Here is a 56979-nt window from a genome sequence, read left to right on the forward strand (position 1 = left end):
GGCGAAGACCTGGCCGCCAAAATGCTGCAAGTGCTGCGCCTGAACGACGCCGACCTGCGCGGCATGGGCCAAAATAGTCGCTACCTTGCCGAAACCAAATTCGACGAGAAACTGGTGCTCGACAAATACGTCTCGGCCGTGGCGGCGGTGAAAAAATGACCCTGCGGGCGGCCCGGGCTCACCCTACCTTTGCGCCAATGCAAGCCAAAACCCACGCCCTGTCCGGGCTCATTGAATTTATCCCCCGCCTGTTCGGCGACCCCCGGGGCGTGTTCTACGAAACCTACAGCGCCCGCCACATGCAGGAGCTGGGCTTGCCCGCCGACATTCATTGGGTGCAGGACAACCAGTCGAAATCGCAGCCGGGCGTGGTGCGCGGCCTGCACTTCCAGCGCCCGCCCCACGCGCAGGCCAAGCTGGTGCGCGTGGCCCACGGCCGCGTGCGCGACGTGGTGGTGGACCTGCGCCGCGATTCGCCCACTTACGGCCGGCATTCGCAAGTCGAGCTCAGCGCGGCCGTGGGCAACATTCTGTTCATTCCGGCGGGCTTTGCCCACGGCTTCGTGGCGCTGGAAGAAGACACCTTGTTTCTCTACAAATGCTCGGACTACTACGCGCCCGCCAGCGAAGGCGGCCTGCTGTGGAACGACCCCGCCCTGGGCATCAACTGGGGCGTAGCTGACGCCCTGGTTTCGGCCAAAGACGCCACCCTGCCCACGCTGGCTGAGTTCGAGAGCCCGTTTTAGGACAGTGAACAGTTAGCAGTTGGCAGTTAGCAGTGAACAGTTAGCAGTGGACATCGGGCGGTTCTGTTCACTGATAACTGTTCACTGTTAACTGAATTACAGCAGCTCCACCAGCGTTTCCAGCGCCATGCCGCGGCTGCCTTTCACCAGCACCAGCTGGTGGCTCACGGGGTGTTGGCGCAGCCAGTCGGCCGCTTCGGCCTTGGTGGGGAAATAGTGGGCGCCGGGCGCCGCGGCGTGGGCATGCTGCATCTGCTCGCCCACGAGCAGCACCTGCTCGATGGGCAGCCCAGCCAGCAGCTGGCCCAGCTTGGCGTGCTCCCGTTGGCTTTCTTCGCCCAGCTCAAACATGTCGCCCAGGATGGCCGCCCGGCCCTGGCCCGCGCTGGCCGGCCGCTGGGCAAAGCTGCGCAAGGCCGCCGCCATGCTGCTGGGGTTGGCGTTGTAGGCGTCGAGCACGAGGTCGTTGCCGCGCTCGGTGCGCACCAACTGCGAGCGGTTGTTTTGCGGGTTGTACTGGGCCAGGGCGGTGGCCACGCGCGCCGGCGCCACGCCAAAGTGCAGGCCCACGGCGGCAGCGGCGGCCAGGTTGGGGAAGTTGTAGTCGCCGGTGAGCTGAGCGGCCACGTCGGTGCCGTCGGCCAGGCGCAGGGCCACGGCGGGCGCGGCCGAGAGCAACGTGGCGGGGTAGGTGTCGGCCGCGCCGGGGTAACTGAGGCACGTGGGCACCTGTGCGGCCAGGCCGGGCAGCTTGGCGTCGAGGGTGTTGACGAAGGCCGTGCCCCCGGTGCGGGCTAGGTAGTCAAACAGTTCCCCCTTGCCCTTGGCCACGCCCTCAGGCCCGCCAAAGCCCTCGAGGTGGGCCAGGCCGATGTTGGTGATGAGGCCGTGCGTGGGCTGGGCCCACTGGCAGTAGGCCGCGATTTCGCCCTGGTGGTTGGCGCCCATCTCTATCACGGCGAAGTCGTGCTCATCGGCCCGCAGGCGCAGCAGGGTGAGGGGCACGCCGATGTGGTTGTTGAAGTTGCCGATGGTGGCCAGCACCTTGAACTGCTGCGCCAGCACGGCCGTGAGCAGCTCTTTGGTGGTGGTTTTGCCGTTGGAGCCCGTCACGGCCAGCACCGGGATGCGGAATTGCTCGCGGTGTTCGCGGGCCAGCTCCTGCAGGGCCAGCAGCGGGTCGGGGGCGTAGGTGTAGCGGGCGGGGTCGGTGGCGGCCAGGTCGGCGTCGTCCACCACGGCGTGGCGGGCGCCTTTGGCCAGCGCCTGGGGCGCAAAGGCCGCGCCGCGGAAGCTGGGGCCGTTGAGGGCAAAAAACAGCGTGCCGGGCTGGGGCTGGCGCGAATCGGTGCTGACCAGGCCGCCGGCGGCCTGGTACTGCGAATAGAGCGAAGTGGGCATGAACGGAAACGGGGTGCCGGGTGTAACTTGCTACAAAGGTGGGCGTGATTTTTGTACTGCGCCGGGCAGTTCTTCTTTCCTCACGTCTGTTGCTTGTTGCTTATGCTTCGTTCTTACGCTTTTTTGCTGGCGCTGCTGGCTTTTTCCATCGGGGCGCGGGCCCAGTCGGCCAGCCGCTTCGGGTTTGAGTACCGGGCCGCGGGCAAGGTGGTGCAGGGCACCGACACCCTGGCTAACGCCTGGGCCGGCGGCCTCAATACTCCGCAGTTCAGCACCATCGACCTGAACAACGACGGCCAGCCCGACCTCTATGCCTTCGACCACGAAAGCAGCCGCAGCTACACCTTCCTGAACGTGGCCGCGCCCGGCACCACGGCCGGCCGCCGTTGGCTGTATGCCCCCCAATACGAATCCATTTTCCCCGACAGCCTGCGCGGCTGGGCCCTGCTGCGCGATTACGACTGCGACGGTCGCGCCGACCTCTTCACCTACGTGAACGGCGGCAACATTGCCGTGCTGCGCAACGTGCTGGTCAACGGGCAGGTGCAGTTCCAGTTGACCACCCGCCAACTGCGGTTTTCGGGCAATTTTACGGGCACGGCCAACCTCACGGTGGGCGGCTACAACCTGCCGGCCATCCAGGACGTGAACGGCGACGGCAAGCTTGACATCATGACCTATGATTTCATCAACGCCGTCTACATTGAGCAATACCTCAACACCAGCCCCGGCACCTGCGGCAGCGCCCTCACTTTCCGGCTGAACACCGACAACTGGGGCAGCCTGCGCGCCTGCGGCGGCTGCGCCGAATACATGTTCAACGGCCAGGCCTGCTTCACGGCCAACAAAACCCTGCACACCGGCGGCCACAGCCTGCTGCTGGTGGACCTGGACGGCGACGGCGACCAGGACCTGCTCGATGGCCGCGACAACTGCCCCGAGCTGGTGCGCTTGCTCAACCAGGGCACCACGGCGGCGCCGGTGCTCACGCAGGCCAGCATCAGCGCCAGCTTCCCGTCGGCGGCGGCGCCGGCCCGGGTGCCGGTGTTTCCGGCCGGGTATTCGTTCGACGCCAACTTCGACGGCCGCCCCGACCTGGTGGTGGCGCCCAACATGCTGAACAACCAGGCCGACCTGGTGAGCATGCGCAACAACGTGCAGCTCTTCACCAACTCGGCCGCCAGCGGCGCGCCCGCCTTCGCCAAGCAAACCGACGCCTTCCTGCAGAACACGATGATAGACGTGAGCGAAGGCGCCGCGCCGGCTTTCGGCGACCTCGACGGCGACGGCCTGACCGACCTGCTGGTGGCCAACCACGCCGACCGCGTGAACAACGTGTACCGCGCCACCATTGCCTACTACCACAACTCGGGCACGCGCGCCCAGCCGGTGTTTCAGCTGGTGAGCACTGACTACCTGGGGCTGAGCGCCCAACGCTTGCTGGCCATCAAACCTTTCCTGGTCGATTTGAACCGCGACGGCGCCCTCGACCTGGTGTACGCGGCCTGGGACCGGGGCACCAACGTGTTCACCTACATCCTGAACACGGCCCGCCCCGGCCAGCCGGCGGCGTACGACCCCAGCACGGCCGTCATATTCAAGCCGCAGGGCCCTGCCACCACCTCGCCGCCCGCCAACCCCGCGCCCACCCAAGGTGTGCTGCCCTACACCATGGGCGACGTGCCGTGCTTCACCGACGTGGACAACGACGGCTTCGTCGACCTGCTCATCGGCACCAACGAGGTGCGCGAGCCGGGCATGTCGCTGCGCTACTTCCGCAACCGCGGCCGTGGGCGCCTGGACAGCGCTTTTGTGTTGGTGAATAACGACTTTGGGCGCATTCGCACCGCCACCGGCGCGCGCCCCGACAACCTGGCCCCCAGCGTGGCCGACTTCGACGGCGACGGCTTGCCCGACCTGCTCACGGCCGACGCCACGGGCTACCTGCGGCTGTTCAGCAACTACCGCGCGCAGGTGGGCATCTTCCTGGAACGTACCGATTTGCTCTACAACTCCCTCACCAACAGCTACGAGCCCACCCGCCTCGGCCTCGACCCCTACTCTTACTACGGCCTGGCCGCGGCCGACGTCAACGGCGACGGCGCCCCCGAGCTGCTGGTGGGCACCCAGGCCGGGGGGCTGCTCAGCTTCGGCACCCGCAACCGCGTGCTCACGGCCACCCGCGCCGAAGCCGCCGCGGCGCTGGCCCTGAGCGTGTACCCCAACCCGGCCTCGGCCTCGGCCACCGTCGAAACCGCCAGCCCCACCCGCCTCACCCTGCTCGACCTTACCGGCCGCGTGGTGCGCACCCTTGATGGTGCCCAACGCCGCCACGTCCTCAACCTCAGCGGCCTGGCCGCTGGCGTGTACGTGGTGCGTGCCGTGGGTGCCGATGGCGCCACCGCCGTGCAGCGCCTGGCCGTGCAGTAGGGAGGTGAAGCGGTGGGCTGTCATTGCGAGGCCGCAGGCCGTGGCAATCCGTCCTGTTCTCAGCAACCAAGGTAATAACTGTGACAAGCCTTTCTATACTGACCTCAACAACAAGCCCCGGCATTACACAGTGTCGGGGCTTGTTGTTGAATTTGTCACAACTTAGGACTGGTCGTGAAGAGAGGAAGGATTGCCGCGCTGCGCTCGCAACGACAGGACAGCTCCCCTCTATGATAAGCGTGCCTTTTAGCCAATCAACTCAAACGCATCCCCATCATTCAAGGCGGTGAACTTGGCGCGGAAATCATCCAGCTCAGCCTTTTTCAGGGTGTGCGTGAAAGTACCGGTCTGGTCGTGGGCTTCCACCAGGTAGCCGCCTTTGGCGTCGATGAGGGCCGAGTCGCCGCTGTAGGCGTGGCCCAGGCCATCGTGGCCAATGCGGTTCACGCCCAGGGCGCAGGCCACGTTTTCGATGGCGCGGGCGCGCAGCAGGGTGCGCCAGGCGGTGCGGCGCACGGCGGGCCAGTTGGCCACGTACAGCAGCAGGTCGTAGGGCTCATGGGGCTGGTTGCGGCTCCACACGGGGAAGCGCAGGTCGTAGCACACCAGCGGGCAGATGCGCCAGCCGCGCCATTCTTCCACCAGCCGCTCGCGGCCGGGCGTGTAGGTGTGCTGCTCGCCGGCCAGCGTGAAAAGGTGGCGCTTATTGTAGTAGCTCAGGCGGCCGTCGGGGCGCACCCAGAGCAGGCGGTTGTAGTAAGCGCCACCTTCCTCGATGATGACGCTGCCCGTGAGCACGGCGTCGAGCCGGGCGGCGTGGGCGCGCATCCACGCCACGGTGGGCCCGTCCATGGGTTCGGCCAGCGTGGCAGCTTCCATGCTGAAGCCGGTGGTGAACATCTCGGGCAGCACCACGAGGTCGGTGGGGCCGTCGAGGCGGGCCAGGGCCAGGTCGAGGGTGGCGCGGTTGGCGGCGGCGTCCTGCCAGTGCAGCTCGGTTTGGAGGAAGGAGACGGTGAGGTCGGACATGGGAAGGAGGAAAGGTGCCTACCGCAGCCGCGCGGCCGCGGCTTCCAGCGTAGTGGCTTCTTTCGCAAAGCAAAACCGAATCAGCCCCTCGTCAAAACCGTTGTGGTAAAACGCCGACACGGGTATCACGGCTACGCCTTTCTCGCGGGCCAGGTATTGGGCAAACGCCAGGTCGGAGGCCGGCGAGAAGGCGTCGTAGCGGGCCAGCTGGAAGTAGCCGCCGGGCACGGGCAGTAAGTCCCAGCCTCCCTCGGTGAGCAGGGCCCGGAACTGGTCGCGCTTGGCCTGGTAGAAGGCGGCCAGGCCGCGGGCGTGGGCGTCGGCGGGGTCGGCTTCGAGGGCGTCGGCCAGGGCGTGCTGGGTGGGCGTGTTCACGGCGAAGGTGAGGAACTGGTGCACGCGCCGCACCTCGGTGGTGAGGGCCGGCGGGGCAATGCAGTAGCCCACTTTCCAGCCGGTGGCGTGATAAGTTTTGCCGAAGGACGAGAGCACGAAGCTGCGCTCGCGCAGCTCCGGGTGTTGGCGCGCGCTGCGGTGCCGGGTGCCGTCGAACACCAGGTGCTCGTACACTTCGTCGCTCAGCACCAAGGTGTTGGTGCCGGCCAGCAGCTTGGCCAGCGCGTCCCAGTCTTCGTTCGAAAACACGGCGCCGCTGGGGTTGTGGGGCGTGTTCACGAGCACCAGCCGGGTGCGGGCCGACACCACGCGGCGCACGGCGTCCCAGTCGGGCCGGAAGTGGGGGGCGGGCAGGCGCACGTAGCGCGGCACCCCGCCCTGCAGCCGGATGGCCGGGCCGTACAAGTCATACGCCGGCTCGAACACCAGCACCTCGTCGCCGGGCCGCACCACGGCCGCCAGCACCGCATACAGCGCCTCGGTAGCCCCGGCCGTGAGGGTGATTTCGGTGGCCGGGTCGGGCGCGGGGGCGTCGGGCTGCAGGCGGGCCACCTGAGCGGCAATGGCTTCGCGTAGGCGCGGCAGGCCAGGCATGGGCGCGTACTGGTGGTGGCCCGGCGTGCGGGCGTGGCGGGCCAGCGCCTCCAGCAGCGCCTGCGGCGGGTCGTAGTCGGGGAAGCCCTGAGCGAGGTTGATGGCGCCGGTTTCCTGGGCCAGCAGGGTCATTTGGGTGAAGATGCTGACGCCGATATCGGGGAGCTTGGACGGGAGCGCGACGGCAGGCAGGGGCGGGGGAGTGCTCATGAGCTGAGAGGGAGAGAGGGGTTCAACAAAGAAAACACCCAAACCTTGAGCCGTCTACTCCCCCGGCTGCCGCACTACAAATACATCCGAAACGTGGTGCCTTCGTTCACCACGCTGCTCACTTCCAGGCGTCCGCCGTGGATTTGCACGATGCGGTTCACCAGGTACAGGCCCATGCCGGTGCCCTCCACGTGGGTGTGGAAGCGCCGGAAGAGCTGAAAGAGCTGCGCGCCGTAGCGCTCCATGTCGATGCCCAGGCCGTTGTCCTGCACCGTGAGGATGGGGCGGCCGCTGGCCGCGTCGGGCGTGCAGCTGAGGCGGATGACGGGCGGGCGCCCGGGAGCAGCGTATTTCAGCGAGTTGCTGATGAGGTTATAAAGCAGGCTTTGCAGGTTGGGCCGCACAAACTGAATGGTGGGGCAGGTATCAAAGTCCAAGTCAAACTGCGCGCCGGTCTGCGTTACTTGGTCCTGCAGGCTGTTCACCACTTCGGCCACCAAGGGGGCCAGGGCCACGGCCTCGGCGGGCACTTCCTGCTGCTGGCGCTGCCCGCGCACGATGGCGCTGAGGTCGTCGATGGTGCTGAAAATCTGCGCCAGCGCCCGCTCAAAGTACGCAATGAGCTTGATGGCATCGGGGTCGCGGAAATAGGCCGTGCGGGTCAGTTCTTCAAAAATGCCCGCCATGTTGTTGATGGGCTGCTTGAGGTCGTGCGAGGCCGTGTACACGAAGTTGTCGAGGTCTTCGTTGGTGCGCACCAGCCGGGCGTTTTGCTCTTCCAGCTGCTGCTGCACCTGCTTGAACTCGTGCACGTCGGTGTTGGCGCCCACCCACACGGCAATGGCGCCCGACTTGTCGCGAATGGCCTCGGCCCGCGCCAGGTACCAGCGGTACACGCCCTTCTGGTCGCGCCAGCGGTGCTCGGCCTCAAAAGGCTCGCCCGTGGCGAGGCTGTGCTGCCAGCGGCGCAGCGTGCCGGGCAGGTCGTCGGGGTGAATGAACCGCTCCCAGCCCCAGTCCTGCAGCTCTTCGAAGGTGCCGCCCGTGAAGTCGTACCAGCGCTGGTTGTAGTAGCTCACGCTGCCGTCGGGGCGCGAGGTCCAAGCCATTTGGGGCAGGGTTTCGAGCAGCTGCTGGAAGCGGGCCTGGCTGGCCAGCACCTGCTCCTGCAGGTGGCGCTGCTGGTGCACGTCGGTGTTGGTGCCGTACCACTTCAGCACCTGGCCGCCGGGCGCGCGCCGGGCCTGGGCCTGCCCCAGAAACCAGCGGTACTGCCCGTCGTAGCGGCGCAGGCGGAACTCGGCCTCGTAATAGCGCTGCGAGGCCATGGCCTGTTCCCAGCGCGTCTGCATGGGGGCGCGGTCGTCGGGGTGCACAAATTCCAGCCAGTGCGCGGCGCCGTTTTTCTCCATCGACACGCCCACGTAGGCCGCGGTGCGGTGGTTATAGAAATCCACGGTGCCGTCGGGGCGGGCCGTCCACACCTGCTGCGGAATGCTCTCAGCCTGAATGCGCAGCTCTTCTTCGCTCTCGATGAGGCGGTCTTGCAGCGCGCGCAGCTCGGTCACGTCGGTGTTGGTGCCAAACCAGCGCACCACCGCGCCGGTGGCCGCGTCGCGGATGGGCCGCGCCCGGCTCAGAAACCAGCGGTACTCGCCGTCGTGCCGGCGCAGCGGGAAGGTGTCTTCCCAGGGCTCGCCGGCCGCAATGCTGGCCAGGTAGCGCCGGGTGATGCCTTCCACCAGCGCCGGGTCGTGCACTTGTTTCCAGCCATCGCCTTTCATGGTTTCCAGGGTAGTGCCCGTGTACTCGTACCACTGCCGGTTGTACCAGTCGATGTAGCCGGTGGGGTCGGCCATCCAGGCCAGTTGGGCAATGTTGTCGGCCAGGGCTGCAAATTCGAGGCGGCTGCGGGTCAGCTCCTCGGTGCGCTGCTGCAGGTCGTGGACTTCCACGGTGGCCGCGCTGAAGCCGGCCGGCTGGCCGGCCTCGTCGGCGTAGGGCTGGGCCTTGGTTTGGAACCAGCGCAACTCGCCGTCGCGCCGCCGCACCCGGAACGTGGCCTGCCAGGCCTCGCCCCGCACCATGGCGGCCTGGGCCAGCGCGGCCACGGCGGCGCGGTCGTCGGAGTGCAGCACTTGCCAGGCGTCGTCGGGCGGACCGGCGGGGTCCAAGCCGGTGTATTCGTAGAAGTACGGGTTGGTGTAAGTGATGGACCCGGCGGGGTCGAAATTGAAAATAAACACCGGTACTGAGGCCGTGATGGCGCGCACCTGCTCGTCGCGGCGGCTCATTTCGGCGGCCAGGCGCTCGGCCTGCTGGCGGGCGCGCACGCGCACCGTCACGTTTTTCGAGAAGTTGAGCACGCTGTTCACGGCGCCCTGCTCATCGCGCAAGGCAATGTAGGTCAGGTCGATGTACACTTCGGGGTGGGAGCCGTCCGGGTTGTGCAGGTGCAGCGCAAGCTCGGGCCGAACGAGGGTTTCGCCGGTTTGGTACACGTGGTCGAGCATGGCCTCCAGGCCCTGTGCGGCCAACTCGGGCAGCAGCTGGGCCACGGGCTCGCCCAGGCGGGCGCGGTGGCCCACCAGCTCGGCGTAGCTGGGGTTGAAGAACGAGTAGCGGTGCTCGGGACCTTCCAACGTGGCCACGTAGGCGGGCAGCTGCTCCAAAATGCGGCTCAACTGCTGGTCTTTGAGCTCGAGGCGGTGCTGGGTTTCGTGCAGGTCGTGGATGTCGAGGTCGGAGCCGAACCACTGGCGCGAGCGGCCGGCGGCCCGGGCGTCGTCCAGCGGCTCGGGCACGCCCTGGCTCACAAACCAACGGTACTGGCCGTCGTGCCGGCGCAGGCGCAGCTCGTAGCGCCAGGGCGTGCCGGTGGCCAGCGCGGTGGCGTAGGCGGCCTGCACGCGGGCACGGTCCTCGGGGTGCAGGCAGGCATCCCAGGCATGGGCCAGGTCGTCGTCGGCGGTGGTGCCGGTGTAGGCGTACCACTGCGGGCTGAGGTAGAGCACCTGCCCTTCCTGGTCGCTGATGAAGGTGATGAAGGGCAAGCTCTCGGTCACGCGGCGCAGGCGCTGGTCGGCGGCGCGGGCTTCGGCCTGCAGGGCCTCGCTGCGCTGGCGGGCCAGCACTTTTTCGGTCACGTCGATGCCGTAGGCCAACACGCCGGTGCCGGTTTCGCCGCGCAGCGGCAGGTAGCCGAAGTCGTGGTAGCGTTCTTCAAGCTGGCCCGTGGCAGGGTCCAGCAACTCGGTGCGCTCCTCGATGCCAAAGTGGGGCTGGCCGCTTTCGCGCACGCGGTTCAGCAGGCCCAGGTAGCCTTGGGCGGCCACTTCGGGCAGGCTCTGAGCCACGCTCCGGCCCACCACGGCGCGCGGGCCCATGGTTTCCTGGGCCCGGGCCGACAGGAAGCTGAACGCCAGCTCCGGCCCTTCCATGGTGCTGATGGTGAGCGGCAACAGGTCGAGAATGCGTTGCATGAGGCGCTGCTGGCCTTCCAGCTGCAACTGCGCACGGTGCCGGGCGTCCACGTCGGTGCAGGCGCCGAACCAGCGGCGCACCTGCCCGGCGGCATCGTAGTGCGCCATGACGTGCGACAGAAACCAGCGGTACTCGCCGTCGGTGCCGCGCAGCCGGAATTCCACCTCGAAGGGCCGGCCTGAATTCAGAGCCGCTTCCCAGCGCGCGTACATGCCGGGCAGGTCGTCGGGGTGGATGATGCGGCTCCACAGGGCCGTCCGGTCGGCTTCGTCGAGGCGCAGCACGTCGTGCCCGGTGTAGTCGATGAAGCGCTGGTTGGTAAATTCCGGTTCGCCGCTGGGCGAGGTGGCCCACACCAGCTGCGGCAGGTTTTCGGCCAGAAAGCGAAACTGCTCGTGCTCCAGCTCGGCGGCGCGCTGGCTGTAGAGCTGGCCGGTCACGTCCAGCAGGCGCACCAGCAGGTAGCGCGGGCTGGCCAGCGGTACGGGTTGCAGGGTGGCTTCCCAGTAGCCGCCGGGCACGCGCCCGGGCGCCGCTTCGGCCAGCGCCGGCAGCAGAATTTGCGGGGCACCGGCCCGCACGGCGGGCAGCGCGTGCGCCCACGCGGCGGCCTCGGCCAGCACGGTGCCGGCGGCGGCGGCGGCCGCGCACAGCGCCGACAGGGGCTGGCCCACCAAGGCCGTTTCTTCGGTGGCCAGCAGGGCCGTCATGGCCGTGTTCAGGCCCCACACGGTGCCGTCGGGCGCCAGCACTGCGTGGGGCGCGGGCAGCATCTCAAACAGTAGCTCAAAATCGAGGGCGGGCCGAACGGCAGGGGCGGGCATAGCAGGCAAACGCGGCAGCAAGCAGCCGATAATGCGCCGCTTCTGTTTCCAAAGATAGGTCGGCGCGGGCGTAGGGCGCGCGGGCGCAAAAAGGCCCCGGCCGGTGGGCCGGGGCCAATAGCGACAAAAAACGCCGGGACCCTACAGCGGATTCTTCAGGTCTTTCGAAAAGGCTTTCCGCACGTGCTCGACCTTGGCCGCCGACACGTGCTCAATGTAGGGGTTTTCGGGATGCAGGCGGTAGTAGCCCTGGTGCTCTACCTCGGCAGGCCAGAATTTCTGAAAGGGCACCACTTCGGTCACGATTTTGCCGTCGTATTGCTTCGAGGCGTTTACGCGGGCAATGGTGGCTTCGAGAATTTTCTTTTCCTCGGGCGTGCGGTAGAAGGCGGCCGAGCGGTACTCGGGGCCGGCGTCGGGGCCCTGGCGGTTGAGCTGGGTGGGGTCGTGCGAGGCGGTGAAGAAGATGTCGGCCAGCTTCTGGTAGGTCACCACCTTGGGGTCATAGTAAATCTGCACGGTTTCGGTGTGGCCGGTGGTTTTGTCGGCCACTTGCTCATAGGTGGGGTTGGCCTTGGTGCCGCCGGCGTAGCCGCTCACCACCTGCTTCACGCCTTTTATTTCTTCAAAGGCTTCTTCCTGAGCCCAGAAGCAGCCGCCGGCGAAGGTGGCCACGGCCAAACCCGTGAGATTGGCGGGGGCAAAGCCGGCCGTGGAGCGCGGCGGGCGCTGGCTCTGGGCTTCGGCGGCGGGCTGCGAGCCGCAGGCAAATAGGAACGAGAGCAAGCTCAGGCTAATCAGGGATTTTACGCGGTTGTTCATGGAATAGCTGATGACGAACTGGGGGCCGGGGGAGGGGCCTTGGGCTGGGTAGACGCGCGCCTGCCCCACGCCTTACAGCCGCCCTGCGCCCGGAAAAAAAGCATACGAAGCCGGGCGCAGTCCGGCTTGCCCATAAGCTAAACCGAGCCGGAAAAGTTTGGCTTGAAAAGCAGGCCTTTCTCCCCGCGCCAATAGGGGCTGCCGCTTGGGCGAGCGGGGTAGCTGGTAGGTATTTGTTCGGGATGACAGATGCTCTGAAATGGGTATGAGCGGTTTTTTGCGCAGTAATTTGCCCTCGGTCTGTATCTCCGACTACGTATTTGCCGTAGCAGGGCCCACTGTCCTTCCTTTTCCGCTATGTCGCTGCAAACCTTACTCGAAGAATCTCACATTACCATTTCCTACGACCATTTGAACGAGTGGCTCCTGGCCGACTGGCAGGGCGACCAAGACCTTGTCAGCGTGCAGCGCGGCGCCCTCGACATGCTGCGCCTGCTGCGTCAGCAGCGCTGCCACAAAGTGCTGAACGACAACACCCGCGTGACCAGCATGTGGAGCGAGGCCGCTGAGTGGGGCGGCAAGGTGTGGTTTCCGGCCATGACGGAGGCGGGCCTGCAGTATTTTGCCTGGGTGTACTCGCCCAACCTCTACAGCCGCCTTTCCACCGACCTCACCCTGCAGTTTGCCGAAGGCAACCCGGTCGTTTCCACCTTCGACGACCTCGACACGGCCAAGGCCTGGCTGCAACAGATGTAGGGTCCGGTCGCCGCCGTCGGAGGCTGAACCTATTTGCCGTATTTTTGTCTGAAAGCCCGGGCGCAGTGGCATTCCGTCGCGCCTGTATTTCAGCTTCTTTCGTATGGCCTCAGCTCCTACCGCCTTCACCGTGGCCACCGCCACCGAGCCGCACCGCGTGCGCACCCGCCAACTCATCAAGGCCCACCCCGAGGTGAAGCAGCTGATGACGCGCAACCCCACCACCTTCCTCATCGGGCTGGGCTGCGTCCTGGCCCAGGTAGGGCTGGCCTGGTTTCTGCGCGACAAAGCCTGGTACTGGACCATTCCGGTGGCTTACCTGGTGGGCGCGTTTTTCTCGCACACGCTGTTTGTGGTCATCCACGAGGCGGCCCACAACCTGGTGTTTCGTGGGCTGTGGAAAAACGTGGCCACCGGCATTCTGGCCAACTTTCCGTCGGTATTTCCCACGGCCATCAGCTTCAAGAATTTCCACATCAAACACCACGTGTTTCAGGGCGTGCACGAGCTGGATGCGGACTTGCCCGACTGGTACGAGGCCAAGCTGATTCATAACTACAGCATCGGCAAGGCCATCTGGCTGTTTTTCTTCCCGCTGTTCCAGGTCATTCGCACGGCGCGCTGCCGCGAGGTGGCCACTATCGATAAGTACGTGGCGGCCAACATCGTGGCCCAGGTGGCCTTCGACGTGGCCATTGTGTACTTCTTCGGCTGGACGGCGCTGCTGTACCTGTTCCTGAGCTTCTGGTTCTCGGTGGGCCTGCACCCGCTGGGCGCCCGCTGGATTCAGGAACACTACCTCACCCTCAGCCCCGAGCAGGAAACCTACTCCTACTACGGCCGCCTCAACGGCATCAACCTCAACGTGGGCTTCCACAACGAGCACCACGACATGCCCAGCATTCCGTGGAACAACCTGCCCAAAATCAAGGCCCTGGCGCCCGAGTTCTACGAGCCGCTGCTGGCCCACACCAGCTACACCAAACTCTTCTTCCGCTTCCTGTTCGACCAGGAAATCAGCCTCTACTCGCGCATCACGCGCAAGGAGCGCGGCACCGCCACCCTCAAAGACCAGAGCGTGCCGGACAAGGAATTGCTGTCGGCATAAATTGGGGTGGCAGTGTGCGCTACATGGGGCCGTCCTGGCAGGCCGTGGTCGATACGTTGCTGAGCACCACCCGCGGCACGGGTCCTTTCACGCCATCGGCGGCAAAGCAGCGCACGCCGCTGTCTTGGCGGTTAGGGTCGTTCACGGCGTTGAAGTGCAGGGCCGGGCCCACGGTGATGAGGCGGGGGTAGTCCATGGTGTTCACCACCGCGATGACGTGGCGGCCCAGCAGCGTGTCGCCGTTCACCCGGCGTTGTAGCGCGGGGGCGCCGAGGCCGTAGGCGGGGTCTACATCAATCAGCATACCGTCCATGCAGGTGAAGCCCACCACTCGGCCGCTCATGCAGACATTGGGAGAAACAGCGTCTTTGGAGCAACCCACCAGGGAGCAAGCGGCCGCGATAAAACCAGCGCAAAGGAGTTTGGGAAAAGGCATAGTGCAGAAAAATCAGCAGGTGAAAAATCGTTGTTCAGTGCCTTGACCGGGCCCGGCCACCATTCGTTGCGCGAGCATAAAAAAAGCGGCTGTTCCACTCGGAACAGCCGCTTTTTGGTGTCTTCAAAGCGCTGACTTACGCCTGCTTGGCAAACTGCACGTTGGCAATGAGCTTCACGTCGTCGCCCAGCACAATGGAGCCGGCTTCTGTCACGGCGCCCCAGGTGAGGCCGAAGTCTTTGCGGTTGATTTTGCCGCTCACCTCAAAGCCGGCCTTGTGGTTGCCGTAGAAATCGACGGCCGAGCCGCCGTATTCGGCTTCCAGGGTCACGGGCTTGGTCACGTCTTTCATGGTGAGGTTGCCGGTCACTTTGTAGGCGTCGCCGTCTTTCACGAAGGACGTCGACACGAATTTGATGGTGGGGTACTTGGCGATGTCGAAGAAGTCTTCGCTCTTGAGGTGGCCGTCGCGCTGCTCCTGGTTGGTATCGATGCTGTCGACATCGAGCGAAAACTCCAGCTGCGCGTTTTCAAAATTGTCGTCGCCGGGGCTTTGCATGGTACCCTGGAACGACTTGAACGAGCCGGTGACGGTGGAAATCACGAGGTGCTTGATTTTGAACTGCACTTCGGAGTGCGTGGGGTCGAGGGCCCATTTGGTAGCGGCGGCGGTGGCGGTTTCAGTCATGGCGATTGAAGTTGATAAGGTTGAAAGTGGATGCAAATGTAATCAATGTTGGTACATTTGATGTCGATACATGAATTATATTTTTAAAGTTCATTCGTCGGTAAAGCTGATGGCCGGTGAATGGGTGCAAGCGTTGGCGTGGCGTTATTTAGGCTTCGTTTTCTGCTGACTCATTTTTCTATGCATCGTTTGCTGTTGTCGGGGGGGTTGGGCCTGCTGGTGGCCCGGCTGGCCCCGGCCCAAAGCCTGCCCGTGTTGTCGCAAAACCCGCCCGATTTGCATTGGCAGGAAGTGCGCACGCCGCACTTCCGGGTGCTGTACCCGGCCGGGCTCGACTCGGCGGCGCAGCGCACCGCCGCCCGCCTCGAACGCCTGCACGGCCCCAACGGCGCCACGCTCGGCGTGAGCCCGCGGCCCATCTCGGTGGTGATGCAGGCCCAGACCACGGTCAGCAACGGCTTTGTGACGTTTCTGCCGCGGCACGCCGAGTTTTTCATCACCCCGCAGCAGGCCCTGGATTTGGGCACCGTCGACTGGCTCGACGGGCTGGTGGTGCACGAGTTCCGGCACGTGGGGCAGTTCGAGAAAGCCCGCCAGGGCGTGGGCCGCGTGCTGAGCCCGCTGCTGGGCGACGGCGCCCTGGGCGTGGCCGCCGTGGGCGTGCCGCAGTGGTTTTTTGAGGGCGACGCCGTGGGCACCGAAACCGCCCTCACGCGCAGCGGGCGCGGGCGCATCCCGAGCTTCGGGGTGGGCCTGCGGGCCAATCTGCTGGCGGGCCGGCGCTATTCCTACCAGAAAGCGGTGAATGGCTCCCTGCGCGACAACGTGCCCAACTGGTACGTGTTGGGCTATTTCCTGACGTCGTACTTGAAGACGCACTACGGCCCCAACGCCTGGGCGAAGGCGCTGGACGAGTACTACAAGTTTCCGTTCTACCCGTTCTCGTTTTCCAACGGCATCCGGCTCACCACCGGCCTCACGGTGGAGCAGCTCTACGGCCGCACCATGACGGAGCTGGATTCGACCTGGCGCGCCCAGCAGGCCGCCCAGCCGGCGCCCACGCCCGCGCAAGAGTTGCGGGTGGAAGCCACCGAGCGGGTTTTTACCCAATACCAATACCCGCAGTACACCTCCGATAGCACCGTGCTGGCCCTGAAAACCGGCCTCGACTACATTCCGCAGCTGGTGCTGCTCAGCCGCCGCGGGGCCGAGCGCAAGGTGTTCGTGCCCGGCCAGCTGAACATTCCCGAAATGCTGTCGGTGAACGGCGGCAAGGCCGTGTGGCCCGAGTTTCAGCAGCACGCCCGCTGGGGCCAGCGCATTGCCTCGGAGCTGAAGGTGCTGGACCTGAACACCGGCCAGCTCACACGCATCGGCAAAGGCGGGCGCTACTCGGCCGCGGCCCTCTCGCCCGACGGCACGCGCCTGGTGGCCGCCCGCACCGACGCCAGCTACCACCACGCCCTCGTCGTCCTCGACGCCCAAACCGGCGCCGAACTGCAAACCCTGCCCAACCCCGCCAACGACCTCTACATCCAGCCCCGCTGGCACCCCGACGGCCGCCGCCTGGTGGCCGTGACGCTGAGCGCCGCCGGCAAAACCATCGTCGTCATCGACCCCGCGACTGGCACCGCCCGCCCGCTGCTGCCCGTGGCCAACGTGAACCTGGCCAACCCGCAGCCCTGGCAGGGCTTTGTGCTCTACAATTCGGCCCAAAGCGGCGTCGACAACATTTACGCCGTGCAGGCCCGCACCGGGCGCACCTTCCGCGTCACGGCCCGGCCGCTGGGGGCCTACCACGCCGCCGTGGCGCCCGGCGGCCGCACCCTGGCCTTCCACGATTTCCGCGCCTCGGGCGCCCGCGTGGTCGAAATGCCCCTCGACAGCACCGCCTGGGTGCCGGTGCCCGTGGCCAGCACCGACGCCATTGGACCATATGCCGACGCCCTCACCGCCAGGGAGCCGGCCGGCCGCGAAGTGGCCCGCCTGCTGGCCCGGCCCGACTCGGCCGGACCGCGCTACGGCGTGAACCGCTACTCACCGCTGCGGCACGCGTTCAACCTGTTCAGCTACGGCGTGGTGCAAAGCCCGACCGGCAACGCCGTGGCCGTGGGCCTGCGCTCGCAAGATTTGCTGAATACCACGCAGGTGTTTGCCGGGCTGGGCTACGACCAGGTGGAGCGTACCTTCAGCGTGACCAGCGCCGTGAGCTACCAGGGCCGCTTCCCGGTGCTGGACGTGGACATGACCTACGGCGGGCGCGACGCCGCCCTCATCAGCCAGGGCGTTACGTACCGCGACCAGTGGCAGTACCTGCGCTTCAGCGCGGGGCTGCGCCTGCCGCTCACCCTCACGCATTCCAAATATCTGCAGGGGCTGACGGTGGGGGCCTACCTGCTGCACGAGCAGGTGTACGGCTACGACCTGCCCCTGCGGCGGGTCACGGAAGTCGGCCCCAACCGGCCGCTCAACGCCGTGCAAACCACCCTCAGCTACGTCACGCAGCTGAAGCGCAGCGCCCGCAGCGTGGCGCCGAAGTGGGGCGGCTCGCTGCTGGGCACCTACCGCACCACGCCCTTCGGCGGAAACCTGAATGCGTCGCAGGCCGGCCTGCAGGGCAGCGTGTTTCTGCCAGGGCTTTCGCGCAACCACGCCATCCGCCTGCGGGCCGGCTACCAGTGGCAGGACCAGGCCCAGTATCAGTTCGCGCCGGCCGTGTCGTTTCCGCGCGGCGAGGGCTACACCAGCTTCGACCGGCTGCGGGTGGGCAGCTTCGACTACTACCTGCCGCTGGCCTTCACGCATTGGGAGCTGGGGCGCCTGCTCTACATCCAGCGCCTGCGCGCCACCGTGTTTGGCGACGTGGCCCAGGGCCGCGCCATCCGCGGCATCAACGTGGGACTCGATTACCAGAACGTCGGGTTCGATGCGCTGGTGCAGTTCAACGTGCTGCGCCTGCGCACGCCCATCGAGGGCGGCGTGCGGGTGGTGTATAGCTCGGTGCAGCGGCAGTGGGTGGTGCAGGCGCTGGCGTTTGATATCCGGCTGTAGAACTCCGTGTCATTGCGAGGCCGCAGGCCGTGGCAATCCGTCCTGTTCTCAGCGACTAACCAAATAATGTGACAAACTCAAATAAAAGCCCCCGCACGACTTATTGCGGGGGCTTTTCACGTTCTGAAAGTGTCTGGTTAATACAGGACGGATTGCCGCGGGCTGCGCCCTCGCAATGACAAACGACCCCGCTTACGCTCGCACGCTCTGCGGCTTGAGCGTCGTGAGGTCGCCAATTTTTACCGGCTTGCCGCTGTCGATGCTGTGGCGGGCGGCGATGCCGACCAGGCAGGACATGGCCCCGTCGCGGGTGCCGGCCGACTGGCGGTAGGGGTCGGCGCCGGGCTGGAAAATTTGCTTGCGCAGGCGCACGTCGCCGCCGCCGTGGCCTTCCTCGTTGTTGGGGATGCGGATAAGCTCGCGCTTGCCGAAGTTGGGCGTGAACTGGATTTCGTCGAAGGGCTCCTCGTCCCAGGTCTGGCGCTCCTTAATCCAAGCTTCGAGGCGGCCCTTGGTGCCGTTGAAGGCAATGCGGTAGCCCTCGTAGGGCGAGTAGGTGGTGAGGCTATAGCTCACCTGCACCTGGTTGGCGTACTTAATCTGCACGGCCATCTTGTCGAAGATGTCGATGTCTTCTTTCCACACGCAGCCGTCGCGCAGGTAGCCGTCGTACTTTTCGTTGTCGACGTAAATCTTGGACAGGCGCGCGTCCTTGGTCACGTCCCAGTAGAACTGGCACTTGTCTTTGTGCGGGCAGGGGCGGCAGTGGGTGTGGCGGAACGAGTTGTTTTTGCCGTAGAAATTCAGCTGCCCGTTGGCGTACACTTCCTCGGGGTCCGAGTCGAGCCACCAGTTCAGCAGGTCGAAGTGGTGGGTGGCTTTGTGCACCAGCAGCGAGCCGCTGTTCTGGCGCAGGCGGTGCCAGCGGCGGAAGTAGTCGGCGCCGTGGTGCACATCCAAATACCAGTGGAAATCGGCGGAGGTGATGTTGCCGATGACGCCGGCCCGCAGCAGCTCAAACAGCTTCTGGCGGTGCGGCGAGTAGCGGTAGTTGAAGGTCACCTTCACCTTCTTGCCGGTGCGCTTTTCGGCGTCGATGATTTCCTGGCACTTCTTTTCGTCGGTCGTCATCGGCTTTTCGGTCACGATGTCGGCCCCGTACTCCATGCCCTTCACGATGAATTGGTTGTGCGTCGCGTCCACGGTGGTCACGATGAGCACGTCGGGCTTCACCTGCTTCATCATCTTATCGAAATCGGTGAAGGTGGGGCAGCTCACGCCCAGCATCTTTTTGCCGGTTTCCACGCGGCCGGGGTTGATGTCGCACAGCCCCACGAATTCCATTTTGTCGCCGTGCTCCTTCAGCACGTCCACGCCCCACATGCCCAGGCCGCGGTGGCCGGTGCCCACCATGGCCACGCGGGTTTTCTTGGCGGGCGCCAGGGCCGAAGCCAGGGCGTTGTGGGTGAGCAGCGAGCCGGCCAGGGCGCTGCCGGTGAGTTGGGCGAAGGTGCGGCGTTCCATCAGCGGTGGGAATGAGGTTGGGCCGGTGAAGTTGCTGTTCTTTTGGCTGAAAACCACCAGGCAACGGCGGAGATATTTGCGCAATCGTTCCCGGAGGTAGGGCACGAAAAAGCCCCCGCTGGGGGCGGGGGCTTTGTGAAAACTTGAAGACCACATTCTTCTCGGCTGTCATCCTGAGCGCCGACAAAACCCGTGCGTTACTTACCGCAGCCGCGTTTCGTGGTGCAGGAAATGGTCCACTGCCGACAGCGTCTCCTGGGGGGCGCTGAGGTGGGGGCAGTGGCCGCTGGTTTCCACCACTTTCATGCGGCTATCGGCCAGCTGCTCGTTGATGTAGTGGCCCACGGCCAGCGGCGCGATGATGTCGTGCGCCGACTGCACGATGAGCGTGGGAATGGTGAGGAAGCCCAGCTCGGCGCGGGTATCGGAGAAGAACGTGACGCGGGCGAAGTGCTTGGCGATTTCGGGGTTGGTGCGCACAAAGCTGTTGGTGAGGGCCATCACCAGCTCGGGGCTTTCCTTCTGGCCCATCATCACGGGAGCAAAGCCGTTGGCCCAGCCGGTGTAGTCGCCTTCCATGGCGGCCAGCAACTCGTTGATGTCCTTTTGCTCGAAGCCGCCGGCGTAGCCTTGCTCGTTGATGAAGCGGGGCGAGGGCGACACCAGCACCATTTTCGAAAACCGCTCGGGCTCGCGCACGGCCGCAATCACGCCAATCATGGAAGCCACGGAATGGCCCACGAACACCACGTCGTGCAGGGCCAGGGCGCTGAGCACCTGCAGCAGGTCGTCGGCGTGGCCGGCCAGGGTGCCGTGCTTGGCCGTGGGCTCGTACGCCGCCGGGTCCGACTTGCCGGCCCCAATCAGGTCGAGCAACACCACCCGGTACCGGTCTTCGAAGTGGGGCGCCACGAAGCGCCAGTCGCTTTGGTCGCCGCCGAGACCGTGCAAAAACACAATGGCGGGGGTATTGGGGCCGGAGGCGCCGGAAATGGTGACGTTGCTGCGTTCGAGAATGGAAGTAGCGGGTGGGTTCATATTGTGGGAGTAGGGGAAGAAAGGTGTAAGAGGCGCAACATACGCCGGCTTTTGATAATGTGGATTCCGGAAATGAGAAATATCACGAGGGGCGGCGAGTGGTTATAGCGCTTGTTGATTAGTTGCTAGCAGCACGCCAATGGGTTGTGAAATGACACGCTTGGGCTGTGGCGCAATTATTTTTTGGCGCGAAAGCGGCCAGGGCCAACGGTCTGAAATGGGCCTTGCCAGGGCCTGGGCGCACTAAACTGAGCCATAACCTTTGCCCGGCCGGCCAGGTAAGCATAGGTGCTTTCTCCTTTCCACTTTCTCCTTTTTCTGTGCCATGAAGCATCCCCTTGTCTGGGCCGCCTTGCTGCTCGTGTGGCTCGGCGCCTGCGCGCCCGCCGTGAACGTTGAGCAGCGCGCCGATGTCAATTTCAACAACTACCACACCTACGCCTGGGCCGAAACCGAAGTGAAAGCGCCCGGCGACCAAAACCCGCTGCTGCGCAGCCCCATTGCGCAGGCCAACATTCAGCAGGCCATCGAGGCCGAGCTGGGCAAGCGCGGCCTGCGGCGCGTGGAGCGCAACCCCGACTTTTACCTCACCACGCACCTGTTTGTGGAGCAGGCCGAGCGCACCGTGATGAACCCCACGCCGCCCCCGCCGGCGTTTGCCTACCCCTACCTGGTGCGCTACCGCGGCGCCTTGCTGCCCGTGAACTACGGCTACTGGTACTCGCCGGCCTACTACCAAACCAGCCGCACCGAGCAATACCGCGAAGGCACGCTGGTGCTCGACTTCATCGACGCCAAAACCAACAACCTGGTGTGGCGCGGCTCGATGGGCGAGGCCGTGAACGACCCCGCCCGCATAGGCACCCAGTTTGCCGAGGCCGCGCGCGACATCCTCGACAAATTCCCCAAAGGCAAAACCGGCTCCTGAGCCGTGTCGGCGCGGCGCGTCAGCTGGGTTCCCAGAGCTCCAGCTTGTGGCCGTCGGCGTCCAGCACGTGGACGAATTTGCCGTAGTCGTAGGTCGCGATGTCGTCGAGGACGGTGACGCCGTTGGCGCGCAGCTGCTGCACCAGCCCCTCCAGGTTTTGCACCCGGTAATTAATCATGAACTCCCGGGTGGAGGGCGCGAAGTAGTCGCTGCCCCGCTGGAAGGGGCTCCACTGCAGCTGCTGCACTTCATCGGGGCGCTCGGCGCTGCGCGATTCAAACGTGGCGCCGTAGTCGTTCACTTCCAGGCCCAAGTGGCGGGCGTACCAGTCGCGGGTGGCGGCCGGGTTGTCGGAGAAAAAGAAAATGCCACCGATGCCCGTCACCTTGGGGGCGGGGGGGCGAGGAGAGTCGTGCTGTTCTTCCATACTGATTTTGCTCGTTGAGAACGCGCTGGGCGCAAACGGGCTCAATATCGACAAAATAAAAGGCGGTAAGCCTCTAGTGCCCAGGTGCAGGAGTGCGTAAACGAGTTTAGGCCTGCCACTGCTTCCTCACACTATCGCCTTGTCCTCCACGCTCGTTTCCACCAGCGTCGACTTGGTTTTGCCGATGATGTAGCGCAGGCCCTTGTCGTAGCTGAGGTAGCTCCAGGTCCACTGCAGCAGCACCATCAGGCGGTTGCGGAAGCCCACGAGCGACACCACGTGCACCACGCTCCAGGCCAGCCAGGCCAAGACGCCCTGCAGGTGGTATTCTTTGCCGAAAAGCTTCACATCGGCCACGGCGTGGTTGCGGCCGATGGTGGCCATGGCGCCCTTGTCGTGGTACGCAAAGGGCTGCATGAGCTGGTTGGTGAGCACGCGGTAGATATTTTCGCCCAGCAGGCGGCCTTGCTGCAGGGCGGGCTGGGCCACCATGGGGTGGCCGTCGGGGTACTGCTCGGTTTTCATCAGGGCGATGTCGCCGATGGCGAAGACGTTTTCGTAGCCCTGCACGCGGTTGTACACGTCCACGGCGTAGCGGTTGCCGGGCAGCAGGCAAGTGGCGTCGAGGCCTTTGATGGGGGCGCCCGTGACGCCGGCCGCCCAAATGAGCGTGCGCGCAATGAGCTGCTGGCCGTTGTTGAGCGTCACGGTGTAGCCGTCGTAGGACTTCACCCGCGCCTCCAGCCACACCTGCACCCCAAACTCCTGCAGCGACTTCAGGGCCTGCGCCGAAGCGTTGGCCGACATGCCCTTCAGCAGCACCGGCCCGCTCTGCACCAGGTGAATGTCCATTTCCTTGAAGTCGATTTCGCGGTAGTCCTTCGGGAATACGTGCTTGCGCAGCTCGCTCAGGGCCCCGGCAATCTCGACGCCGGTGGGCCCGCCGCCCACAATCACGAAATCGAGCAGGCTGTTGAGCTGCTCCATGTCGCCGAGCTGCAGGGCCTGCTCGAAGTTGGAGAGCACCGTGTTGCGCAGCTCAATGGCGTCTTCCACGCTCTTGATGGCGATGGCGTTTTGGGCCATCTGCTCGTCGCCGAAGTAGTTGGTGGTGGCGCCGGTGGCCAGCACCAGGTAGTCGTAGCGCACGCAGCCGATGCTGGTTTCCACGATTTGGGCCTGGGCATCGACCGACAACACCTCGGCCAGCCGAAAGTAGAAGTTGTCCTGCTCGTTGAGGATTTTGCGAAACGGCGACACGATGTCGCCCTCGTCCAGCCCGGCCGTGGCCACCTGGTAGAGCAGCGGCTGGAAAGTGTGGTAGTTCTGCTTGTCAATCAGCACCACCTGCACGGGGGCGTGGGCCAGGGCCTTGGCCAGCTCCAGCCCGCCAAAACCGCCGCCTACTATCACCACGCGCGGCTTGCCGAGGTCGTCTATTTTCGTTAACCCTTCCATTGCGAATCACTAGTGCCGGGCCCGAGCAGCCCCATGGTGCTGCTTACCGCGTTTGCGCGCATGGGGTTGCCGGCACGGCCGCCCGGCGCGCTACTGCCCGGCCCGCCGAAACGTGAGCCGGGGCGCGGCGGCCGTGGCATCGAACAGCCGCAGCTGGCCGTCGCTGATTTCGTAGCGCGCCGTCAGGGCCAGGTTGTCGAGGTACTGGGTTTCGAGCTGCTGCACGGGGCAGGCCGCGCGCGTCGGTATCGGGGCCGTCAGCGTGAGGGCCTGCCCGGGGCCCAGCGCGAAGCGGCCGCTGAAGTTGTTGCACGGCCCCAGGCCCACCACGGCCTTGCCCAGGTCCTGAAATTCGAGGTAGGACCGGGCCGTGCCCGAGTAGCTGGAGGCCGCCACCGGAAACGCGTCGATGGTGGCCAGCGTCCAGTGGCCGGTGAGCGGCGCGGCGGGCGCGGCGCTTTCGTCTTTCTCGCAGCTGCTCAGGGCCAGGGTTGCAAGGAAAGCCACGGGAAACAGGCGCCGGAAAGTCATCGGAACGGGGCGGGTGAAAAGGTGAAGCGACCGCGCAATAGTAGCAAAAAAAACGGCACCGGCCACCACGCCTCGGCGGCCAGCGGCCGGCGCAAAACCAGCTGTTATCGAACTCTTTCCGTAAAGGCGGGTGTTGCCTGCCTACTTCCACCGTTTTGCCTTCCGCTTATGACTTTATTGCCCCTTGCTGCGCTGTTGATGGGTGGGTTGCTGCTGAGTGCGGCCGCTCCCGGCCCCAACGCCCCCCAGCCCGTCACCGTGACCGTCACCTCGCTGGTGTCCACCACTTCGGCGGTGAAGCTGTATTTCTACAACACCCGCGAAGGGTTTCTGAAAAGTGGCAAGTGGGCGTTTTCCAAAACCGTGAAGCCGGCCGGCAAGAGCGAGTTCACGCTGCCCGTGGAGCTGCCCCAGGGCGAGTGGGCCGTGGCCATCACCCAGGATTTGAACAACAACGACAAAATCGACAAGAATTTCCTCGGCATCCCCACCGAGCCGTATGCTTTTTCCAACAACGTGCGCCCCACCGTGGCCGCGCCCGGTTTCGATGAGTGCAAGTTTATGGTGGACGGCCCCGGCAAAGTGGTCAGCATCGTGCTGAAAGACTAAACCAAGCGCCGACGCCCCATCGAGGCTTCCGAAAGCCCTCGGCCACCACGCGGCCGGGGGCTTTCGTGCTTTTGGTCGATTTGGATAAATGCAATTTGGGGCAGCTATGTTAAAAAATGAATTTTTGTATTTATTGATTAAAGCACTGAAAGCGTGGTGTTTGACTTTGGTGCAAGGACGAGGTGCTCCGTAGCTTTGCTCGTTCCAAACTCTGTTCACCCACCTTTTTTTCAATGATGCAAACCTTTACTTTCTTTTCACGGCCGCTGGCCGGTTTGGCAACGGGTGGGCGCGTGTTGCGCGGTGCCGCGCTGGCGCTGGCCTTGACGGCCGCCGCGGCCAGCAGCGCATGGGCCACCACTTTCGTGGTCACCAATCCGGTGAAAAACGATGCCTTCGTGCTGAACACCAACGACGTGCTGACGATTAACTCCAACGTCAATTTCGGCGGCAGCATTACCGTACAGGGCAACAATACCGTCATCAACAATTTCGGCTCCATTTCCAACAACGGCGTCGTAACGGTGAACAGCGGCACGACGGGCACAGTCATCAACAACCAGGGCACCGTGCCGTCCCAAAACGTTTTTCTTAATGCCACCACCACCATCAACAACGGCAGCGCCACCGAAACCAGCGGCGTCACCTGGACGGGCTACGTGGGCAACCGCTTTACGGTGGCCCCCGTCATCAACAACTTTGCCGTGTGGACGGGGCAAATTCAGCCCCTACCCGGCGGTACCATCAACAACAAAAGCGGCGCCAACTGGAACGCCTACATGACCGTAAGCGCCTCCCTCACGGTAAGCAACGAGGGCTCTTGGAACTCGCAGGTGCAGCCCAGTGGCAACCCCACCTTCACGTTTACCAACGCCGGCACGTGGGCCGGGCTAGTGTCGGCTAATGGCTACACCACGTCGGTGACGAATACGGGCATTTGGAGCGGTCAAATCGACTACAGCGGCTCCCTTACCATCCTCAACAGTGCCACGGGTACTTGGACCGGCTTGCCCAATGGCAACTCCGGCACGCTGGCCATCACTAACGGCGGCACCTGGACCAAGGGCGGCTTCAACTTCCCCAGCACCGGCCCCAACACCTTCGTGAACCAGGCCGGAGCCACGGCCAGCTTCAACGCCACGCTGGGCCTGAATGGGGCCACGTCGTTTGTGAACAGCGGCACGCTGTCGCTGAACCAGTCGTCGCTGCTGCCCAACGGCGCCAGCATCACCAACAACGCCGGCGCGGTGCTCACCCTGCCGCTCGGCAGCGGCTCGCCGGCCACGTTCACCAACGCCGGCACCATCACCAACAACGGCCGCATCAATGCCACCAGCGGCGCCTTCACCAACAGCGGCACCATCAACAACGGCCGGGCGCTGATTGCCGTAACCGGCAACTTCACCAATGCGGGCACCATCACTGGCCCGGCGGCGCCGCTGCGCGGCAGCATCACCGCCACGGCGATTTCGGTCAATTCAGGCACCTTCGGCGTGACGGGCCAGCTGGACTTTTGCGATGCCGGCAGCCCTGCAAACGGCTTCGACACAGCCGGCGGCACCATCGGCAGTGCCACTACTTTCTGCCTGAACAACCCCCTGCCCGTCGAACTCACCAGCTTCGCGGCCCAGGCCGATAAGGGCAAGGTACAAATACGCTGGAGCACGGCCACCGAGCGCAACAGTGCCGCCTTTGTGGTGGAGCGCAGCGCCACCGGCGACGCTTTCGCGGCCGTGGCCGAAACCAGAGCGCAAGGCAACTCGACGCGGGCCGTAGAATACGTCCTCGTCGACGCAAATCCCCTTCCGGGCACCAGCTACTACCGCCTGCGCCAGCTCGACGCCGATGGCACCGTGTCCTACTCCAAAGTGGCCACCGTGAGCGTCGCAGCCTTCCACCAGCCCGTCGACTTTTATCCCAATCCCGCCTCCGACCGCCTCACGCTGGACCTCACCGCCGTGCCCGCCGCGCCCTGCGAAGTGCGCCTCCTGAGCCTGACCGGCCAGGCCGTGCTGGCCGCCACCTTGGCGGGCGGCCGGGCCCAGGAACTGCCGCTGGCGGGCGTGCCCGCGGGCCTGTACTTGCTGCACGTGCGCACGGCGCAAGGCAGCACCGTGCGGCGCGTCGAGAAACGCTAAGCTAAATTCAGTCGCCCCGAAATGGGTGCAGGCCCCGCGCCAGTCGTTCCGTGAGGGTCACGGCGCGGCGGGCGCGGGTTTCGGCTTGTTTGGCCTCGGCCACCAGCCGGGCCATGGCGCGGCGGTGCGCGCCGCTGTAGCGCTGGAAGGCGGCTTCGGCCTCGGGCCAGGCCGCCAGGGCTTCGGCCAACTCATCGGGCAGGTCCACGTGGTCGGGGGCCGGGTCGGGTGCAATGGTCACGTCCAGCCACTGGCCCAGCGCGATGCCCACCGCGCGGCACGCGTCCTTGTTCACCATGAGGTAGCGCCCGCCGCCTTCCAGCGGCAGCAGTCCCAGCCGCAGCGAGTGCCCGTTGATGCCGACGACGACGCGCTTCGCGCTTTTGCCGCCCAGGGCCGCCAGCACGTCGGCGGGCACCACAATGGTTTGGGTGGGCATGAAGCTGGGGCCGCCCGGCTCCAGTTTGGCGCGGAAAGAAACGGAAAGTGCCATGGCAGCAGGGAAGGGGTGCGGCACAAAAGTAAAAGTGCCAATGGTTGCTTCCTTCCGCTCCTTGCCGGGGCGAAGCTGCATTACGCCAATTCGCGCAGCTGCTTGTTGATGAAGTCGACTTCCTCAAACGTCAGCTCGAAATCCATGGCGCGGGCGTTTTGCACGGCCTGCTCGGGGTTGCGGGCGCCCACCAGCGCCACCGTGATGCCGGGTTGGGCCAGCGTCCAGCGCAGCACGAGCTGGCCCAGGGTCGCGTTTTTGGTTTCGGCCAGGGGGCGAATCTTGTTCAGCACGTCGTTCACGCGCTTCACGTTTTCGGGCGTGAAGAGGCGGTGGCCCCGGCGCAGGTCGCCCTCGCCAAACTCCTGGCCGGGCTTCATCTTACCCGTGAGCAGGCCCAGCTGCAGCGGGCTGTACACCAGAATGGCCTTGTGGTGTTCAATGCAATACGGCACCACGTCCTGCTCAATGTCGCGCCGCACCATGCTGTAGGGTACCTGGTTCGAGGCGAGGGTGAGGGTCTTTTCGGCTTCCTGCATCTGGGCCACCGAGTAGTTGCTCACGCCGCCGGCGCGCACCTTGCCCTGCTCGATGAGGCGGCTCAGGGCCTCCATCGTTTCGTCGATGGGCGTGGTCACGTCGGGCCAGTGCTGCTGGTAGAGGTCGATGTAGTCGGTGCCGAGGCGGCGCAGGCTGTTTTCGCACTCCTTGATGACGCTGTCGCGACCGGCGTATTTGTACACGTCGAGGTCGTGGCCGTCGTTGTCCTTGGTTTTCATGGCGAAGTCGCCCTTGGCCAGGTCCCAGCGCATGCCGAATTTGGTGAGAATTTGCACCTTGTCGCGCGGCAGGCCTTTGATGGCCTCGCCCACAATTTCTTCGCTGAAGCCCATGCCGTACACGGGGGCCGTGTCGATGCTGGTCACGCCCAGGTCGTAGCTGGCCCGGATGGCGCCCACGGCGTCGTTTTGCTCGGTGCCGCCCCACATCCAGCCGCCGGCCGCCCAGCTGCCAAAGGTGATGCGCGAAACCGAAACGCCGGAGGTGCCTAATTCTTGGTATTCCATAAGGGGATTGGTCGGGTGAAAGGCCGCATTTGGGCCGGGCTTGTTAACTAAGGTTTGGGGCCGAAGGTTGTAGCCCACGCCCTTTCTCCCCCGAAACTTTTCTGCACTCCCGCTGCTTGTAGCCACTTCCATTGCTGCAAAAATCCCAACGATATGAAAGTTGAAATCTGGTCCGACGTCGTTTGCCCGTTCTGCTACGTGGGCAAGCGCAAGTTTGAGAATGCACTGAAAGACTTCGCGCACCGCGACGAGGTGGAAGTGGTGTGGCACAGCTTCGAGCTGGACCCCAATTTTGAAGCCGTGCCCGGCGAAAGCATCCACGAATCCTTGGCCAAGAAGAAGGGCGTTTCGCCCGCCGAAGGGCGCCGCATGAACGACTACATGACCAACGTGGCCAAAGAAGTCGGCCTAAATTATGACTTCGAGAAAGCCATTCCGGCCAATACTTTCCTGGCGCATCAGCTCATTCACCTGGGCGCCCACCACGGCAAGCAGGACGCCACCAAAGAGCGCCTCTTTGCCGCCTACTACACCGAAGGCCAAAACATCGGCGACCTCGACACGCTGGTGCAGCTCGGCACCGAAGTGGGCCTCGACGCCGCCGAAATCCGCGAAGCCCTGACCAACGGCACATACGCCAACGCCGTGCGCTTCGACGAATACCAGGCCCAGCAAATCAACGTGCGCGGCGTGCCCTTCTTTGTGTTCGAAGACAAGTACGCCGTGTCGGGCGCGCAGCCCACGGAGCTGTTTGCCGAAGTGCTGGAGAAAGTCTACGACGAGTTCAAGCCCGCCAAACCGGCGCTGGTGACCGTTGCCGATGGCCCGGCTTGCGGCCCGGAAGGCTGCGACTAAGCGCTGCTGTTGTAGGAAAGCATCAGGCCGTCATGCTGAGCGCAGTCGAAGCATTTCTACCGCCGAAGTAATTATTTACTCTTCGCGATAGAGATGCTTCGACTGCGCTCAGCATGACGGTTTTTTGTATTGTGTTTAAGCTTACGCCCGCCGCATGGGAATGTGCGGAATGCCGTCTTCCACGTACATCGGCCCGCACTGCTCGTAGCCGAAGCCGTTGTAGAAGCCTTCCAGGTGCTGCTGGGCGCCGATTTTGTTGGGCTGCGGGCCAAACAGGGCATCCGAATGCAGCAGGGCCTGGCGCATGAGATCGCGGCCTAGGCCGAAGTTGCGGTAGGGCTGCGCCACGATGACGCGGCCGATGCTGGCCTCGTCGTAGGACTTGCCGGCCGGAAACAGGCGGGCGTAGGCCACCAGCTCACCGCCTTCGCTGTAGCCCAGCAAGTGGTAGGCGTCGAGGTCCTGGCGGTCGATGTCCTGAAAAACGCAGTTTTGCTCCACCACAAACACCTCGGAGCGGAGGCGCAGCACGTCGTAGAGAATGAGGGGCGGAAACGAGTCGAAGGCGATGCAGTGCCAGCGGATGGTCATGGGCAATGGTTAGTCTTTGGGCATTTTGGCAACTTCCTGCAGCGTCACCACGCGGTAGGCAATGCCGAGGGCGGTGGCGTTTTGCTCCACGGTGGTGGCGAAACCGGCCTGGCGACGGCGCTCGTTCACGCCCGCCGGGTCTTTGATGGGCCAGATGAACGGCGGCTGGCCCTCGCGCCGGCCGGTGGCGCGGTTGGTGTGGCTGTAGCTCATGCCCTGCGTGCCGTAGAGCTGGGGCTTGCCGTCGCGCATGAGCTGGCGGTCCAGCATCTGGGCATAGAGCCGAAAGGGCAGCTCGCTCTTGTCAGCCGCCTTTTTGATAACGGGCAGGTACTGTTTGATGACTTCGGAGTGCTGGATGACGTTCCACACGGCCTCGTTGGTGGGCTCGCCCACCAGCGACTTGCCGGGGTAGCCGTATTGCTTCACGATGGCGCGCACGCGCACCAGGTTGGCCGAATCGGTGTGCTGCATCTGGCGCATGATGTAGGGCAGCAGGCGGACTTTCGTCACGCCCAAGGCCGTGGCCAGCGAGTCGGGGCGCCGGCTGATGCGGCGGTCAAACAGCATCAGGCGCCAGCGCTGGTCGGCCGTGTAAATGCTGTCCAGCTCACGCTTGAGCGCCGGATTGGGCGCGGCCTGGGCCCGCGCCGAGCCCGCCGCCGACAGCAGCAACGTCACCAACACAACAACTTTCATACGCGGCAATAAAGGCGGGTGGGCAAGATACGGGCCGGACAAAAAAGTCCGGCCCGCTGCGCTAACAACGGGCCGGCCCCAACGATTAATTCCGGCGGATTATTTCTTCGCGCCCGGTTTGGCGTTGCTGTTTTTCGACATCGTTTCGATGTTGCCGCTGCCCGTGCCACCGCCCTGCCGCGCCGACTGGGTGGTGGAGCTGGACCGCGAGGCGCGCGTGGCGCCCGTGGCCGGCGCGGTGTTGATTTTCTGGCCCGTGCGCTTGCCGCTCACCTTCGTGTTGGGCGCGATGGTGGTGGCCGTCGGCGCCGGGGTGTCGGAGTTGCTGCTGGACGCGCGTTGCGCCGCCGACCTGGTTTTGCCCTGCGAAGGCGGCGTGGTTTGGGCCGAAACCGTGGTGACGCCCGCCGCCAGCGCGGCCAGGATGAGGAGCTTTTTCATAAAAAGGAAAGGGAAATGCGGAAAGGAACTGTGGGTCTTACGGCATTTGCGGGGGCACCGTTGGCTTGAAAACCCTACGATTTAGCTAACCCGCTTGCACGGTCTTTCTGCCCGTTTCGGTATCTTGTCGGCTCATCGTTTATGCTTTCGCATGAAGCCGGTTATCAAGTCCATGCGCCCTTTCATCGGCGCCCGCAGCTTCGACGTTTCCCGCAGCTTTTACGCCGCCTTGGGCTTTCGCGAACAGGTGCTGTCGCCCACGCTGTCGGTGTTTTCGGCTGGAAGCTTTGCCTTCTACCTCCAGAACGCCTACGTGGCCGAATGGGTCGACAACACGATGGTTTTTCTGGAAGTAGAAGATGTGGACCAGTACTGGGCCCAGCTCGTGGCCCTCGACCTGCCTGCCGCCTATCCCGGCGTGCGGCTCCTGCCGGTCAAAACCTTCGACTGGGGCAAAGAATGCTTCGTGCACGACCCTTCCGGCGTGCTCTGGCACATTGGGGAGTTTGCGCGGTAGGGCAGGCTGGCCCGTCGGTCACTGCCGAGACGCGAAAGGTCGCGTCTCGGCAGTAGTACGGGTCCTGTTCGGCGTTATGCCGTCACGGTTTCCTCGCTGCCCAGCTCGCTGAGCACACGCTTGGCCTGCTGAATGGACCGCACCTCGTCGAACGTCACGATGAGCTGCTCCTTATGCTCCTTTAGCTTGGCCGTGCGCGGGTGCGTTTGCACGTAGTTGAGAATGGTGCCGAACTGCTCGCCCTGGAAGTATGCCTTGTGCTCCTCGCTGGCGGCCAGGTAGCCCTTCAGCGTGTCGCGCTTGAGCGTGATTTTGGTGAAGCCCACCTTGCAGGCCTGCCAGCGCAGCCGCACGATGTCGGCCAACTGCTCCACCTCGGGCGGCAGCGGGCCGAACCGGTCCGTCATACTCGTGAGCAGCTTCTGCAGCTCCTCCGGCTTCTGGGCGCGGTCGAGCTTGGCGTAGAGCTGCAGGCGCTCCGACACGTTGCTCACGTACTTCTCCGGGATGAGGACTTGCTGGTCCGTTTCCACGTTGCACTCGCGGCTGCGGCCCGCGCCAGCTGCCATTTGCAGCCGCTGATTGGAGTCGCCCAGGAACAAGTCGCGGAATTCGGTTTCCTTGAGTTCCGTCACGGCTTCGTCCAGAATCTGGTGGTAGGTTTCGTAGCCCAGGTCGTTGATGAAACCCGACTGCTCGCCGCCCAGCAGGTTGCCCGCGCCGCGAATGTCCAGGTCGCGCATGGCCACGTTGAAGCCCGCACCCAGGTCCGAAAACTCTTCCAGCGTGCTCAGGCGCTTGCGGGCGTCGCTCGGCAGGTTGGCCACCGGCGGCGTGAGCAGGTAGCAGTAAGCCTTGCGGTTGGAGCGGCCCACGCGGCCGCGCATCTGGTGCAAGTCGCTCAGGCCGTGCAGGTGGGCGCGGTTGATGATGATGGTATTGGCATTGGGAATGTCGAGGCCCGACTCAATCAGGTTGGTGCTCACCAGCACGTCGTACTCGCCCTCCACGAATTTCATCATGCGCTTTTCCAGCAGGTCGCCCTCCATCTGCCCGTGAATGGTAGTGATGCGGGCGTCGGGCACCATTCGCAAAATCATGGCCGCTTGCTCGTCGAGGTCTTTCACGCGGTTGTGCACGAAAAACACTTGGCCGCCGCGCTTCAATTCCCGCGCCACCGCGTCCCGAATCAGAATCTCGTCGAACACGTGCAGCTCCGTTTGCACCGGCTGGCGGTTGGGCGGCGGCGTGGCAATCACGCTCAGGTCGCGGGCGCCCATCAGCGAGAAGTGCAGCGTGCGCGGAATGGGCGTGGCCGAGAGCGTGAGCGTGTCCACGTTCACCTTCAGCTCCTTGAGCTTGTCCTTGGTTTTCACCCCAAACTTCTGCTCTTCGTCAATCACCAGCAAGCCCAGGTCCTTGAACTTGATGTCTTTGTTGGTCAGCCGGTGCGTGCCGATGAGAATGTCGGTTTTGCCCTCGGCCACGCGTGCTAGCGTTTCCTTAATCTGCTTGGTGGTTTTGAAGCGGTTGATGTACTCCACCGTCACGGGCAGCGTGGCCAGCCGGTCGCGGAAAGTCTTGTAGTGTTGCATGGCCAGGATGGTAGTGGGCACCAGCACGGCCGCCTGCTTGCCATCGGCCACCGCCTTGAAGGCCGCCCGAATGGCCACTTCCGTCTTGCCAAAACCCACGTCGCCGCACACCAGCCGGTCCATGGGGTGGGGCTGCTGCATGTCGTTTTTCACGTCCTCGGTGGCCTTGGCCTGGTCGGGCGTGTCCTCGTAGATGAAGCTCGATTCCAGCTCGGCCTGCATGAAGCCATCGGGCGAAAAGGCGAAGCCCGGCGCCGTCTTGCGCTTAGCGTACAGCCGGATAAGGTCGGCCGCAATGTCCTTCACCTTCTTCTTTACCGACTTCTTCTTGTTCTCCCACTCCGGCGAGCCCAGTTTGCTCATCGTCGGCGGCGAGCCCTCGGCCCCGCTGTACTTCGCAATCTTGTGCAGGGCGTGAATGCTCACCGTCAGCACGTCATCATCCCGATATACCAGCCGGATGGCCTCCTGAATCTGCCCGTTGATGTCGACCTGCGTCAGGCCCGCGAACCGCGCAATGCCATAGTCCTGGTGCGTCACGTAGTCGCCGGGCTGCAGGGTCTTCAGCTCACGCAGGGTCAGCGCCTTCTTCTTCGAGAACTTCTTGGTTTCCTGGGCCCGGTAGTAGCGCTCGAATAGCTGGTGGTCGGTGTACACGGCCAGCTCCAGCTGCTCGTCCACAAAGCCCTCGCGCAGGGCCAGCAGCAGGTGCTGAAACTGCACGTTGTTGTCGAGCTCATCAAAAATTGTCCGCAGCCGGTCGGCCTGGCGCACGGTGTCAGAAGCAATAATGGTGGTGAAGTTGCGCAGCTGGTTCTCACGCAGGTTTTTGGCCATGCGCTCAAACTCCTTGTTGAAGCTCGGCTGCGGCTTGGCGCTAAACTGGAAGGTTTCGGCGTTCTTGAAGTGGAAGCGCTTGCCGAATTCCACCACCGCAAACTCATCGAGCAGCTTCTTGAAGCTCTTGCCGCTCTCGAACAAATCGGCCGGCTTGCTCACAATCTGCATGCCGTGCGCCTCGGCCAGCATCTGCTCAAAGTTGGCCTCGGCTTTCTCAAACAGCTCGCTCACCACGTCCAGCGTCTGCCGCACATCTTTCACCCAAATGCAGGCCGTGCGCGGCAGAAAATCAAAGAAGGCTTCCCGCGTCTCGTGCAGCATCTTGGTCTGCACGTTCGGGATAATGCTGATGCTCGGCCGCGGCTCCACCGACAGCTGCGTTTCGGGATTGAACGTCCGAATGCTCTCGATTTCATCGCCGAATAATTCCAGCCGAAACGGCAGCTCGTTCGCGTAGCTAAACACGTCCACGATGCCGCCCCGCACCGCGTACTGCCCCGCTTCGTACACAAAATCCGTCTTCTCAAAGTCGTATTCGCCCAGCAGCTCGCCCAGGAAATTCACGTCCAGCTTGTCGCCCACTTTCGCGTTGAAGGTGTTCTTTACCAGGCTTTGCCGGTTGATAACCTTCTCCGTCAGCGCCTCCGGGTAGGTCACAATGAACACGCTGTTGCCGGTGCCGGCGTTGCGCGTGGTGTTCACGCGGTTCAGCACTTCGGCGCGCATCAGCACGTTGGCGTTTTCCGTCTCGTCGAACTGGTAGGCCCGCTTGTAGGAGCTCGGAAACAGCAGCGCCTCCGGTCCCTCGGGCAACAAGTGCTGCAGGTCGGAGAGGAAATAGGCGGCCTCGTCCTTGTCGTGCAGCACGAACACGTGCGGGTGCTGGCCGTGGGCCACGGCGGCGGCCACCACGGCGTCTTGGCTGCCCACCAGGCCGCGCAGGTGCAGGCGCACGCTGCTGGGGTCGGGCTTGGCGGCACCGCGCAGGCGGGCGGCCAGGGTTTGCAGCTCGGGCGAAAGGCGATAGAGGCGGAGAAAATCGGCTACTTGCACAGAAAAGTGGGCTAGGCGGGCAAATGAACTAGCCCGGCCAAGGAAAATCCTGGTCGGGCTGCGGGGGTAAATACACGGCAAAGGTGGCGAAGGTTTCCAAGGCTGCCCGTAGCTTCGCGGCCATTGGTCACACGTTTCTGGTTGCTGGTTTCTCGCTGCTGGTTGCTGGTTACCTGTTTTGCCTTCACACCAGCAACAAGAAATCAGCAACCAGAAAGTAATGCGCGGCTCCTCTCACCTGGCCATTGGCCTCATCACCGGCGTGGCCATTGCGGGGCTGATGCCCGGCCTGCCGTTTTCGGTGCCTGGCATTGCCCTGGCCGGGTTTTCCAGCCTCGCCCCCGACCTTGACCACCCCGAGAGCCGCCTCAGCAAGCGCCTCGGCTTCACGCAGAACTACGTGCGCTGGGCTTTTGCCGCCGGCGCGCTGGCCCTCGCCGCCTACGCCTATTTCCAGCTGCGCGTGGGCTCGGAGCAGCGGCTGTATTACACGGTGGCCCTGGCCTTTGGGCTCATTGGCGTGGGCATGCAGGGGGGCTCGGCGCGGCGGCTGGCGCTGCTGTTCACGGGGCTGGGCACGGTGGTGGCGGGCCTCTACACCGAGCAGCTGTGGCTAAGCTTATTGGGAACGTTTGTGGCGCTGGCGCCTTTCACCGCGCACCGCTCCTGGACACACACCATCTGGGCCACGGGCCTGTGGACGTACATCGGCCACCTGGCCAACCAGCACCTCGGCTGGCACGGCGTGGCCCTGTTTGCCGGCGGCGGCTACGCCTCGCACCTCGTGGCCGATACCCTCACCAAAGCCGGCGTGCGGTGGTTTTTGCCCGTGGCGGACTATTCCTTTAAGATACCGCTCATCAGCACCGGGTCGGCCTCGGGCAACATGCTGGAGGTGGCCATCTGCGCCGGCTACGGCCTGCTGGTGCTGGGGCTGGTGGTGGGCCGTATGGGGTTCTAACCGGCTGCAACACAGCGACGGGCCCGGAGTGGCCTCTGTGCGGTGTTAGGCCCTGAGTAGCCTACTGTTGCATAAGTCAGCCAAGACCATTAGCTTCGCAGCAGATATGCCGACGAATTACGGCTGTATTCGCATTGATACGTGCTACTATCCAGCGTTTTCAAGCGATACCGCCACGAGTCATCCTTTTACGCTACCATTAAACTAGACCCTCCGAGCCGCCGGCCACTATACCAGGCCGGCTTCCGCTCCACTAAGTAGTGCTATCCTGGCTGGCAAACTGTACCGCGGAGCTTCGGCGCCGTGGTTGCGGCGGCCGTTCTGACTCATTCACGATAACTTGTCCCACTCAAAACACTTTTTCTAACTTTACCCCATTCCATACTCATGAACCAGATGAACAGCCCTTTGATTCGGGTTGGTGTCTTCTATGACGGCAACTATTTTCTAAAAATTAGCGACTACTACTATTTCCAGCACGAGCGCAAGGCCCGCATTAGCCTCGAAGGACTGCACGAATACATCCGCCACCAGGTAGCCGAAGAAGAAGACGTGGACGTGCGTCTGGCCCAAATCACCGACGCCCATTTCTTCCGCGGCCGCCTTTCCGCCACCGAAGCCCGCGACAAGGACCGCCTGTTTCACGACCGCCTGCTCGACGACATTTTGATGAACCTGGGCGTGCAAACGCACTACATGGCACTCAAAACCCGCGACGGCCGCCTGCAGGAAAAAGGCATCGACGTGTGGCTCTCGCTCGAAGCCCTGGAGCTGGCCCTGCACAAAACCCTCGACGTGGTGGTGCTCATCGCCGGCGACAGCGACTACGTGCCCCTCATCCGCAAGCTCAACACCGTGGGCACCCGCGTGATGCTGCTGAACTGGGATTTCAAATACGAAGACTTCAAGGGCGAAACCCGCGTGACGCGCGCCTCGCAGCAGCTGCTGGAGCAGGTGACCTACCCCGTGGCCATGCACGACGTCATCGACCGCGGCCTGCAGCAGCAGGACGAAGTGGTGGAAGCCCTGTTTGTGAACCAGACCGAGCCCGCCGCCTTTGCCCCCAGCACGGCCGCCGCGCCCAAGCTGGCCCGCCCCACCGGCCCCACCGCCGCTGGCCCCGTGGGTACGCTGGGCATGAGCACCATCAAAAACCTGAAAAACGGCTTCGGCTTCGTGGTGATGCCGCCGAACAACCTGTTTTTCAGCTACGCTGATTTGACCGAAGGCGACTTCAACGACCTGCGCGAAGGCGACTGGGTGGAGTTCACCGTGGGCCGCAACCACCGCGACGAGGACTGCGCCCGCAACGTGCGCAAAGTGCCCGCCCCGCAAATGAGCGACGGCGAGGACGACTACGAGCCGGTGAGCGTACACGCTTCGGCCGAGCTGTAAAACGCTACGCCTTTACTGAAAAAGCCCTGGTTCGTATGGAACCGGGGCTTTTTTATTTATTTACTGTTGGGTTACTGCAGCACCAGCTTGGCGAAATCCCGCTTGTTGGCCGGGTAGCGGTTGAAAGTGCCCAGGCCGCGGGCCACGGCCACCTCTTCCTGGCCTTCTTTCACCCGGTAGATTACGCAGCTGCTCACCACCAAGGTGTTGCCGGCGTGGTCGACCGTGCCGCGGGCCACCAGCTCGTCGTGCAGGTGCACGGCGTGCAGGTAGTTCATCTTGAACTCCACCGTCGACACAAATTCCAGCGTGGTGAAGGCCAGCGACAGCGCGGCCGCTCCCAAAGCCGCGTCCATGAGGCCGGCCAGTACGCCGCCGTGGCAGGTGTTGGGGGAGGAAAGGTGCTCGTCGCGCACGGTCATGCGGTATTCGGCCCGGCCGGGCTCGGGCACGGTCAGGGCCATGCCGTTGGTGCGGCCGTAGTGGTTCATGTGGCTGTAGGCGGCCACCATGGCGGCCAGGGTGGGAGCGGGGCGGGAGTCGGACACGGGTACCTGAGGAAAGTGAAGCGGTTGAGGTGGCAAGTTGGGCGAAAATCCGCGGCCTTTGCCGTACTTGGGAAGGTTGCGGGCCCAATCGCCGCTTCCGTAGCCCATGTCAGCCCTGCCCCTCACGTTTGCCGAATTTTACCCGCGCTACCTGCGCGAGCACAGCCGGCGCGGCACGCGGGTGCTGCACTTCATCGGCACGTCCCTTTTTCTGGTTTGCTTCGTGCTGCTGGTCTTCACGGGCCGGTGGGAGTGGTTGGTGGCGGGCATTGTGGCGGCCTACGGGCTGGCCTGGGTGGGGCACTTCTTCGTGGAGCACAACCGGCCGGCCACGTTTCAACACCCCTGGTATTCGTTGCTCGGCGATTTTAAGCTCTACGCCGACTTGTGGCGCGGCCGCGAGAAGTTCTAGAGCTGCTTGCGCATCAGAAAATGCGGAATGACACCGAACAGCGTGTGCGAGGGCTCCACCACCGCGTAGCCGTGTTTTTCATAAAAGCCCACTGCTGAGTCGCGCGAGTGCAGCATGATTTCGCGCAGGCCGGCGGCCCGGGCCTGGCTTTCGAGGTAGGCCACCACGCGGCTGCCCAGGCCGGTGCCGGCCGCTGCCGGCGCCACGGCCATGAAGCGCAGCTGGCCCTGGTGCCCGCTGCCGGTGGGCTGCAGCATGCCCACGGCCAGAGCCGTGGGCGTTTCGGCGGCTTCCTCGGCCAGCAGCAGGGCGTGCAGGGTGCCGGGCTCGTCGTCGGCGGGCACGTGCTCGGAGCCCGGGGGCTGCTGCCAGGGGCGGCGCAGCACCTCGTAGCGCAGCTGGTAGTAGGCGGCCCACTCGGCGGGCGTGCGGGGCGGACGAACGGCAGGAACGGAAGCCATGAGGAAAGAATGAAGAACGGGCAACCCCGGTCCGTGCGGGGCGTTACCTTTACGCCCCGGCCCCGGCCGGTTTCTCTTTCCAAAACTACTTCTCTTCCCGCTATGGCCTCCTTCGACATTGTGAGCAAAGTGGACCCGCAAACCCTGGAAAACGCGGTGAACACGGCCCAGAAAGAACTCCAGACCCGCTACGACCTGCGCGACACCAAGGGCGGCATCGAGCTCAACAAAAAGGAAAACACCATCCTGCTGTCGTCCGAAAACTCCATGCGCATCAAGGCCCTCGAAGACATCCTGCTGGGCCGCGTGGTGAAGCAGGGCATCGACGGCACCAGCCTTGATTTCACGGCCGACGAGCAGCCCAGCGGCCAACTCATCAAGAAAACCATCAAAGTGCGCGCCGGCGTCGACAAGGAGTTCGGCCGCAAAATCATCAAGGCCATCAAGGACGCCAAGGTGAAGGTGGAAGCCCAGATGCAGGACGACCAGGTGCGCGTGACGTCCAAAAAAATCGACGACCTGCAGGCCGCCATCGCCGTGCTGCGCAAGGCCGACATCGGCCTGCCCCTGCAATTCGTGAACATGAAATCCTAGCGAACACGGGGGGATGAGAAATGAGGAATGAAGCATTCCCATTTGGCCCATTCCTCGTGCTGCATTCCTCATTCTTCATTCAAAACAGTGTACGATTTCGGAGCTTTTGCCCACGCCGCTACCTGGGTTAGCCTGCTGACCCTCACGTTCATGGAAATCGTGTTGGGCATCGACAACATCATTTTCATTTCCATCGTCGTCAACCGGCTGCCGAAAGAGTTGCAGGCGCGCGGGCGCACCATTGGGCTGCTGCTGGCACTCATGTTCCGCATTGGCCTGCTGCTGAGCATTTCCTGGATTGTGAGCCTGCGCAATCCGCTGTTTCACCTGCCCGATTTTCCGTGGCTGGACCAGCCCTTCGGCGTGACCGGGCGCGACCTGATTCTGCTGGCCGGGGGCTTGTTTTTGATGTACAAGAGCACCACCGAAATTCACACCAAGCTGCAGGGCGAGGAAGAGGACGAAGCCGGTGGAGGCCCCAAAGCCACCATGATGAGCGTAATTCTGCAAATCATCGTCATCGACATCGTGTTCAGCTTCGACTCCATCCTCACCGCCGTGGGCTTGGTCGACAACGTACTGGTGATGATTGCGGCGGTGATTTGCGCCATGGGCATCATGCTGAGCTTCAGCGGGGCCGTGGCCAATTTTGTGAACAACAACCCCACCATCAAGATGCTGGCCCTGTCCTTCCTCATCATGATTGGCTTCATGCTGGTGATGGAAGCCGCCCACAAAGAGGTGGAAAAAGGCTACCTGTACTTCGCCATGGCCTTCTCGCTGGTGGTGGAACTGCTCAATCTGCGCCTGCGCAAAAAGAGCAAGCCCGTGCACCTGCGCGACTCGAAGTTCGATTAAATTTATTTCAACAGAAAAGCGCCCCATTGGCCGGAGCTCCGGCCAATGGGGCGCTTTTCGTTTGTGGCTATCCTATCGGTTACGTAGCTGCCAGCGCCACCACGGCAGCAGTCTGGTCCAGCACGCGGCGCTGGGCCAGCTCCAGAAGGCGGCGGTTGAGCTCGGAGCGGTGGGCGCGGTAAAAGGCGTACTCGTCGGCCGTGAACATGCCCGACACCAAGCCCACCACCGTGTAGCGCAGCTTGGTGTTGCGGGACAGCAGCTCGGCCAGTTGGCGCTGCTGGTCGGTGGGGCTGGCCGTGGCCAGTGGCATGTGGTGGTCGAGCACAAAGTCGGCCACCACGGCCAGCAGCAAGTCGTTTTGCAGCTTGAGCACCGGGCGCAGCGTGGCGTGCAGGAATTGACCCACGGAGCCCTCATCTGCAGGGGCGGGCTCGGCGCTGGGCACTACGGGCCGCAGGGCCAGCAGGGCCGCGGCGGCCTCGGGGCGGGTGGGGGCGTGAACGGATGGAATGGTCATGGGAGAAAAAGGGCCCGCAACTGCGCAGCCGAAAGGTGGAAAAGCCTACAACAAAAAAGCGGGCCCGACGCTTCCGTCGGGCCCGCTTTTGCAGCGAGTGGCAAAGGCTACGCGCTTAGTGTTTCACCTGTACTTTGGTCGTGAAGATGCCTTCCGACGTGGTGATGCGTACCACGTACAAGCCGGCGGCCAGCGTGCTGGTGTTCAACTCGAGGCCACGCTGCACGTCGGTTACGTTGGTCGTGGTCGAAATCACGGCTTGGCCCACCAGGTTGATGAGGCTCACCTGTACTTCCGATTTGCTGGCCAACTGGGCCTGCACGGTCAGCACGTTCTGGGCCGGGTTGGGGTAGGCCGACACCAAGCTGCCGTTGATGGCGCTGGCGCTCTGGGTGCCCAGCGGCGTAGCGGCCGGGTTCAGCAGCGTCACGGGGCGCACGCCGGTGGGCATGTCGAAGGCCGCCACGATACCCGTGAGGCCGGGCAGGCCGTTGGGGTAGCCGTTCACGGCCACGCGGGGACCTTGCTGGGCGCTCTTGCCCATGCCGCGGCGGGCAAATACCGTCCAGATGAGGGCCGAGTTGGCGTGGTTGTTCAGCAGCGAGTCGGCGCGCAGAATGGCGTCGCGGCCGTCGAGGAAGCCGGGGTTGCACACCTGAAGCTTGCAGCCCTGTAGCACCAGCTTCAGGAACTGGTTGTTGCCACCGGTTTGGGCCAGGAAGTCGGGGTTGAAGCCATTGCGGTAGATGAACTGCCAGTTCAGGTCCCACAATACCGTGGCCCATACTTCGCCAAGAGCATGGGTTTCGTTGTAGTTGCCAGTGCCCACCACGCCGTAGGTGTAGTTATTCACGGCCATGTCGTCGGTATAGGTCTTGTAGCGGATGCCCGCACCGGTCGGTGCTTCGCCCACCACATACGTGCCCGTGCCGCGCGGCGTGCGGCCCACGTCGCCTACGCGGGTCGTCATCCACAGCGCGAAGAAGTCGCTCCAGCCTTCGCCCATGCACTGGGTAGTAGCGGCGGTGCTGCTGCCGTTGGGCAGGTACTGCTGCGTCACGCAGTTCGAGTTTGACGGGCCGCCGGTGAGGCGGTTGCTGATGCCGTGGCCAAATTCGTGCGACACAATGCCGTTATCGAGCGAGCCGTCGTAGTCGGGCGATGCCGTGGCGCAACCCGTTACCGGGGTGCCGGCGCGCAGCGAAGCCAGGATGCGGGCGCCATCGGCGCCGGAAAGGAAGATGGACGGAATGCGAATGCCCACCGTGTCGGTGCCGGTCATGTTCGAGAGCACCGTGTTGGTGGCCACCGAGTCGATGATGATGGCCATGATGGCGCCGTTTTGCTGCGCGCGGCGCACCTTGCCGGCAAACGAGCTGGGCGTGCGCACACCACCGGTCAGTTGGGCACAGCCGCCGCGCATAATCAGCGCAATCTTGCCGCTCACGTCGCGGGTGTTCAGGTAGGGCGTGGCGCAGCCATGCAGGCCGCTGTTGCCCGACACGCCGTCGTTGACGGCCACAATGGTGCCGCAGATGCCCGCGGGCAGCGTGGCGATGGAACGACCAAAGTCAGCCGTGCCGTAGTTGATGGAACCCGCCAGCGCCGCCGGCGCCGTGATGGTGAAGGTGGGGCGCAGGGCGTTGTCCCACAAGTACATCTGCATGCGGCCGGGCTGACCATCTGCCGGAGTCGAGAAGTTGGCGTTGTTGCGGCCGCTGCCGTCCTGCGACTCGGCGCGCACGTAGTCGCCGCCCAGGCCTTGGGTGCCGGCGTTCTTATACTGGAAGTTGCCCGAAGCCTCGTCAAAGCCCTTGCTGGCCATCACGTCGTGCAACATGTTGTTCCAGTAGAACAGGTTGGTGATGATGGCCGGCGAGCTGAGCTTGGGCGAAGTAGCCGGGTTGAAGGGGAAGTCGAAGTCCAGCGTGGCCCCGCCGTCGGGCGAGTTGGTGTTGGAGAGGATGTTGCCGCTGCCGCTGGTCGTGTTCTGGCTGTCGTCGTAGGCCGCCACGTTGTTGCCGCGCGTGAGGTACACACCCGCGGCGAGGCGGCTGTAGCTGCCAGGGAAAATGCTGGTTCCGGCCACCGTGGCGCGGGGGTCCGCAACGTGCCAGCCGTAGGGGGAGTACGCCGCATTAGCGCTGGTAGCGCTCGGGAAAGGCACCGAAGCGCGAACACCGAAGCTAGGGGCTTCCACTGGCACCGGCAGCACAGTCATGCTGTTGGCGGCGCCCAGGCCGCCGCGGTTGGCCGAGGCTGCCGTAACGGCCGCCGGGCGCGAATGCAGGGCCCGGGCAGTGATTTGCTGGAACGTAACTTCTTCGCTCACCACGAAGTCGGTCTTATCCAGCAGTTGGCCGGTGTGGGCATCCACGCGCGCGGTCCAGTGGTGCTGCTGGTCAAGTTGGGCAATGTTCACGTCCCACACCAGCTTGAGCTGGCCGTTGATGGGGAAGTACAGCAGGCGCACCGGAATGTCGTATTCCGAGATACCGCCGTTGTTGAACAGCACACCGTCGGCGGCGCGGGCGTCGCGCACCAGCGTGAGGCCCACGGGCTTGGGCAGCTGCAGGGCCTTGGCGGCCGCGCTCACGGCCTGCTCGGGCGTGAGGGTGGGCACGGCCGACGGCGCCAGGCGGGCTGCGTCGACTACGAAGCCCTGGTGCATGAGCACGGGCTTGCCAGAGCGGTCGGTGTGCACATCGCCCACGGCGCCGTAGATGTCCACGCCGTTCACCCGCTGACGCAGGTAGGTGTGGGTGAGGCCGCTGCTCTGGTCAAAATAAGAGCTCGTGACCGTGGGGTTGGTGGCGTCGCCGCCGTGCAGGCCCTGCCGCTCGCCCTGAGCGGTGAAATACGCCAGCGCTTGCGCCGAAGGCGCCCCCGACTGCGCTACGGACACCCCTGGGAACGCCAGCGCCAGCGCCAGCAGCAACCCGCCATGGGACTTCGTAAAGGAAAAAACCATATAAAGAAAAAAGAGGGTGAAGAGGAAATTACAACAGTATTAAAACACGAAACTGCCTTTGGGCAAGACAGCACTGCCAAATTTAATATATTCTTTTCACTTGGCGCGCATGAGCGAAGCACTTAATTCGTAAAAGATGCGGGGGGCTACACCACGCCCAGCTTCACCAGCGCATCCCATAGCACCACGCCCGCGGCCACGCCCACGTTGAGCGAATGCTTGGTGCCAAACTGCGGGATTTCCACGGCCGTGTCGCACAGGGCCAGCACGGCGTCGTCGACGCCGAACACCTCGTTGCCCAGCACCAGGGCCAGCGGCCGGCCGGGCTCGGGCCGATACTGCGGCAGTGGCACGCTGCCGGTGGTTTGCTCCACGGCCACCAGTTGGTAGCCCGCGGCTTTCAGCGCGGCCACGGCGGCCCCGGTTTCGGCGTGGTATTCCCAGGCCATCGATTCCTCGCTGCCCAAAGCCGTTTTGGTGATTTCGCGGTGCGGCGGGCGCGGGCTGATGCCGCAGAGGTAGATTTTTTCGAGCGCAAAAGCGTCGGCGGTACGGAATACTGCGCCCACGTTGTGCATGCTGCGCACGTTGTCGAGCACCAAAACCACGGGGCTTTTGGGCGTACTTTTGAAGTCATCAACCGAGGCCCGGTTCAGCTCGGCCATTGTGAGTTTTCGCATGGGGCAAAGGTATTCCTGCCGGAACGCGCCACGGCGCCTTCAGCGTTTACACCGGTGCTGCGGCGGGGGATGTAAGCCCGGCCGGGCCGATTATTTCAACGATTGAATGCGCCGAAGCGCGTTCCTACTGCTTCCGTTTTGTCTGCTCCCAAAAAACAGTTCGTCATCAAGTCCGTGGGCCCTGACCACATTGCGCCCGGCTCGCCCGTCGACACGCCTTTGATGAAACAGTACTACCTGCTCAAGCAACAGCACCCCGGCGCGGTGCTGCTGTTCCGGGTGGGCGACTTTTATGAAACCTTCGGCGAAGACGCCGTGACGGCCGCGCGCATCCTTGACATCACCCTCACCAAGCGCGGCGGCGGCACGCCCAACGAAATTCCGCTGGCCGGCTTCCCGCACCACGCCCTCGACAACTACCTGCCCAAGCTGGTGCGCGCCGGGCAGCGCGTGGCCATCTGTGACCAGCTCGAAGACCCCAAGCAGGCCAAGGGCCTGGTGAAGCGCGGCATCACGGAGCTGGTGACGCCCGGCGTGAGCATGCACGACAACGTGCTCGAACGGCGCTCCAATAACTACCTCGCCGCCATTCATTTTGGGAAGTCGGAAGCTGGCATCTCCTTTCTGGATATCAGCACCGGCGAATTTCTGGTGGCGCAGGGCACGCTCGACTACTTGGGCAAGCTGCTGCAGAATTTCAGCCCCGCCGAGGTGCTGTTCTGCAAGAAAAGTCGCGGCGAGTTTGAGCAGACTTTCGGCCCTGATTATTGCACCTATGCGCTGGACGAATGGGTTTTCGGCCCCGACTACGCCCACGACACCCTGACCCGGCACTTCCGCACCACTTCGCTGAAGGGCTTTGGCGTGGACGGCCTGAAGGAGGGCGTGATTGCGGCCGGCTGCATCCTGCACTACCTCGCCGAAACCAAGCACACCGACATCCAGCACATTGCCAGCCTGGGCCGCCTGGAAGAGGATAAATACGTGTGGCTCGACCGCTTCACGGTGCGCAACCTGGAGCTGGTGCACGCCCAGCACCCCGGCGGCGTGCCCCTCATCGACGTGCTCGACCAGACCCTGACGCCCATGGGCGCTCGCCTGCTGCGCAAATGGATAGTGCTGCCGTTGAAGGAAGTAAGCCAGATTCAGCGCCGCCTCGACACGGTGGCCGCCCTGGTGGCCGACGACGAGCTGCTGGCCGACCTCACCCAGCACCTGCGCCAGATAAACGACCTGGAGCGCCTTATTTCCAAAGTAGCCGTGCGCCGCGTGAACCCGCGCGAGCTGCTGCAGCTGGCCCGCGCCCTCGAAGCCGTGGCGCCCATGCGCGAGCGGCTGGCCGCGTCCGGCGTGCGGGCGCTGGTGAAGCTGGCCGACCAGCTGAACCCCTGCGCCACGCTGCGCCAAGACATTCTGACCAAAATCAAGCCCGACGCGCCCATCCTCACCAACCAGGGCGGCGTGCTGAATTCCGGCATCGACACCGAGCTGGACGAGCTGCGCGCGCTGGCGTTTTCGGGCAAAGACTACCTCTTGCAGCTGCAGCAGCGGGAGCAGCGCAACACCGGTATCTCGTCATTAAAAGTGGCTTATAACAAGGTGTTTGGCTACTACCTGGAAGTGACGAATGCCCACAAAGACAAGGTGCCCACGTCCTGGATTCGCAAGCAAACGCTGGTGAACGCCGAGCGCTACGTGACCGAGGAGCTAAAAACCTACGAGGAGAAAATCCTCAACGCCGAGGAGCGGCTGTTCGTCATCGAGCAAAACATCTATAACGAGCTGGTGCTGGCCGCGCTCGATTTCGTGCCCCAGATTCAGCAGAATGCCCGCGCCATTGGCGTGATGGACTGCCTGGCCAGCTTTGCCCTCACGGCCCGGCAGCAGCGCTACGTACAGCCCGTGGTGAACGACGGCACCGTGCTCGACATCAAAGCTGGCCGCCACCCGGTGATTGAGCGCCAGTTGCCGCCCGGCGAAAGCTACATCCCGAACGATATATGTCTCGACCAGGACGAGCAGCAGATTGTGGTAATAACCGGCCCCAACATGGCCGGCAAATCGGCGCTGCTGCGCCAGACGGCCCTCATCGTGCTGCTGGCCCAGATTGGCTCCTTCGTGCCGGCCGACGCGGCCACGGTGGGCATCATCGATAAGATTTTTACCCGTGTGGGCGCTTCGGACAACCTGAGCAAGGGCGAAAGCACCTTCATGGTGGAGATGACCGAAACGGCGTCCATCCTGAACAACCTCTCGGACCGCAGCCTCGTGCTGATGGACGAAATCGGCCGCGGCACCAGCACCTACGACGGCATCAGCATTGCCTGGGCCATTGTGGAGCACCTGCACAACAACCCCAAAGCCAAGGCCAAAACCCTCTTCGCCACCCACTACCACGAGCTCAACCAGCTGGCCGACGATTGCCCCCGCGTCCGCAACTACAACGTGGCCGTGAAGGAGGCCGACGGCCGCATCCTGTTCCTGCGCAAGCTGCAGCCCGGCGGCTCGGAGCACAGCTTTGGCATTCACGTGGCGCGGCTGGCCGGCATGCCCACCTCGGTGGTGTTGCGGGCCAACGAAATCATGCACCACCTCGAAGTGGAGCGCACCAGCGCCGGAGCGGAGGATGGCGCACTGACGGAGTTCGACGACGTGCTGGCCGGCATTGAGGCAACTGGCGGGCGCCAGGCCCTGGCGGTGCCGCCGGCGCAGGTGCCGGCCCAGCCCAAGCCGCGCGCTACGGCGGCCGTGGCCACGGCGCCGCGCGCCCAGCTCAGCATCTTCGAGCCCTCGGACCCAGCCCTGGAACGCATTCGGGAGCTGCTGCAGCACCTCGACGTGAACACGCTCACGCCCATTGAAGCACTCATGAAGCTGAACGAACTGAAACTAACCTTAGGCAAAGGATAATTTTTTCGGCCTGAAAATGAAGCGGAAAGGCTTCGGTAGAGAGAAATTCCACTTTCATCCCTTGCGTCGCCAAAAAAACGCCTTACCTTTGTCGCACCATTCAGCGCTACGAAAGTAGTTCTGAACCTTCCGCGAGAGTAGCTCAGTTGGTAGAGCGCGACCTTGCCAAGGTCGAGGTCGCGAGTTCGAACCTCGTCTCCCGCTCCAAGAATAAAAAACGCTGTCTTCGGGCAGCGTTTTTTGTTTTATCTGGATTTTGGAAATGGCTGCCACCCGCAAATGCCCGAGCACCGACGACGAATTCCGGCAAGCCGTGGCCGAAAGCTTATCGGTGCGGCAGGTGCTGGGCCGCATTGGGCTGGTGCCCGCTGGCGGCAATTACAAAACGGTGCACGCGCGCATTGCCAGGCTGGAACTGAGCACCGCGCATTTCACGGGCGCGGCCTGGAACCAGGGCAGCCGTTATCGGACGCTGGGTAAGCCCTTTTCCTGGGACGGCATTCTGGTTGAAAACTCAACCTACGCTTCCACTTTTCGCCTCCGAAACCGGTTGGTTCAGCACGTATTAAAGGAGGCGCGTTGCGAAGGGTGCGGCCTGGCGGAGTGGCGCAACGAAGCCATTCCGTTGGAACTACACCACGCCAACGGCGTAAATAATGACCATCGCCTGACTAACTTGCAGCTCTTATGTCCCAATTGTCATGCGCTGACAATTAATTATCGGGGCAAAAACCAGCGCCGGACAAAAGGCAAATAATTGAGCCAGAGTGGTGTAATTGGTAGCCACGCGACACTTAAACTGTCGTTTCCGTAAGGAAGTACGGGTTCGATTCCCGTCTCTGGTACAATAAAAAAGGCCCTTCGCAATGATGCGAAGGGCCTTTTTTAATTTCTACTCTGTCGTAATGAAATCTCGGGTCTGAGCTTTAGTAATCCGTGTTCTGCGGGTCGAAGTTGGTCCAGGAGGCCAGCCAGTTGGTGGCGCCGGCGGCGTTGGGGTCGGCCAGGGCACCGATGTAGTTGACCGGCGTGAAGAACGAGTCGGCCAGCTTGCTGTCGGTGAAGCTGGCGGGGGCCACGGGCGCCGTGGCTGGGGCCACCGTCACGATGGGCGAGCCCGTGCGGGGCAGGAAGCTCGGGGCCGTCAGGTTGAAGGGGTTTAGCAGCTGCACGTTGTCGGCGGTGGCGTAGCGGCGGTTGGTGCTGGCTTTGAACCACGTGAGCGGGCCGATGGCGGCGCCCCAGGCAGAGGAGTCGGACGCCATCACGTTGTTGACGGTGAGGCTGCCGGCGCCGCCGCTTGGGCCCACGTAGAGGATGCTGCGCTGGCCGCCCACCGAGTTGGAACCGGTGAGGGAGCCGGCCACGATGTTGTTCTTGAAGCGGGCGTCGTTGCGGGCAATGGTGCCGGCCGTGGGGGCGCCGTCGATGAGCACGCCGGTGGGGTAGCCCATAATCACGGAGTTCATGATGCTGATGCCCGAATTGCGGCGGATGTGCGCGCCGGCCGTGTACTGCGGGCTGTAGGTCGAGCCCGAGGGGTTCAGGATGGGCCCGATGGCCGTGATGTTGGAGAACACCGCCGAGGTCTGCGGCCCGTTGGTGGAGGCGCTGGCGTCGTTGTCGGACTCAAACGCCTTGGAGCCCGATTGGTCGGCCTGCAGCGGGTCGCGCAGCGACACGGCAAACTGCACCTTGCCCGAGAAGCCGTTGTCGGTGTCAAAATCATCGTCGAACGTGCGGTGAGACACCAGGTACTTCGCGTTCACGGTGCCGCCAAACCACTCAAAACCGTCATCGCCGCTGTACGATACTTGGATGTGGTCGAGGGTGGTGCCGCTGCCCACGGCGGCCAGCGTGAGGCCGTTCACTTCGTTGTTGGGCGAGAAAGCCACGCCGCCGAACTCGATGCGAACGTATTGCAGGGTGCCCGAGTCGTCGGTGGCGTTGGTGCCGCCGTACTGCGTGGTGGGGCCGCCTTCGATGGTGGGGCGCGAGGTGCCCACCAGCGTGTTCACCGGCGCGTTGCCGGCTAGGATGATGCCGCCCCAGTCGCCGTAGTTGCGCGAGCCCTTGGGCTGGTTCGAGGTGAACACAATGGGCTTGGTGGCCGTGCCAATGGCAATGAGCTTGGCGCCGGGCTCCACGATGAGGGCGCCCTTGGTGTCCTTGTCGCCTTTGATGATGGTGCCCGCCTCGATGGTGAGCGTGGCGCCGGAGCGCACGTACACGTAGCCTTTCAGCAGGTACTGCTTGCTGGCCGACCACGTGGTGCTGGTGGTGATGGGGGCGTCGACCACCACGGCGTTGCCGCTGTTGGTGCCGCCGCCGCCGGGGTTGGAAGTGCCGCTGCCCGTCATGTTGGGCGCCGGAGTGATGTCTTTCTTACTGCACGAGGCCACACCCAGCAGCAACAGGGCGGCGAAGGAGAGCGAAAGCGTGTTCTTTTTCATAAAAGGGATGAAGTGAAAGCCAGTTCGGGGTGAGGGGCAAAAGCCAGTCAGGAAGGGCTAGGGGAGGGGCGTGGTGGCGGCGCGGCGCGGCTCCAGGTTGAGGCGCAGGCCGAGGGTGTAGTAGGTGCCACGGCGGTAGCTGCTCAGCGAGGGGTCGGCGGCCGAGTAGGTTTTGTCGTTGTTGTAGTCCTGCACCAAGTTGGTGCGCTGGTTGAGCAGGTCCTGCACGCCGGCGTTCAGCGAGAGGCGGTCGGTGAGGGTTTTGGTCAGCGTCAGGTCGATGGTGTGGCGCGGCAGCTCCACTACGTCGGGGTACTGGTCGCTGCCGGCAAACAGGATGCGCGGGCCAAACACGTTGTAGAGGGCCGCCACCTGCCAGCTGTTGTTGGGCGTCTGGTAGTACAGGCCGCCGTTGAAGACGTAGGGCGACTGGCCCTGCAGGGCGCGCTTCTTGTTCCAGGCCACGATGTTGTCGCCGAGGTTGACCTGGCTTTTAATCAGCGAGGCGTTGAACACCACCGACAGGTTTTTCAGGCTGGGCGTAACGAACTCCAGGTCCTTTTTCAGGTCCAGCTCCACGCCGTAGGCATAGGCGCTGGGGGCGTTGGCGAAGGTGTAGGCCAGGTTCGAGGTCAGCACCACCACGTTTTCGATGGGGTTGGTGAAGTGCTTGTAGAACGCGCCGATGTGGATGAGCTGGCCGGCCGAGGGGTACAGCTCGTAGCGGAAGTCGACGTTGTCGATGGTGGCCACTTTCAGCGGGCTGTCGGGCTTGAGGTACAGCGAGCCGTAGTTCAGCACGTTGAAATCGAAGTCGTAGAAGAAGAAGGGCGCGGCTTCGCGGAATTCGGGGCGGTTCAGGGTGCGGCCGTAGGAGGCGCGCAGCAGGCTTTTCTCGCTGAAGTTGTAGCTCAGATTGGCCGAGGGCAGCACGAAGTTGGTGGTCACGTCCTGCTTCACCGGCTGGCCGTTGATGCCCGTGCTGATGGACTGCACGTTGCGCTCGTAGCGGGCGCCGGTCAGCAGCTTCACCTGCTCGCCCAGCGGCAGGCTGAAGGACACGTAAGCGGCTTCCAGCTCGTTGGTGGCCGAGTAGTGGTAAGTCGAGTTCTGGTCTTCGTCCACCCGGAAGCCGTCGCTGCCAATGTTTTGCGGGGCGAAGATGTTGCCCACGTCCTCGTTTTTCAGGCCCTGCATGCCGTTGGCGTTCAGCGAGTAGCCGAAGGCGCGGGCATTAAAGCTGCGCTTGCGGTATTCGAGGTAGGTGCCGGCGGCCACTTCCATCTCGCGGGCGCCGAGGGCCACTTTCTGCTTCAGGTTGGCCGTGGCGGTGAAGATGTGCTCGTCGAGGTTCTGGTAGAGGCGGCCGGCGTTGTTCACGTCCACCTGGCCGGCGCCGGGCGTGAGCACGGTTTGGGTTTCGGGGCGGTTGTCGCCGGTGGAGGGCGACACCTGGTAGGACACGCGGCGCAGGTCGGGCTCGCTGCGGCTGGAGTAGCCGTAGCCGCCCACCCAGTCGAAGTGGGTTTTCTCTTTGTTGAAGATGTGCGTGCCGGCCAGCTGGCTGGTGTAGGTGGTGCGGCCCTGGTAGCCGGCCTGGTAGCTGCGGCGGTTCAGGGTGCCGTTGTCGTCGAGGCCCTGGCGCGTCACCTGCTGGTTGCGGGCCTGCTGGCTGAACAGGTTGCGGAACTCCAGGCGGCCACCGTCGGCGAGCTGCAGGCTGAAGTTCTGGATGGCGCCGAGGCGCACGTTGTTGGTCGACTGGTCGTCCTTGAACTGGTCGGTGCGCTTGCCCGTCACGTCGTACAGGTTGCGGTCGATGTTGAAGTGCGTGTAGGCGTTGGTGTAGTTCAGCGAGGTTACGCTGCCGATTTCCAGCCCGCCCAGCTTGAACTGGTCGAGGTAGGACAGGTTGAAGCGCGCATCGGGCATGGCCTTCATCTTGTAGATGGCGAAGGTGTTCTCGAGCTGGCGGGCGTAGAAATCCCGCTCGTACTGCTGGTAGGCCGAGTTCAGCTGCGGGAAGCCGTTGGGCAGCTCGCGCTTGGTGGCGCCGAAGCCGAAGGCGTCGCCGGCCTGCGTCTTATCGGTGTAGAAATCCTGGCCCGTGGTGCCGTCGCGGAAGCCGGTGGAGTAGTTCACCGTCAGCAGCTTCTCGTTGAACACCGGCTTGCGCAGGTACACCTTCACGAGGCCGCCGGCGAAGTCGCCCGGCAGCTCCGGCGAGGGGTCTTTGAACACCAGCACGCGGTCGAGCAGCGAGCTGGGCACGATGTCGAAGGAAAACGACTTGCGGTCCGTCTCGGAGCTGGGCGCGCTCACGTCGTTCAGCCACACGGTGTTGTACCGGTCGCTCAGGCCGCGCACCTGGATGAAGCGGTTGTCGACGATGGTGACGCCCGGAATGCGGCGCACCACCTCGGCCGCGTCGCGGTCCTGGGTTTTCACAATCTGCTCCGACGACACGCCGCTGACCACCACGCTGGCCTGGCGGATTTCGTTGATAACCGAAATTTCGGTGTTGGTGCGGCGCACGCCGTTCACCACCACTTCGTCCAGCGCCTTGGTGTCGGCCTGCAGGTTGCCGTCGACCACCGTGGTTTTACCGGCCGTCACGGCCACGTTGGAAATCGAGACGGTTTTGTACGACACCGAGGAAATCACCAGGGTGTACTTGCCCGCCGGTACTTTCTCCAGCGAGTAGCTGCCGTCGACGCCCGTCGGGCCGGCAATGCTGCTGTTTTCGAGGCGCACCGTGCCGCCGATGATGGCTTCCTGCGTGGTCCCGTCCTTAAACGTGCCTTTGATGCTGCCCGTGCCCTGCGCGACGGCCGAGGCAATCGAAACCAGGCACAGGACAAGCGAAAAAATGCTGCGGATACTGGTGTTTTGCATAATGGGTGCAAAGGTCCCCGTCTCCTGTTGCCACAATATGCTGCTTAGTTTACTATAATGTTACGCCCCCAAACCAGCGAAACAGGACAGTGTAATGCATTAGAAAATAATAAGTTGAGAATTGGGGCTGTGGGTGGCATCGGTAGTTGCCCCTGAGCAATACCAGTCCACTTCTGGGCCATGTCACGGAAGTAACCGCGTTGCTGCTTCGCAGCGGAAGGCGGACCTTTGCCGACCTTGGCAGGGGTAGCTTGTCAGGCCCACTTATCCGACGATTTCTCATGAACCACTCCTTCACCCGCTGGGCTTTGCCGGGCATCGCCGCGCTGGCCTTGCTGGCGCCGTCGCGGCCTGCCGCCGCTCAGGCCCGCCAGGAATACCTGCTCACCACCGACTGGAAATTCACCAAAGGCGAGCAGCCCAACGCTGCCCAGCCGGGCTTCAACGACGCCAAATGGCAAACTGTGAGCGTGCCCCACGACTGGGCCATCTACGGCCCGTTTGATGGCAACAACGACCTGCAAAAAGTCAAAATCGAGCAGAACAACGAGAAAACCGCCACCCTGAAAGCCGGCCGCACCGGCGGCCTGCCGTTCATCGGCACGGGCTGGTACCGGCGCAAGCTGGCCGTGCCCGGCTTCAAAGCCGGCAAGCGGGCCGTGCTGCTCTTTGATGGCGCCATGAGCAACGCCCACGTTTTCGTGAACGGCAAGGAAGTGGGCAGCTGGCCCTACGGCTACAACTCGTTTTCCTTCGACATCACGCCCTTCCTGAAAGCGGGAGCTGACAACACGCTGGCCGTGCGCCTGCAAAACCAGTCGGAAGCCTCGCGCTGGTACCCCGGCGCCGGCCTCTACCGCAACGTGCACCTCATCGTGACCGACGACGTGCACATTCCGGTGTGGGGCACCTACCTCACCACGTCCGACATCACCGCCCAGTCGGCCAAGGTGAAGCTGCGCACGCAGGTAGCCGTGCCGACGGGCACCCGCCCGGCGCTGCGCCTCGTGACCGAAATCCGCGACGCGGCCGGCAAAGTAGTGGCCACTACCACCAGCAACCTGGCGGCTACCGGCAAGCCCGAGTTTGAGCAAAACCTGGACCTGCCGCAGCCGAAAATCTGGTCGCCCGAAACGCCGGTGCTGTACACGGCTGCCTCCAAGCTGTATGCGGGACAGGTGTTGAAAGATGAGTACCGCACCCGCTTCGGCGTGCGCTCCTTCAAGTTTGAAAAAGACAAAGGCTTTTCGCTGAATGGGCAGTCGCGCAAGTTCAAGGGCGTGTGCAACCACCACGATTTGGGCCCGCTGGGCGCGGCCGTGAACACGGCGGCCTTGCGCCATCAGCTGACCTTGCTGAAAGACATGGGCTGTGACGCCATCCGGACCTCGCACAACATGCCCGCGCCCGAGCTGGTGGCGCTGGCCGACGAAATGGGCTTCATGCTGATGGTGGAAGCCTTCGACGAGTGGAAGGCGCCGAAGGTGAAAAACGGCTACAGCCAGTACTTCGACCAATGGGCCGAAAAGGACCTGGTGAACATGGTGCGGCGCGACCGCAATCACCCCTCGGTCATCATGTGGAGCATCGGCAACGAGGTGCCCGACCAAAGCAACCCCAACGGCCCCATCCTGGCCAAGCGCCTGCAGGACATCGTGCGCCGCGAAGACCCCACGCGCCCCATTGCAGCGGGCATGGACCGGTTCGACGACGACTTCAAGTACGGCCTGGCGCCGGCGGTGGAAATTCCCGGCTTCAACTACAAGCCGCACCGCTACGCCGAGGCGCTGAGCAAGCTGCCGCAGGGCTTCCTGCTGGGTTCGGAAACGGCGTCCACGGTGAGCTCGCGGGGCGTTTACAAGTTTCCGGTGGTGACGGCTAAGGAGAAGAAGTACGACGACAACCAATGCTCCTCCTACGACCTGGAGGCCTGCAGCTGGTCGCAGACGCCGGACGAGGAGTTTGTGCAGCAGGACGACCTGCCCAACGTCATCGGCGAGTTTGTGTGGACGGGGTTCGACTACCTCGGCGAGCCCACGCCCTACGACGAGAAATGGCCCTCGCACAGCTCCATGTTCGGCATGCTCGACCTGGCCGGCATGCCCAAGGACCGGTACTACCTCTACCGCGCCCGCTGGAACACCGCCCAACCCACCGTGCACCTGCTGCCCCACTGGACCTGGCCCGGCCGCGAGGGCCAGACCACGCCGGTGTTCTGCTACACCAGCTACCCCTCGGCCGAGCTGTTCGTGAACGGCGTGAGCCAAGGCCGCCAGACCAAGGCGAAGTCTGACAAGCCCCAGACCCGCTACCGCCTGATGTGGAACGACGTGAAATACGCGCCCGGCAGCATCAAAGTGGTGGCCTACGATGCCCAAGGCAAGGCCGCGGCCGAAGAAACCGTGCGCACCGCCGGCCAGCCCCACCACATCAAGCTGGTGGCCGACCGCACCACCCTCGCCGCCGACGGCCAGGACCTGGCCTACGTCACGGCCCGCGTAGAAGACAAAGACGGCAACCTCTGCCCCGATGCCGCCGACCAGCTGCAGGTAGCCGTAACCGGCGCCGGCCGCTTCCGCGCCATGGGCAACGGCGACCCGACGAGCCTGGAACTGTTCCACCAGCCGCAGATGCACGCCTTCCACGGCCAGCTGGTGGCCATTGTGCAAGCCTCTAACAAGGCCGGCGACGTGCAGCTGAAAGTGACTGGCGCCGGTTTGCAAGCGGGTACGTTGCAATTGAAAACCGCTGTTAAATAGCATTGTCAATCACAAAAAAGCCGGCTGCCTCTTTTGGCAGCCGGCTTTTTTGTGGTCAAAATTCAATAATTCCGCTAAGCCTATTCGCGCACGATGCGGCGAACTTCCAGGCTGGCGGCCGTGCGCACCTGCAGCAGGTACAGGCCCGCGCCGAGGCAATGCAAATCCAGTTCGCGGGCGGTGCCCTGCGGATTGGGCGCTGCTATCGTGGTTTCGTTCACGCGGCGGCCAAGGGCATCCATGACCGTCAGCGTGACCGGTTGGGCGTAGCCGGTGAGCGTGACGCTCAGGCGGCCGTCGGGGGTGGGGTTGGGCAGCACGCTCAGGCTACTGCCCGGCAGGGCCCGCACCGCCGACAGCACCGTGATGGCCGACGACATGGGCGAGGTACAGCTGCCCAAGGGGCCGGCCACCACCGTCTGCACGCTGTAGTTGCCGTTGGCCGTGGCCACAATGCTCTGGCTGGTGGCGCCGGGCAGGAGCTGGTTGTCGCGGAACCACTGGTTGCCCGTGGCATAGCTGCTGGTCAGCGTCAGCCCATTGCGCGTCACGGTGGGCGGCGTCACGGCGGGCAGCACGCGCACCAGCACCGAAGTCGTGTCGCCGCAGGCCCCCTGCGCAAAGCCCAGCGTGGGCGCTATGCTCAGCCGGTAGCGGGTCGTCACGGTGGGGCTCACGGTGATGCTGCGGGTGGTGGTCACGGCCGGCAGGCCGTTGCCGCCGGCGTTGGTGGTCCACTGGTAATTGTAGACCTGCGCCTGCGTGGTGTTGGTAGAAATGCGGCGAATAGAATCCGCGCGCATTGCCAAGCCATTCAGCGTGAGCGTGCTGCCCAGGCACAACACCGGGAAGCCGCTGAGCGCCACCGCGGCAAAGTTCCCCTTCAGGATGCGGATGACCACCACGCGGTTTTGCACGCCTTTGATGGGGCAGGCGTTGTCCTCCACCCGAATGTTGAGGCGGACGGTGCGGCCGGCGGCAGTAGGCGCCGGCTGGAAGAAGAACACGCCGCGGGGGTTGATAGTGTTGTTGCCGGTCAGGCTAAAGGTGCCCACGTCGCCCGAATCCAGCAGGTTGGGGTCGGTGTTGATGTTGGCCGGCAAGGTCACGGTCAGGCGCTGGTTGGCGCTGGGCGTGCGGAGGTTGTCGGGGTCGGTAAAGCTCAGCTCCACGCGCGAGTAGTTGCAGGTCCGCACGTCAATGCGCGTGGTGTCGGCCGTGTTCACCGTGGTGGTGTTGGAGTTCGGGGTGACCGGGTTGGGAGCTATCGGAGCCGGGGTGCGGTTGGTATTGCAATCGATTACAATCAGATTGGCTTCGCGGCGCACGGTGCCAATCACGCGGCGCACGCCGTTGATGCGGCGGTATTCCGTGATGAGCACGGCAATCTGGTATTTGTTGTCCCCGGAGTTGGGTGCCGCGGCGGCGTTAAACACCCCCGGCACAAAGGACAGGGTGCGGGCCTGCTGGTTGAAGGTGAGCGTGCGCACCACCCCGGTCTTCATAGGGCAGGTGCCCACCGTGTCCATGCCCAGCTGAATGGGATTGGTCGGGCTATATGTGCCGCCGGGAACGCCGGGGGAGCTAAAGTAGCAAAGCGGATTGGTGCCCGGAATGGGGTCAACCACCGGGTTGAGGGTTGGGAAGGGGTTGTAGGTAACGGGGGTGCCGCAGGCGCGCAGGGGCGCGGCCAGGGAGTACACCACCGAGTCGCCGTCGGGCTCGGTGGCCGAGTAGGTGATGGTGGTGTTCTGCTTCCAGCACACGTACTGAATCGGAATGTC

45 protein-coding genes and 2 tRNA genes (1 of these 47 cut by a window edge) are annotated in these 56979 nt (G+C 63.9%); 21 read left to right on the plus strand and 26 right to left on the minus strand.

Annotation, left to right across the window (positions count from 1 at the left end; genetic code table 11):
* Together IC234_RS22225 and rfbC are read left to right on the plus strand one after the other, a co-directional pair.
* Nucleotides 1–159, plus strand: the 3' end of a protein-coding gene (locus IC234_RS22225; RefSeq protein WP_190928567.1) for a glycosyltransferase family 4 protein. The gene continues 954 nt to the left of window position 1, outside the view; the window shows 159 of its 1113 coding nt (coding positions 955–1113); its start codon lies beyond the left edge, outside the window; it ends in the stop codon at nt 157–159.
* Nucleotides 160–197: 38 nt separating this feature from the next.
* The gene (rfbC, locus tag IC234_RS20915) at nt 198–746 is read left to right on the plus strand and encodes a dTDP-4-dehydrorhamnose 3,5-epimerase (protein ID WP_190928569.1); all 549 of its coding nucleotides are present in this window, start codon (nt 198–200) and stop codon (nt 744–746) included.
* A 96-nt stretch (nt 747–842) separates the two neighbouring features.
* Here the strand turns inward: rfbC and IC234_RS20920 are convergent, their stop codons facing one another.
* Nucleotides 843–2147, minus strand: coding sequence for a UDP-N-acetylmuramoyl-tripeptide--D-alanyl-D-alanine ligase (locus IC234_RS20920; protein WP_190928571.1), 1305 nt, complete (start codon nt 2145–2147; stop codon nt 843–845).
* A 102-nt stretch (nt 2148–2249) separates the two neighbouring features.
* Here IC234_RS20920 and IC234_RS20925 point away from each other — a divergent pair, with 102 nt between their 5' ends.
* Nucleotides 2250–4577, plus strand: coding sequence for a T9SS type A sorting domain-containing protein (locus tag IC234_RS20925; protein ID WP_190928573.1), 2328 nt, complete (start codon nt 2250–2252; stop codon nt 4575–4577).
* Nucleotides 4578–4823: 246 nt separating this feature from the next.
* On the opposite strand, the gene IC234_RS20930 is transcribed toward IC234_RS20925, so the two are convergent.
* The 4 genes from IC234_RS20930 to msrA form a co-directional block, all read right to left on the minus strand.
* Nucleotides 4824–5606 (minus strand): amidohydrolase, encoded by a 783-nt coding sequence (locus IC234_RS20930; RefSeq protein WP_190928575.1) that lies wholly within the window; start codon nt 5604–5606, stop codon nt 4824–4826.
* 18 nt (nt 5607–5624) lie between these two features.
* Nucleotides 5625–6806, minus strand: a complete 1182-nt coding sequence (locus IC234_RS20935) for a methionine aminotransferase (RefSeq protein WP_190928577.1) — start codon at nt 6804–6806, stop codon at nt 5625–5627.
* 74 nt (nt 6807–6880) lie between these two features.
* On the minus strand, nt 6881–11113 hold the full coding sequence (locus tag IC234_RS20940) for a PAS domain-containing sensor histidine kinase (protein WP_190928579.1): 4233 nt from the start codon (nt 11111–11113) through the stop codon (nt 6881–6883).
* A gap of 141 nt (nt 11114–11254) precedes the next feature.
* The gene (gene msrA / locus IC234_RS20945; protein ID WP_190928581.1) at nt 11255–11935 is read right to left on the minus strand and encodes a peptide-methionine (S)-S-oxide reductase MsrA; all 681 of its coding nucleotides are present in this window, start codon (nt 11933–11935) and stop codon (nt 11255–11257) included.
* Nucleotides 11936–12292: 357 nt separating this feature from the next.
* Between msrA and IC234_RS20950 the strand changes: the two genes are divergently transcribed.
* Both IC234_RS20950 and IC234_RS20955 read left to right on the plus strand, forming a co-directional pair.
* Nucleotides 12293–12691 carry a hypothetical protein gene (locus IC234_RS20950; protein ID WP_190928583.1) on the plus strand — a complete coding sequence of 133 codons (399 nt, stop codon included), beginning with the start codon at nt 12293–12295 and terminating at the stop codon, nt 12689–12691.
* Between the two features lie 103 nt (nt 12692–12794).
* Nucleotides 12795–13799: a fatty acid desaturase gene (locus IC234_RS20955; RefSeq protein ID WP_190928585.1), complete on the plus strand. Its 1005-nt coding sequence runs from the start codon at nt 12795–12797 to the stop codon at nt 13797–13799.
* 19 nt (nt 13800–13818) lie between these two features.
* Here IC234_RS20955 and IC234_RS20960 read toward each other — a convergent pair whose 3' ends face one another.
* Complete coding sequence (locus IC234_RS20960) at nt 13819–14142, minus strand: hypothetical protein (RefSeq protein WP_190928587.1); 324 nt, start codon at nt 14140–14142, stop codon at nt 13819–13821.
* Between the two features lie 229 nt (nt 14143–14371).
* Nucleotides 14372–14923, minus strand: coding sequence for a YceI family protein (locus IC234_RS20965; protein ID WP_190928590.1), 552 nt, complete (start codon nt 14921–14923; stop codon nt 14372–14374).
* Nucleotides 14924–15103: 180 nt separating this feature from the next.
* Between IC234_RS20965 and IC234_RS20970 the strand changes: the two genes are divergently transcribed.
* The gene (locus tag IC234_RS20970; RefSeq protein ID WP_190928592.1) at nt 15104–17974 is read left to right on the plus strand and encodes a TolB-like translocation protein; all 2871 of its coding nucleotides are present in this window, start codon (nt 15104–15106) and stop codon (nt 17972–17974) included.
* A gap of 192 nt (nt 17975–18166) precedes the next feature.
* Here IC234_RS20970 and IC234_RS20975 read toward each other — a convergent pair whose 3' ends face one another.
* Together IC234_RS20975 and IC234_RS20980 are read right to left on the minus strand one after the other, a co-directional pair.
* The gene (locus IC234_RS20975) at nt 18167–19498 is read right to left on the minus strand and encodes a Gfo/Idh/MocA family protein (protein ID WP_190928595.1); all 1332 of its coding nucleotides are present in this window, start codon (nt 19496–19498) and stop codon (nt 18167–18169) included.
* A 201-nt stretch (nt 19499–19699) separates the two neighbouring features.
* Nucleotides 19700–20536 carry an alpha/beta fold hydrolase gene (locus tag IC234_RS20980; RefSeq protein ID WP_190928597.1) on the minus strand — a complete coding sequence of 279 codons (837 nt, stop codon included), beginning with the start codon at nt 20534–20536 and terminating at the stop codon, nt 19700–19702.
* Between the two features lie 325 nt (nt 20537–20861).
* On the opposite strand from IC234_RS20980, the gene IC234_RS20985 reads away from it, so the two are divergent.
* Complete coding sequence (locus tag IC234_RS20985) at nt 20862–21464, plus strand: DUF4136 domain-containing protein (RefSeq protein ID WP_190928599.1); 603 nt, start codon at nt 20862–20864, stop codon at nt 21462–21464.
* Between the two features lie 19 nt (nt 21465–21483).
* Here the strand turns inward: IC234_RS20985 and IC234_RS20990 are convergent, their stop codons facing one another.
* The 3 genes from IC234_RS20990 to IC234_RS21000 form a co-directional block, all read right to left on the minus strand.
* Nucleotides 21484–21891, minus strand: a complete 408-nt coding sequence (locus tag IC234_RS20990) for a VOC family protein (protein ID WP_190928601.1) — start codon at nt 21889–21891, stop codon at nt 21484–21486.
* A 126-nt stretch (nt 21892–22017) separates the two neighbouring features.
* On the minus strand, nt 22018–23349 hold the full coding sequence (locus IC234_RS20995) for an NAD(P)/FAD-dependent oxidoreductase (RefSeq protein ID WP_190928603.1): 1332 nt from the start codon (nt 23347–23349) through the stop codon (nt 22018–22020).
* Nucleotides 23350–23439: 90 nt separating this feature from the next.
* The gene (locus IC234_RS21000) at nt 23440–23856 is read right to left on the minus strand and encodes an META domain-containing protein (protein WP_190928605.1); all 417 of its coding nucleotides are present in this window, start codon (nt 23854–23856) and stop codon (nt 23440–23442) included.
* Nucleotides 23857–24048: 192 nt separating this feature from the next.
* Between IC234_RS21000 and IC234_RS21005 the strand changes: the two genes are divergently transcribed.
* Both IC234_RS21005 and IC234_RS21010 read left to right on the plus strand, forming a co-directional pair.
* Nucleotides 24049–24489 carry a DUF2141 domain-containing protein gene (locus tag IC234_RS21005; protein ID WP_190928607.1) on the plus strand — a complete coding sequence of 147 codons (441 nt, stop codon included), beginning with the start codon at nt 24049–24051 and terminating at the stop codon, nt 24487–24489.
* Between the two features lie 233 nt (nt 24490–24722).
* Nucleotides 24723–26627 carry a T9SS type A sorting domain-containing protein gene (locus tag IC234_RS21010; protein ID WP_190928610.1) on the plus strand — a complete coding sequence of 635 codons (1905 nt, stop codon included), beginning with the start codon at nt 24723–24725 and terminating at the stop codon, nt 26625–26627.
* 7 nt (nt 26628–26634) lie between these two features.
* On the opposite strand, the gene IC234_RS21015 is transcribed toward IC234_RS21010, so the two are convergent.
* Together IC234_RS21015 and IC234_RS21020 are read right to left on the minus strand one after the other, a co-directional pair.
* A complete protein-coding gene (locus tag IC234_RS21015; protein ID WP_190928612.1) occupies nt 26635–27120 on the minus strand; it encodes a YdeI/OmpD-associated family protein in 486 nt (161 codons plus the stop codon).
* Between the two features lie 80 nt (nt 27121–27200).
* Entirely contained in the window at nt 27201–28187 is a 987-nt protein-coding gene (locus IC234_RS21020) for an aldo/keto reductase (protein WP_190928614.1), read from the minus strand.
* 153 nt (nt 28188–28340) lie between these two features.
* Here IC234_RS21020 and IC234_RS21025 point away from each other — a divergent pair, with 153 nt between their 5' ends.
* Nucleotides 28341–29042: a DsbA family oxidoreductase gene (locus IC234_RS21025; protein ID WP_190928616.1), complete on the plus strand. Its 702-nt coding sequence runs from the start codon at nt 28341–28343 to the stop codon at nt 29040–29042.
* Between the two features lie 141 nt (nt 29043–29183).
* On the opposite strand, the gene IC234_RS21030 is transcribed toward IC234_RS21025, so the two are convergent.
* The 3 genes from IC234_RS21030 to IC234_RS21040 all read right to left on the minus strand — a co-directional run bounded on the left by IC234_RS21030 (nt 29184) and on the right by IC234_RS21040 (nt 30773).
* Nucleotides 29184–29633, minus strand: coding sequence for a GNAT family N-acetyltransferase (locus IC234_RS21030; RefSeq protein WP_190928618.1), 450 nt, complete (start codon nt 29631–29633; stop codon nt 29184–29186).
* A 9-nt stretch (nt 29634–29642) separates the two neighbouring features.
* On the minus strand, nt 29643–30332 hold the full coding sequence (locus IC234_RS21035; protein WP_190928620.1) for a DUF6624 domain-containing protein: 690 nt from the start codon (nt 30330–30332) through the stop codon (nt 29643–29645).
* 99 nt (nt 30333–30431) lie between these two features.
* Nucleotides 30432–30773 carry a hypothetical protein gene (locus IC234_RS21040; RefSeq protein WP_190928622.1) on the minus strand — a complete coding sequence of 114 codons (342 nt, stop codon included), beginning with the start codon at nt 30771–30773 and terminating at the stop codon, nt 30432–30434.
* Between the two features lie 151 nt (nt 30774–30924).
* Between IC234_RS21040 and IC234_RS21045 the strand changes: the two genes are divergently transcribed.
* Complete coding sequence (locus IC234_RS21045; RefSeq protein WP_190928625.1) at nt 30925–31290, plus strand: VOC family protein; 366 nt, start codon at nt 30925–30927, stop codon at nt 31288–31290.
* A gap of 74 nt (nt 31291–31364) precedes the next feature.
* Here IC234_RS21045 and mfd read toward each other — a convergent pair whose 3' ends face one another.
* On the minus strand, nt 31365–34778 hold the full coding sequence (mfd, locus tag IC234_RS21050) for a transcription-repair coupling factor (protein ID WP_190928627.1): 3414 nt from the start codon (nt 34776–34778) through the stop codon (nt 31365–31367).
* A gap of 178 nt (nt 34779–34956) precedes the next feature.
* On the opposite strand from mfd, the gene IC234_RS21055 reads away from it, so the two are divergent.
* On the plus strand, nt 34957–35739 hold the full coding sequence (locus tag IC234_RS21055) for a metal-dependent hydrolase (protein ID WP_190928628.1): 783 nt from the start codon (nt 34957–34959) through the stop codon (nt 35737–35739).
* Between the two features lie 396 nt (nt 35740–36135).
* A complete protein-coding gene (locus IC234_RS21060; RefSeq protein ID WP_317173422.1) occupies nt 36136–37134 on the plus strand; it encodes an NYN domain-containing protein in 999 nt (332 codons plus the stop codon).
* Between the two features lie 71 nt (nt 37135–37205).
* On the opposite strand, the gene IC234_RS21065 is transcribed toward IC234_RS21060, so the two are convergent.
* Nucleotides 37206–37682, minus strand: coding sequence for a PaaI family thioesterase (locus IC234_RS21065; RefSeq protein WP_317173423.1), 477 nt, complete (start codon nt 37680–37682; stop codon nt 37206–37208).
* Between the two features lie 106 nt (nt 37683–37788).
* On the opposite strand from IC234_RS21065, the gene IC234_RS21070 reads away from it, so the two are divergent.
* Nucleotides 37789–38094, plus strand: coding sequence for a DUF962 domain-containing protein (locus tag IC234_RS21070; protein ID WP_190928632.1), 306 nt, complete (start codon nt 37789–37791; stop codon nt 38092–38094).
* Here the strand turns inward: IC234_RS21070 and IC234_RS21075 are convergent.
* On the minus strand, nt 38091–38555 hold the full coding sequence (locus IC234_RS21075; RefSeq protein ID WP_190928634.1) for a GNAT family N-acetyltransferase: 465 nt from the start codon (nt 38553–38555) through the stop codon (nt 38091–38093). The two genes, IC234_RS21070 and IC234_RS21075, sit on opposite strands and share 4 nt — an antisense overlap.
* A gap of 102 nt (nt 38556–38657) precedes the next feature.
* Between IC234_RS21075 and IC234_RS21080 the strand changes: the two genes are divergently transcribed.
* Together IC234_RS21080 and IC234_RS21085 are read left to right on the plus strand one after the other, a co-directional pair.
* On the plus strand, nt 38658–39149 hold the full coding sequence (locus tag IC234_RS21080) for a YajQ family cyclic di-GMP-binding protein (RefSeq protein ID WP_190928636.1): 492 nt from the start codon (nt 38658–38660) through the stop codon (nt 39147–39149).
* An 87-nt stretch (nt 39150–39236) separates the two neighbouring features.
* Nucleotides 39237–40007, plus strand: a complete 771-nt coding sequence (locus IC234_RS21085) for a TerC family protein (protein ID WP_317173424.1) — start codon at nt 39237–39239, stop codon at nt 40005–40007.
* Between the two features lie 79 nt (nt 40008–40086).
* Here IC234_RS21085 and IC234_RS21090 read toward each other — a convergent pair whose 3' ends face one another.
* The 3 genes from IC234_RS21090 to IC234_RS21100 form a co-directional block, all read right to left on the minus strand.
* A complete protein-coding gene (locus IC234_RS21090) occupies nt 40087–40527 on the minus strand; it encodes a hypothetical protein (RefSeq protein WP_190928640.1) in 441 nt (146 codons plus the stop codon).
* 115 nt (nt 40528–40642) lie between these two features.
* Nucleotides 40643–43498, minus strand: a complete 2856-nt coding sequence (locus tag IC234_RS21095; protein WP_190928642.1) for a M36 family metallopeptidase — start codon at nt 43496–43498, stop codon at nt 40643–40645.
* 146 nt (nt 43499–43644) lie between these two features.
* Nucleotides 43645–44178, minus strand: a complete 534-nt coding sequence (locus IC234_RS21100) for an RNA methyltransferase (protein WP_190928644.1) — start codon at nt 44176–44178, stop codon at nt 43645–43647.
* Between the two features lie 222 nt (nt 44179–44400).
* On the opposite strand from IC234_RS21100, the gene mutS reads away from it, so the two are divergent.
* The 4 genes from mutS (at nt 44401) to IC234_RS21120 (ending at nt 47933) form a co-directional block, all read left to right on the plus strand.
* The gene (gene mutS / locus IC234_RS21105; RefSeq protein ID WP_190928664.1) at nt 44401–47088 is read left to right on the plus strand and encodes a DNA mismatch repair protein MutS; all 2688 of its coding nucleotides are present in this window, start codon (nt 44401–44403) and stop codon (nt 47086–47088) included.
* A 131-nt stretch (nt 47089–47219) separates the two neighbouring features.
* Nucleotides 47220–47295, plus strand: a tRNA-Gly gene (locus IC234_RS21110).
* Nucleotides 47296–47350: 55 nt separating this feature from the next.
* Nucleotides 47351–47845, plus strand: coding sequence for an HNH endonuclease signature motif containing protein (locus IC234_RS21115; RefSeq protein WP_190928646.1), 495 nt, complete (start codon nt 47351–47353; stop codon nt 47843–47845).
* Between the two features lie 4 nt (nt 47846–47849).
* Nucleotides 47850–47933, plus strand: a tRNA-Leu gene (locus IC234_RS21120).
* Between the two features lie 81 nt (nt 47934–48014).
* On the opposite strand, the gene IC234_RS21125 is transcribed toward IC234_RS21120, so the two are convergent.
* Together IC234_RS21125 and IC234_RS21130 are read right to left on the minus strand one after the other, a co-directional pair.
* Nucleotides 48015–49541, minus strand: a complete 1527-nt coding sequence (locus IC234_RS21125; RefSeq protein WP_190928648.1) for a hypothetical protein — start codon at nt 49539–49541, stop codon at nt 48015–48017.
* 57 nt (nt 49542–49598) lie between these two features.
* Entirely contained in the window at nt 49599–52436 is a 2838-nt protein-coding gene (locus tag IC234_RS21130) for a TonB-dependent receptor (RefSeq protein ID WP_190928650.1), read from the minus strand.
* A 281-nt stretch (nt 52437–52717) separates the two neighbouring features.
* Here IC234_RS21130 and galB point away from each other — a divergent pair, with 281 nt between their 5' ends.
* Nucleotides 52718–55195, plus strand: coding sequence for a beta-galactosidase GalB (gene galB / locus IC234_RS21135; protein ID WP_190928652.1), 2478 nt, complete (start codon nt 52718–52720; stop codon nt 55193–55195).
* Between the two features lie 80 nt (nt 55196–55275).
* Here the strand turns inward: galB and IC234_RS21140 are convergent.
* Nucleotides 55276–56979 (minus strand): T9SS type A sorting domain-containing protein (locus tag IC234_RS21140; protein WP_190928654.1); only part of this gene is annotated, 1704 nt, incomplete at its 5' end.

Origin of the sequence: Hymenobacter armeniacus (assembly GCF_014699055.1) — a bacterium.
Classification (GTDB): Bacteria; Bacteroidota; Bacteroidia; order Cytophagales; family Hymenobacteraceae; genus Hymenobacter; species Hymenobacter armeniacus.

Bases quoted from the DNA above. Each gene is read 5' to 3' on its own strand.
- IC234_RS20955 (WP_190928585.1), top strand. From the start codon at position 12,795: ATGGCCTCAGCTCCTACCGCCTTCACCGTGGCCACCGCCACCGAGCCG.
- IC234_RS20965 (WP_190928590.1), bottom strand. From the start codon at position 14,923: ATGACTGAAACCGCCACCGCCGCCGCTACCAAATGGGCCCTCGACCCC.
- IC234_RS21130 (WP_190928650.1), bottom strand. From the start codon at position 52,436: ATGCAAAACACCAGTATCCGCAGCATTTTTTCGCTTGTCCTGTGCCTG.
- IC234_RS21075 (WP_190928634.1), bottom strand. From the start codon at position 38,555: ATGGCTTCCGTTCCTGCCGTTCGTCCGCCCCGCACGCCCGCCGAGTGG.
- IC234_RS20930 (WP_190928575.1), bottom strand. From the start codon at position 5,606: ATGTCCGACCTCACCGTCTCCTTCCTCCAAACCGAGCTGCACTGGCAG.
- rfbC (WP_190928569.1), top strand. From the start codon at position 198: ATGCAAGCCAAAACCCACGCCCTGTCCGGGCTCATTGAATTTATCCCC.
- IC234_RS20950 (WP_190928583.1), top strand. From the start codon at position 12,293: ATGTCGCTGCAAACCTTACTCGAAGAATCTCACATTACCATTTCCTAC.
- IC234_RS21005 (WP_190928607.1), top strand. From the start codon at position 24,049: ATGACTTTATTGCCCCTTGCTGCGCTGTTGATGGGTGGGTTGCTGCTG.
- IC234_RS21070 (WP_190928632.1), top strand. From the start codon at position 37,789: ATGTCAGCCCTGCCCCTCACGTTTGCCGAATTTTACCCGCGCTACCTG.
- IC234_RS20940 (WP_190928579.1), bottom strand. From the start codon at position 11,113: ATGCCCGCCCCTGCCGTTCGGCCCGCCCTCGATTTTGAGCTACTGTTT.
- IC234_RS20980 (WP_190928597.1), bottom strand. From the start codon at position 20,536: ATGAACCCACCCGCTACTTCCATTCTCGAACGCAGCAACGTCACCATT.
- IC234_RS20925 (WP_190928573.1), top strand. From the start codon at position 2,250: ATGCTTCGTTCTTACGCTTTTTTGCTGGCGCTGCTGGCTTTTTCCATC.
- IC234_RS20920 (WP_190928571.1), bottom strand. From the start codon at position 2,147: ATGCCCACTTCGCTCTATTCGCAGTACCAGGCCGCCGGCGGCCTGGTC.
- IC234_RS21080 (WP_190928636.1), top strand. From the start codon at position 38,658: ATGGCCTCCTTCGACATTGTGAGCAAAGTGGACCCGCAAACCCTGGAA.
- IC234_RS21115 (WP_190928646.1), top strand. From the start codon at position 47,351: ATGGCTGCCACCCGCAAATGCCCGAGCACCGACGACGAATTCCGGCAA.
- IC234_RS21045 (WP_190928625.1), top strand. From the start codon at position 30,925: ATGAAGCCGGTTATCAAGTCCATGCGCCCTTTCATCGGCGCCCGCAGC.
- IC234_RS21025 (WP_190928616.1), top strand. From the start codon at position 28,341: ATGAAAGTTGAAATCTGGTCCGACGTCGTTTGCCCGTTCTGCTACGTG.
- IC234_RS21125 (WP_190928648.1), bottom strand. From the start codon at position 49,541: ATGAAAAAGAACACGCTTTCGCTCTCCTTCGCCGCCCTGTTGCTGCTG.
- IC234_RS21030 (WP_190928618.1), bottom strand. From the start codon at position 29,633: ATGACCATCCGCTGGCACTGCATCGCCTTCGACTCGTTTCCGCCCCTC.
- IC234_RS21040 (WP_190928622.1), bottom strand. From the start codon at position 30,773: ATGAAAAAGCTCCTCATCCTGGCCGCGCTGGCGGCGGGCGTCACCACG.
- IC234_RS21015 (WP_190928612.1), bottom strand. From the start codon at position 27,120: ATGGCACTTTCCGTTTCTTTCCGCGCCAAACTGGAGCCGGGCGGCCCC.
- IC234_RS20985 (WP_190928599.1), top strand. From the start codon at position 20,862: ATGAAGCATCCCCTTGTCTGGGCCGCCTTGCTGCTCGTGTGGCTCGGC.
- IC234_RS20960 (WP_190928587.1), bottom strand. From the start codon at position 14,142: ATGAGCGGCCGAGTGGTGGGCTTCACCTGCATGGACGGTATGCTGATT.
- galB (WP_190928652.1), top strand. From the start codon at position 52,718: ATGAACCACTCCTTCACCCGCTGGGCTTTGCCGGGCATCGCCGCGCTG.
- IC234_RS21060 (WP_317173422.1), top strand. From the start codon at position 36,136: ATGAACAGCCCTTTGATTCGGGTTGGTGTCTTCTATGACGGCAACTAT.
- IC234_RS20935 (WP_190928577.1), bottom strand. From the start codon at position 6,806: ATGAGCACTCCCCCGCCCCTGCCTGCCGTCGCGCTCCCGTCCAAGCTC.
- IC234_RS20975 (WP_190928595.1), bottom strand. From the start codon at position 19,498: ATGGAACGCCGCACCTTCGCCCAACTCACCGGCAGCGCCCTGGCCGGC.
- IC234_RS21090 (WP_190928640.1), bottom strand. From the start codon at position 40,527: ATGACCATTCCATCCGTTCACGCCCCCACCCGCCCCGAGGCCGCCGCG.
- mutS (WP_190928664.1), top strand. From the start codon at position 44,401: ATGAAACAGTACTACCTGCTCAAGCAACAGCACCCCGGCGCGGTGCTG.
- IC234_RS20970 (WP_190928592.1), top strand. From the start codon at position 15,104: ATGCATCGTTTGCTGTTGTCGGGGGGGTTGGGCCTGCTGGTGGCCCGG.
- IC234_RS20995 (WP_190928603.1), bottom strand. From the start codon at position 23,349: ATGGAAGGGTTAACGAAAATAGACGACCTCGGCAAGCCGCGCGTGGTG.
- IC234_RS20990 (WP_190928601.1), bottom strand. From the start codon at position 21,891: ATGGAAGAACAGCACGACTCTCCTCGCCCCCCCGCCCCCAAGGTGACG.
- IC234_RS21100 (WP_190928644.1), bottom strand. From the start codon at position 44,178: ATGCGAAAACTCACAATGGCCGAGCTGAACCGGGCCTCGGTTGATGAC.
- IC234_RS21020 (WP_190928614.1), bottom strand. From the start codon at position 28,187: ATGGAATACCAAGAATTAGGCACCTCCGGCGTTTCGGTTTCGCGCATC.
- IC234_RS21095 (WP_190928642.1), bottom strand. From the start codon at position 43,498: ATGGTTTTTTCCTTTACGAAGTCCCATGGCGGGTTGCTGCTGGCGCTG.
- IC234_RS21035 (WP_190928620.1), bottom strand. From the start codon at position 30,332: ATGAAAGTTGTTGTGTTGGTGACGTTGCTGCTGTCGGCGGCGGGCTCG.
- msrA (WP_190928581.1), bottom strand. From the start codon at position 11,935: ATGAACAACCGCGTAAAATCCCTGATTAGCCTGAGCTTGCTCTCGTTC.
- IC234_RS21010 (WP_190928610.1), top strand. From the start codon at position 24,723: ATGATGCAAACCTTTACTTTCTTTTCACGGCCGCTGGCCGGTTTGGCA.